Consider the following 45688-nt stretch of genomic DNA (forward strand, 5'->3'; position numbering starts at 1 on the left):
GCGTTTCAGCGCCAGGGCATCGGAAGCCGGCTGATGCATGCTTTTCAGAAGGCTGCACGGCAGGAAGGCAAGTCAAAGCTCCGGCTGCGTGTGCTCTCCAGCAACCCCCGAGCGATCGCCTTCTACCGCTCCTGCGGCTTCAAGGAAGAGGGCCGGCTTGTGCGCGAATACTGCGTGCAGGGCCGTTATCTTGATGATATTCTCATGAGCTGTTTTTTGAGCGATTGAATATAGAAGAGAAGAAGAACAGTCCTGTGCTTGCGGGGCTGTTCTTTTTCGCTTCACAAACGTTACCAGCTGCGGTCTCTTTCGGCCGCCGGAAGCCTGGACAGGCCAGAGCCCTCTGAATTATAGTTAAAAACAAAACAGGGTGGAGGGATAAAGGTGGCGATGGCAGCCATTCAGTCATTAAATGTAGGCAGGCCGGTGACCGTACAGTATAGGGGGAAGCCGCTGTTAACGGGGATCTATAAGCAGCCGGTGAAGGGTCCGCTGTATTTAAGTAAAGAGCAGTTCGAGGGCGACGGCCAAGCCGATCTTGTTCATCATGGAGGCCCGGACAAGGCCGTGTGTGTGTATCCCTTTGAACACTATTCGTATTGGGAAAGCGAGCTTGGAAAAGTCATGGATCCGGCATCGTTTGGCGAGAATTTTACAGTGACAGGCATGCTGGAGGATGAGGTCTGTATTGGAGATACCTTCCGCGTTGGGGAAGCTGTCGTACAAGTGAGCCAGCCGCGCTATCCGTGCTTCAAGCTGTCCCAAAAGCATGGGGTGGCCGATTTGCCCGCCAGGGTGCTGTCGACAGGCTGCAGTGGATTTTATTTCCGGGTGCTGGAGGAAGGATATGTGTCCTCCGGAGACGATGTAGTACAGCTGGAGACTCACCCGGACCGGGTGACGGTGCGGGAAGTGCTGGCAGAGCTGGCGGACAGAACGGGCAGAGAAGCCGTTATACGGCGACTGGCCGGGGTAGATGCCTTGGCGGAAGGAATCCGTGAACAGCTGCTCCGCCGCCTGGATTCACAAGAATAAAGACTTATTGACGCAGGCAGGGCGTGTTCTCCTATGAGAGCACGCCCTGTCTTTATATGTCGCTGCTGATTTAACGCATCCGTTTCCAATCACTGCGGATCATTCCGTACACCGCATGATTCACATAGCCCTGAGGCAGCTTCTCGGCTTCCCGCACAATGCCTTCCAGCACATATCCCAGACGCTCCGGAATGGCCCGGCTGCGGCGGTTCGCTGTCGCGCACCGGATTTCAACCCGGTTCAATCCCATTCGCATCAGCGCATGATCGGTGAACGCGCGGCAGGCGCTGCTCATCAGGCCCTGCCCTTGATAGGGTTTGCCAAGCCAATAGCCGATACCGACGGTACGGTTGTTCCAGTCGATCTCATGATAGGAGATCGTGCCGGCCAGCTCCTCGCGCACCCAAATGCCGGCTGAGAAACCGCCATTCTCGGCGTTCTGCTTCAGCGTTCCCTTAATATAATTGGCACTGTCGCCAACTTCCGTCACGGAGTCAACCCAAGGCAGCCACGGCCGAAGCCATTCCCGGGACCGGTCGGTCAGCTCGAACAGCGCCCGTGCATGCTCCGGAGCAAACGGCCGCAGCTCTACATGATCGTCCAAAACATAGGTAAACATGATGACGTCTCCTTTTTAGTTGAAATACATTTCAGCGTGAGCTTGATTTCTGCTCCAGAGCATAGATGTCCTCTTCCAGTGACACCATATGCCGGACAGCCAGACCTCTGCAGTCCTCCAGAGCCTGGTTGTATATGTAGGGGCTGGCGGTTTTCATGAAAAAATCCAGCATGCCGTCTGCGGCCAGATGCCCGATCTCCTCGCCCCGTTCTTTTTCGAAATAATCCTGAATCTCGCGGATCAGAGCCTCGCGCTGTTCCTTGGGAAGTTTAAGCGGCTTCACGGGTGCTTCACGCCTCCTGTTTCTCTATTTTCTTCCATGCTAACCTAATAAAAAGCCTCCGTCAAAGGCCTTTTTTCCAAAACCAGGTTATGTTGATCAGATCATGCGGATCCACTCAAGGGAGGCGGCCCAGCCTGGCTTTCCGGTGTCCAATGTGCCTCATTCCTTGAACAATGCGGCTTAAGCAGGTATATTTAAGAGAAACAAGCTCATACAGGAAATAGAGAGAATTCAAAGGATGAAAGGTTGATTAACGTGGAGAACCAACCGGCAACACCCTCCAATTTTATCAAGAATGTTATGGCTGAAGACCTGAAGTCCGGAAAAGTCAAAGAGATCGTGACCCGTTTTCCTCCTGAACCGAACGGTTACCTTCATATCGGACATGCAAAGGCAATCTGGATTAATTTTGCCCTCGCGGACGAGTTTGGCGGGAGAACACACCTCCGGCTTGATGATACAAACCCTGTAAAGGAAGACGTGGAATACGTCAATTCCATCAAAGAAGATGTGAAATGGTTAGGTTATGAGTGGGAAGAGCTTCGGTTTGCGTCCGATTATTTTGAAGAAATGTACCGCCGTGCGGTCCTCTTGATTCAAAAGGGCAAGGCGTACGTCGACGACCAGACGGCAGACGAAATCCGCCAGAACCGCGGAACCTTGACCGCTCCGGGACAGGACAGCCCGTACCGTGACCGCAGTGTGGAAGAGAATATGGATCTGTTTGAGCGGATGCGTGCAGGAGAATTCAGCAACGGGGAGAAAGTGCTTCGTGCGAAGATCGACATGGCATCCCCCAATATCAATCTGCGGGATCCTGTAATTTACCGTATTGCCCATGCGCACCATCATAATACCGGAGACACGTGGTGCATCTACCCGATGTACGCTTTCGCCCATCCGCTGGAGGATGCGATCGAAGCCGTGACCCATTCCCTCTGTTCACTGGAATTCGAAGATCAGCGGCCGTTTTATGACTGGGTAATATCACAATGCGAAATGTCTGCAGCACCGCATCAATATGAGTTTGGACGGCTGAACCTGCAGCATACGGTAACAAGCAAGCGCAAGCTGAAGCAGCTGGTGGACGAGAAATATGTGGACGGCTGGGACGATCCGCGGATGCCGACGATATCGGGTCTGCGCCGTCTTGGGTATACGCCGGAGGCGATTCGAAATTTCGTCTTTGAGACCGGCATCTCCAAAGCTTACGGAACAGTAGACCGGCAGATGCTGGAGCATTTTATCAGAGAAGATCTGAAGCTGAAAGCACCGCGCACCATGGCTGTCCTGGATCCGCTCAAGGTTGTGATCACCAACTACCCGGAAGGGCAGGTGGAGCAGCTGGAAGCCGAGAACAACACGGAGAATCCCGAGATGGGCTCCCGGCAGATCCCGTTCTCGCGTGAGATTTACATTGAGCAGGAAGACTTTATGGAGAACCCGCCGAACAAGTATTTCCGGCTGTTTCCCGGTAATGAAGTGCGCCTGAAGCATGCTTATTTCATTAAATGCAACGATGTGATCAAGGATGAGAACGGCAATGTGGTCGAGCTGCACTGCACCTATGACCCGGAAACGAAGAGCGGTACCGGCTTTACCGGCCGTAAAGTGAAGGGCACCATTCACTGGGTTGAGGCGACTCAGGCGGTACCGGCAGAATTCCGTCTGTATGAGCCGCTGATCAAGGATGAGGCTCCGGAAGAAGAGGCGGAGGTTCAGCCTGAAGTGGCTGGAGACGTAACGGAAGCTGAAGAGAGCGGTTCTGCGGAGAAATCCTTCCTGGACTTCGTGAACCCGGACTCGCTGCAGATTGTGCACGGGTATGTGGAGCCTAACATGAAGGACGCCGCGGCGCAGGATAAGTTCCAATTTTTCCGTCATGGCTACTTCAATGTGGATTCCCGATATTCATCTCCGGGACAGCCTGTGTTTAACCGGGTGGTTTCCCTGAAAAGCTCATTCCAGATGCCAAAAGCATAAAAAAGTATACGCGCAATGAGATGACAAAAAAGGCTCGGAAAGCTCCCTGCAGGGCAGCTTACCGGGCCTTTTATTTAGCTGTGTTTCCATGTTTTATAGATCATTACCGTTCCGACGCCGGATCCGGTTCTTCCTCATCTTCCCATTCGTCCATACTCTGAGGACGGTATCCCTGTTTGCGGATCACAAACCAAATCCAGGCGAAGCCGAAAGCACCAACCAAGGCGAGCATCATGCCTGTCCGGTACATCGTCTGTGCGCCGAAGTTTTGAAACAGCCATCCGCCGGCAATCCCGCCGATGACGCCGGAAATGCCGCTCCAGGATAAAGTATAGAGCGCTTGTCCGGTAGCTCGGAACGGCCTCGGTACGAACAGCATCGTCAGCTGGGTGCCGACATAGAAATAGCCGCCGAACGTTACACAGTGCAGAAGCTGAATCAAGGCGACCTCCATCGGAGAGGAGGCTTCAGCCATAAGCAGCCAGCGCAGGGCAAAGAGCAGGCTGACGACTGCCAAACAGGCGACCAGGACGCTGATTTTACGTTTCAGATACCGATCACATAACAAAAAGACGGCAACCTCAAATATAGAAGACATAAATATAGCGAAGCCGACGATCTTCGTACTGCCCCCGAGTTCCAGAATGTACAGGGACATAAAGGTGTTGTTGGCCGTGCTCGGTATGGATACGATAATGCCCAGCAGCAGAAATCCCGTGAAATACGGGTTCAGGAACAGCCGGGTTACACCGCGCAGATTGACCGTGGCGGTATAGGCGGTTTTCTGGATATTGGGGAGCGAGAGCATAAAGAACGCCGCAATGACCAGCATGATCGAAAAGACGATCGATATCTGGCCCGAACCCAGACGATCGATGACAGGACCGGCCGCGATGGCGGTAAGCGCCCATCCCAGAGATCCCCACAGCCGAAATGAGCCGAATTTATGGTTTGTTCCCTCAATATAGCTTAAAATCAGAGTATTACTTTGAGAAAACATCGGCGTCTGAAAGAAATAAAAGAACATCATAGCTGTATAAATCAAGACATATGTGTGAGCTTGAAACACAAACTGAACAAAAATCAGGGTGCCTGTCATCATCACCAGCAGTACACGCTTCAAGTTATTGCTCCTGTCACCCCAGTATCCCCAAAAAGGATTAGCCAGGATCGAGACAAATGGAGCAATCGCCATCAGGCTGCCAATCTCGACTTTGTCCATGCCGATGTCCTGCAGGTACAGTTGAAAGAAACCGGTGAAGATAACCATCGTTCCGTAGATGAAAAAGTTAAACAGCTTCAGCGATCGAAGTGAAGGCTGGTTATTATCTTGGTCCCGCAAGTGGGTCATTCCTTTCACTGAAGGTACACATCAACAGCCCGGAATGCCGGGTATCTTCTTCAATGTATCATGCATTGTAAAGGGATACAAACCATATTGTAATTAATTTAACAATAATTAGTAATCTAAAATGCAAGCTAGCATTCGCTGGTGGAAAGAGCTGGGACGGGATTTTCTCATAAGAAAGGAATGGCGTGCATGACTGAACAAAAAAACATCGTTCATCGTGGGAAATCCGCAGAGGAAATAACCGGCATACCGAAAATCACCAGTACACCGGAGATCACCGATGCATTGGAAATCACGGATACACCGGAGATCGCCCATACTCCGGAAATAACGGATATACCGAAGATCACGGGTATCCTCCTTGCCGGCGGACTTTCCCGAAGAATGGGTCAGAATAAAGCACTCATGCCCGTTGGAAAACGGATTTCGATCGAGCAGGTTCTGCATGCACTCTCGCCCGTGTGCCGAAATCTGCTGATTTCGGCCAATGATCCTGGCAGGTATGCATTCCTCGGTATGTCGGTCATTCCGGATGTATACCCGGGGAAGGGACCTTTGGCGGGTATACATGCGTGTCTTCGGGCTTCCGCTACAAGCTGGAGTCTGGTGGCAGCATGTGATATGCCCCTGGTGACGGCAGACATGGCACAAGATCTGGTGCGGCTGATCTTGGAGGAGTCTGTTGGTACGGTGCAGGCAGATGTGCCTGACCATGAGGTCATTGAGCAGGGAGAAGAGGAGCGGATAGGCAGGGTACAGGCGGTGATCCCGGTAGTAGAGGGCCGGCCGCAGCCTTTGTTTGCCCTCTACCACCGTAGTGTGATGACCTCTCTGGAGGCCCGACTGCAGCTGGATGAGCTGCGCCTGATGGACTGGCTTCAGGAGCTGGCGGTAACCTATGTGCCTGTTGAGCATCTTCAGGCTGGCGCATGGGGACAGGGACTGTTCAATATGAACCGGCCGCAGGATTATGAGGAAGTCATAGTGAAGTACAGGGACAACCAGCCGTAGCTGGTTTACAGCATAAAAAAGCCGCTATCAACGGTGATTTGTTACCGTGAATAGCGGCTTTATATTACAACATGAGAAATCTGGGCGCGGCCTATCAGGCTGCCGGCGGCGCTAGCCCCCGATCTGGGACATGCGCCGCTGGGTCGGGGTATGGCTTTGGTCTTTTTTCTCCAGCGCCAGCGCCATTTCATGATTCTTAGGTTTGGCGCCGAGCGCTTTGCGGAACAGGTCTTCGATCGCTGCCGGATCATGGGCGACCCGGCGGACATTGAGCTCGTCGGACCAATAGAGACAGGCCTTGATATTGCCATCCGCGGTAAGCCGCAGTCGGTTGCAGGAATCACAGAAGTGATCGCTGACCGGATGGATCAGTCCGAACGTACCCTGAGCACCCTCCACTTTCATATTGCGGGACGGGCCGTTGCCGGACGGTCCTTCATGCTCCAGCACGTTCCAGCCTGCCTCGCGGCAGACATCGGTGACATGGCTGAGGGGCAGGTACGAGCGGCGCCATTCATCCGAGGACTGTCCGATCGGCATGTACTCGATAAAGCGAACATGGATCGGGCGCTCCAGCGTCATGGCGACAAAATCCCGGATTTCGTCCTGGTTGAAGTCTTTCATCAGAACCACGTTAAGCTTGATTGGATCGAGTCCAGCTTGATACGCGGCTTGTATGCCTTCCAGTACGCGGTGGACATCACCGCCCCGGGTAATGGATGCATAGCGCTCCTGCTGGAGCGAGTCCAGGCTGATATTGATACGGGTTAAACCCGCTTCTTTTAGTAAAGCGGCCTTGGCCGGTAGAAACATCCCGTTGGTCGTCAGGGAAATATCGGTAATGCCATCAATCGCGGACAGCATGGCAACCAGCTTCTCTAGATCCTTACGGACGAGCGGCTCTCCGCCAGTCAGACGGACCTTGGATACACCCATAGGAGCCAATACCCGGAGAACGGCAGCGATTTCTTCATATGTCATGATCTCGTCATGCGGCTGAAATTCCATCCCTTCTGCAGGCATGCAGTATACGCAGCGCAGGTTGCAGCGGTCGGTTACGGATATACGAATATAATCGTGAACACGGCCAAAGGAGTCAGTTAACGGCTTCATGATATGCAATCCTCCTTTGCAGGCTTGGACATAACCAGCCCTGAATGTATGGATATCCTCTATATTAACAAACAGAGCACGGGTATGCCTCAAAAACTTCAACAATTCTTGGTTTTCTAAGCCAGACCAAGTTGAAACGGGAGCAAGTAATCCTCGAATGACTCTTTTTGAACGAGCACATTTAGAGTACAAGGAGGTATACACTATGGCTAAAGAACAAAAGGATGTGACGGCCATGGAATGGAGACGCGGACGCGTATCGGGTAAGCGTCAAATTACGATACCGCAAAAGTATTTTGAGTAGATTGGAATTAAAGATGAAGTGGAGTTTTCGGTGAAGGATCAATATATTTTGATCCGGCCAGTTCGTGAAGAAGCAGGTGGTGATCATTTTGCCGATCTGATTCTGGCGGACCTGATTAAAGATGGATATGAGGGTGACGAATTACTGGCTAAGTTCCGCGAGCAGCAAGCTGCACTGCGTGGAGCAGTTAAGAACGAAATGATCCTGCTGTAGGATCTCCTAAGACCGGAGATTTACAAGGTATGTATGGATATGATGTGTTTTATAAGGGCAGCAATTATGAAATCGCCTATCGGCTTGAAGAAAACGACGAGGGAGAAATCGTGGTAGTCATCTTGGCTGGTTCTCGGGAAAACTTTTATGAGCAACTAGTGTATCTCCATATGACATCTTGAAGAAACAGCACGATTTCAAGTGTTCAGCTCGGATTCATATTTTTCAAGCTTTTTAAAAACATGATCAACCCATTGTTGGTCGTCCCATAATTCGGGATTGTCAAGCTTTCTAACTGCGGGGTGACCTGTAGCAGCAGTATCTACACCATCTTTGTTCCCAAAGTACCAATCAACAATTTTTAATGCTTTGTCTTCAGATTGCACTAACAATTTGCAACTCATTCCAGACCCTTGATTTGAAAACGTTAAACTTAAATAGTAAAGATTCTCATCAAGTTTCTTGAACTCCGTTTTGTTGAACGTATTATCTGATCCGAAAGTTACACCAGTGCCACCTTTTAGATTCTGCTTTTGTTCTACATCCAGCACTTTATCTGTGAATTTTAGAAGGTTTTTATTTGAGATATAATTCTCGAATGTTACTCTTTCTTGTTCCGCAACAGCTCCGGTATAAAGGTTCACAAAAGCCTTTCCGAATGTAACGATTGAATCGTGATTACCAGCACTAATTTGATTCTCTTTGATTGAAAATTCCTGATTAGCCAAATCACTTAAAAGGGTGGGACTTGATGTTTCTGCTGCTGATTTCTCTGATGATTCAACATTAACTAAGTCATTTTCCTTTTGTGAACAACCTACAAGGGTAAGGAACACCAACATAATTAAGGCAATTTTTTTCAAATTCACACCTCTTCTCCTAACAAATTCACTTTCCATATAGAGAAACGCAACGAATTCCCAGAAGGTTTCTAAAAAATTGAAAATTATAGAAATCGGCTTCACCGTAAGCATAAAATGAACAGCCCCCACCCTTCGTGCATCCAAGGGCATTATTCGGATGAAATCATTATGGGGATGCTGAAAAAAGATTACGACCTTTTTAAACGCATAAGTAGCAAAAGTTAACGACTGCAAAGCAAAAAAAGTCCCGGATCACATGATCCGGGACTTTTTATATCATTCAAAGCATCAAACGTTAGTCCTCGATCCGCTTTTTGCGGAACTTCATCAGGAATTCGTACACGATTGGCACGACGACCAGTGTCAGCAGTGTGGAACTGATCAAGCCGCCGATGACCGTGATACCCAGGCCGCGCGAGATAATACCGGCACTGTTCTCCCAGCCGAATACGAGCGGGAGCAGGGCGCCGATGGTGGCCAGGGCTGTCATCAGAATCGGACGCAGACGCGTGGCCCCTGCTTCCAGCAGTGCTTCACGTGTGGACAGGCCTTCGTTCTCCTTGTGAATAACACGGTCGATCAGCACGATCGCATTCGTGACAACGATACCGATCAGCATCAGTACGCCCATAAGAGCGGATACGCTGAGCGTTTCTCCCGTCACGAGCAGTGCGACAATCGCACCGATGACGATGAACGGCAGGGAGAACAGGATCGCGAACGGAGCGAGTGCGCCGCCAAACGTGACGACAAGCACGAAGTACACGATGGCAATCGCCGCCAGCATCGCAAGTCCCAACTGGCCGAAGGTATCGTTAATCTGCTCTGTAGCTCCGCCGAAGGTTACGGTTACGCCGTCGGGCAGCTCCATTTTGTCAACTTCTGCCTGAAGGTTCGTGGACGCGTTGCCGATGTCACTGGTGACAAAGTCAGCATTGACGGATACGACCATTTTACCATCGGTTCTGGTAATCGTATCCGGAGAAGTTCCTTCTTCTACCGTCGCCACATCTTTAATCGGCACTTCCATGCCGAGCGGAGACGTCACGGTTTCATTCTCAATATCTTTAATGCTCTTGTACGTTTCGTTATCGGCCTCAATAAAGACCTCATACGATTTGCCTTCGATCTGAATCTCCGTCAGCACCGGACGTTCGCGGACCGGGCTCAGCTTCATCGCCAGCTGTCCGGCTGTCAGACCAAGCGAACTCAGCTTCTCTTGATCAGCAACGAGCGTGTATTGGTCATAGGCTTCGGAGAGTGAGGATTCTGCATTCTCGAAGTTTTCGGTATCCTTTTGGGTCAGCTCCAGAATATCGTCAGCTACCGGCTTGATCTGCTCCAGCGAGTCGCCGAATACATTCACCGTCAGCTGGGAAGCTCCAAAGCCGCCCATGTCCATATTGCTCCATTCGCCTTCCGGAACCTGCTTCGCCAAGTCTTCAATGAGCTTGGTTTTGACATCCTCGAAGTTCTTGGTATCCGGATCATACAGGATGTAGAACAGGCCGGAGTTTGAAGAACCCATGCCGAGCGGATTGCTGCCGCCGACAGAGTACTGCATGTTCTGCACGCCTTCTTGCGCCAGAATCAGCTTCTCGGCTTCCAGCGCTCTTTGTTCTACGTCTTCCAGGCGATCGCCCGGCTGCGGGCTGTACGTTACCATTGCGTACTTGTCTTCCTGCTCCGGCAGGAAGCTGACACCGACGAAGCGGGTCAGGAACAAGCTGCCGACCAGCAGCAGAATCGCGATACTGAAGGTAATCAGCTTATGATTCAGCGTCCATCTCAGGACCGACTGGTAGGCACGTGCCAGACCGCCCGGCTTCTCATCATGGTTGTGTTTGTTCTTTAGTCCTTTACGGAACAAGGTGTGCGCCAGTGCAGGCACCAGTGTAACCGCGACGACGAGAGACGCCAGAAGGGCGAATACCATCGTGAGTGCAAAAGGAATGAATAATTCGCCGACCATTCCGCTTACGAGTACCAGCGGCAGGAATACCGCGATGGTAACAATGGTTGAAGACATGATCGGTGCGAACATTTCGCGCGTTGCGGCACTGATCAGCTCGCGGCCCTTTAGCTTCTCGCTGGAAAGCGACAAGCGGCGGTAGATGTTCTCGATGACGACAATGGAATCATCGACGACCCGACCGATCGCGACCGTCATGGCGCCGAGTGACATCATGTTGAGCGTGATATCCATCTGCTGCAGACATAGAATCGCAATCAGCAGCGACAGCGGGATCGAAATAATGGATATAATGGTGGAACGGATATTTCTCAGGAAGATCATGATAATAATGATCGCAAACAGGGCGCCGTAGACCGCTTTAAACAGCATCGTATGGACAGAATCCTCGATCGGCTTACCCTGGTCGAGCATGATCGTCATTTCTGTTCCCGGATAGAGCTTCTGTAACTCTTTGATCTCATCTTTGACCGCGTTCACGACATCTACAGTGTTGGCGTCATTAGCCTTAACCACCTGGATGCCGATGGATTCCTTCCCGTTCGTCCGGGAAATGGATTCCGCCTTGCCGGTCACTTTGATATCGGCAATCTCACTCAGCTTGACCGTAGGAATACCAGCTGCGGCCGGGTTCGCTGCCGCCTCGCCGCCAGCACCCGTTGACCCTTCTGCCGGGGCTTGGGCCGCGGGATTGCCTCCTTCTGTAGAGGCGGATGGTGCCTGCTGACCTGCAGCACCTTGGCCTGCAGCGCCTTCAGCGCCAGGGGCAGGGCCTTCTGCAGCAGGATTGCCGCCAGCACCCGGGCTGCCGCCTGGAGCACCGGCACTGCCGCCGGGGATGACCGGAATGGCGAGGTTATTGAGATCATCGATGCCGATGATGCCGCCGTCCACAGCGACCGCTTTTTGCGACTGGTCCATTTCAAACAAGCCTAGCGGTGCATACAGGGCGGAACCCTGCACGATGCCTCTGACCGTATCTTCGGTCAGCCCGAGCTCTGCCATTTTGTCCTGGTCAAAGGTCAGCTGAACTTCATTGACGAACTGTCCGGACACCTGCAGGGAAGCAACGCCGTCCAGATCTTCCAGTGCGGGAATGATGTCATTCTCCACGGTGCGCGTCAGTTCATCCAGGTCTGTGCCTTCCTTGTTCGTAATACTGACCGAAGTGACCGGGAAGGAGTTCAAGCTAAAGCGCATAATCTGCGGCTTCTGAACTTCATCCGGAAGATTGACATCATTGAGGGCTTCCCGGACGGCCGCTGTCGCGTTGTCCAGATTGGCGCCATAATCAAACTCAATCGTAATGTTGGCCGCATTCTCCATCGAAGTGGAGGTAATGGTTTTAACACCGTCCACATTCCGAAGCCGGGTTTCGAGCGGCTTGCTTACATCCTGAACGACGCCTTCCGGCGCAGCCCCCGGATAAATGGCTGTTACATTAAGAAAAGGAACGTTGATGTTCGGGATGGTTTCCTGTTTCATCGTCAGCCCGCTGTACAATCCGCCGAAAATAATAATGACTGTAAGCAGCCAAATGGCAAATTTGTTGCGAAGCGAGAAATTAATAATACCTTTCATAGGGCGTTGTTTCTCTCCTCTCCTGATTCCATGCTATTTACTGTTTGTGTGATCTGCCCGATCCTGGGCCGGAAGATAAACCTCCACCACATTGTGAATGATCCCCTGCAGCTCGATCAGGACATCGCCGCCCTGACCAATCTCCATAAGATTCGCCAGCATTCCTTTCAAAATCGCCCTGCGCGGCTGCAAGCCCAGCAGTTCCCTCTCCATCACATCCAGGGAATCCAGCGCGTCGCTTCGCTGAGCGTGGTCCATCGGTATCCCCTTCAGATCTGCTCTCAATGCCTTGATCACAACCAGAGGATGGCGGGAATAATAAGCTTCCTCTGGAGCTACAAAACCGAGGCTTTCCCATGCGGATATGGGAACAAGCGGTTCCGGTGATCTCCGCAGCAGGCTTGCGGTCACATCGTCCAGCATCGTGATGAGATGGACAGCAAGGGTGCCGACATTCAGCGGCAGGCCGGGTACGAACAGGAAGCGTATGTAAGATCCCAGCATCCCCGCGACAAACATGGCGATTTCCATCGTATAAGGTTCAATATCCAGGCCGTACACCGCACGCAGCTTGTTTTTGAACCAGATCAGCGCCTGACTTAAGTCCCCGTGAAAGCATTCCAGATCTACCGGGTTTTTGCCAGGATGGGCCTCAAAGGACTGCTTCAGCAAAAACTCCCGGACCTCCAGAAAGTGCACCAGCAAAATCTCTGCCTGTTTCAGCAGCTGCTCCCTGGGAGCGAGACCGGACTCCTGATCCACCTGGACAATTTCATCCCGGATGCGGTAGGCAATGAACTCGTAGATGCTTCGCTCCAGTTCTTCCTTCGACTTGAAATGCAGATACAGGCTGCCTTTGGACATCCCGCATACTTCTGCAATCTCCTGCATGGAAGTCCCGGCAGAGCCTTTTGTGGAGAACAGCTGCAGGGCGGTAACCAGAATCTGTTTGCGTTTCTCCGCCGTCTTGTCAGCCAATCTTTCATCCCTCCAAGAACTATGCAGTTCTAAAATTGACCCGTGGGTCAAACTTATTATATAAAAAAGAAACGGCCAGCACAAATGATGCCGTGTGTCCGTTTCTTGAACGTTTATAAGGCAGGTGTCAGGTCAGGACTTTAAGCCCGACGGCTGAGCACAAAATCATGGAAATGAATAATATTCTGCGCCACTCTTTCGGTTCTCCGAACAGCAGCATGCCGGTGACGGTGGAGCCGACAGTTCCGATACCGGTCCAGACCGCATACGCGGTTCCCATCGGCAGGGTTGTCATGGCAAAAGACAGCAGAGAAAAGCTGCAGGCGAACGAGAACGCCATCAGGCCCATGAACTTCCATCCTTTACGCTGGGACACGCCTTTGATGCCGATGACACCCAGCACTTCAAATGCTCCGGCTAAGACGAGTGCGAACCATGCCATCAGCTTCTCACCTCCCGGCCGGAAGGTGCATCCGATGCATCATCGGAATCCGCGGTCACCAGCTTGAGGCCGACCACGCCGGCCAGCAGAACCCCGATCAGCAGCACTTTGGTCACTTGAAAAGGTTCGCCAAACAGGATCATTTCTGCAGCGACCGTGCCTCCTGTCCCGATCCCTGTAAATACGGCATACACCGTGCCGACGGGAAGCCGTTTTGAAGCTTCAACAATGAGATAAAAGCTGGCCGCGATCGCGATCACGGTTCCTGTCCACTGCAGGGCAGTGTCCGAATGCTTCAATCCGGAGACCCATACAATCTCAATCAGTCCTCCCAAAAACACATACATCCAATTGCGGTTCATAACCAAACATTACTCCTTTATTCATGCTGTGGCTGCTTCCAGCGGTTTACTTGCCCTTAGAAGTTACACCCGCCCAATAGACAGGAAAGGCCTGTTCAATACGCTTTGCAGATCTCGCTTCGCCTCCATATAGAATCTCTACATGAATGCCGTCCATCAGCGTTAGAAAAGCAGAGGCCGCCTGACGGGGCCTGCGGATGATTCGTCCATGCACCGGACACCCTGCAGCTAATAAAGACGAGAGCCGGAGCTCTTGAGCATCCAGAAAAGGGTACACCATATCCATCACTTCCTCATACAGTGTACGCGGCGGAAAAAAGGATACACGCAAGAAAAATCTCGCCTCATCATCCCGCTGATACTCCTGCTGCCTGCTGTTCAAAAAGCCCTTTAAGCGCTCTTCCAGCGGAGCATGCCGGTTTTCTTCAAAATACTGCAAAATCTGTTCTTCCTGACGCTGAAAAACACTTCGAAGTGCCTGTAAAAACAGATCATCTTTACTGCTGTAGTGAGCATAGATAGACGGCTTGCGGATCCCGCAGTCATCTGCGATGTTCTTTAACGAAGCTCCTTCATAACCGTCACGGGCAAAATGCGCAAGCGCCGCCTGCAGAATAAGCTGGGAACTGTTCAATACTACCACCACCTACCTAACGATCGTTAGGAAGTATCTTTTCAAAAAAGGACTGTGATGTCAAGTGTTGCGTTCGGTCGCCTAGCGCCTGGATTCAAAACGTTGTAAAGCCGAGAATTTTCTGTACACGGAAAGCAATGTCCTTCAGCCAGGTCGTTTCTTCCTGATAGGCACTGACATCCAGCGTAAATTCCGCTCCGCGGTTAAACCACTGGCGTTCAAAATATTCGTCCAACTGAGACGTCAGCGGGTGCTCCGGTCCAGCTTCCACCCACAAGTTATTCTCCAGGTTATAGTCCTTGAGATTGCGGGGCGTGAAGTTTGTAGACCCTCCGATAATGACAGAGGGCTTGGAAGGTTTGGCTACATACATCAGCTTGGTGTGATACTGTTCTTCACCGGTGTTATACCACCGAACGGTGATGCCTTTCTCTGAGCGGTCCATGAGGCTGGCTGCAGCGGGCCGGTTAGGAATGCCGATCTTGTCCCGGCCAAAGGCATTCTGGTTCGGATCCAGAATCAGCCTGACATCCACCCCGCGTTCAGCCGCTGCAACGAGGCCGTTCATGACCTTGTCTTCAGCAAGATAAAACATGCCCATCCACAGCACATCACCTGCTTCTGCTTCTGAAATCGCCTGTAGGACATACTTGTATACCTTGCCCTCGGTCAGATAACGGATGTTTACGGGTTCCGCTTCAGCTGAAGCGGCATGGTTATCCTCTGACCCTGATGACGGAGCCGGTTCCTCTGAAGGCACATACTTCGGCAGCTGCACAGACCCGCTTAAATTTACGGCAGCTTGCTCGGCAGCCAGTACATCTGCAATGACTTCACCGCCTGCCTCGATGGCAATATTGGAATGATAGGCACTGGCTGCATGCACATTGGCAGAGGCTACCAGGGCCGTCTTCTCGCTCACCACGACCTTGCGGTGGTTAGCTTTAACATTCAGCAGCTTTAAGTATGAACGAGCTGTCATGGAAGGTGCCTCTTCGGCCATCAAATTCGGCAGTTCACCCTTGCCTGATTGTCCAAACCACTGGATAAATGTCCGCCACACCGCGGAATAGACAGGGGTGGAGTCCCGCAGGCGATTCACGTCCGTAATAACGACCTGGATGCCAGCGTCTCTCATTTCTTCAAAAAGCGGATGAGTGGAAGAGCCATAATTGGTGTTCACCTCATCCGAAACAAACACCATTTCCATATCCGGATATTTAGCTTTATGTGCAATGATGCGTTCAGTCATCTCCTGACTGACAGGAGGATATGATTGGTCCTCATGGGTGTAATCATTAAACAAAAACATGTCAATCACTAAAAACTCCCGGGATTCATCAATGATTTCACCCATTCGTTTATAGATCTGCTGCTCATGCACTGCACTGCCGTCCGGTCCCGGATAGGTCAGATCGCTCCAGAAGGCGATTTGATCCGTCGTGTACATCGGGCTCTCATGAGAGATGCCGGGCGGCAGCGGTTTCTGGGTATGGTACACCATGACGGCGACCAGCCATGCAAGCAGGAATACAACCGCTGTGCGGACCCAGAACAGACGCGAAGGACGTCCCCGGCGTGCAGTTTTTTTGTCAGTTTCAGAAACGGGTGAGTGATCATCACCTTCGGGGGTTAACGTGAATAAAGGAAGGAAAAGCATAACAGGACCTTCTTTCTGTAGGGTCGGATACAAGCTATATACCAACAAGTCTGACGATTTGAAGCAAGGGAGCAAAGAATCTGCTGCGGATCGCAAAAGTTAGAATCAGTCGACACAAGCAAGGAAAGTATGTATAATCGGTGTACTGGATTTGTATAAAGTAGATACGGGATCAGAAAGTCTAATTCCATTCCGGGCGAAAGGCAGGGAAGCACGTGTACTCCATTAAACAGGTATCCAACATGCTGGATATGCCAACAGTGACGATTCGGGCGTGGGAAAATCGTTACGGAGCCGTGAAACCGCTGCGGACGGAATCCGGCTATCGTATGTACAGCCCGGATGATATAGAAGATTTAAGATGGTTAAAAGAGCAGGTCGAAGAAAAGGGGATGAACATCTCCCAGGCAGTTCTGGTGCTTAAAGCTGAGAAAAACTCGCTCGTGCGAAAGGGCTCTTTCCTGAATCACAGCGGCGAACCTGTCAATGCGCAGCCGTATGAGGACCTCAGCAGTGATATTTATGAAGCGTTGTTCGCATTTCAGGGAGAGCGGGCGAACAAACTGATTGACTACGGTTTTTCGATTTACGGTTATGATGCGATGTTTTACCAGGTGCTGGTCCCTGTTTTAGTTCGTGTGGGCGATGCCTGGGAAACCGGAGAGGCCTCCGTGGCTCAAGAGCATTTTATGACCGAGCTCATAACCCGCCGGTTCTTTCAGTTTTATCATTTATTTCCCGTTCATTCCTATTTGCCAAAAGTCTTGTCGCTATGTCCTTCAGGTGAGCATCATCAGGTAGGTCTCATGCTGTTCTCCCTGCTGCTGCGGCGCAATGGGCTGGATGTATCTTATCTGGGGCCGAATACTCCCAAAGACGGGCTGCTGGACATTATTAAAGCACAGGGAATCGGCATCATCTGCATGTCGATCACCAGTCCCGGACTGGTGTCAGCGGCAGAGGAGTACGTGGATTATATTTTACAGGCGTTTCCAGACGTCAAATTCTTTCTCGGCGGCAAAGGCTTTGAAGGTGAAACGAAGACAAAGTACAGCGAATGGGTGATGGACGAGCCGACGGAAAATTGGCAGGAATGGCTGAGTCAATTTATCGGACCGGAGCATTTTGGGCGAAACTAGGCAGTATCCGATCTGAACGGAGGGACAATATGAATGACAAGAACAAGCATGAGGCAGTGTCTCCAGAAGAGCAGTCGCCGGCAGCAGGGTCAAGAGGTATGCTGCTTCCTGAGGTTCCTACAGGTGAACGCAAAATAGAGCATGTCAGGCTGTGCCTGGAAGAAGAAGTAGGCAGCCGGGGAATCACATCCGGTCTGGAGCGGTACCGCTTTCGCCATATGGCACTGCCGGAAGTGGATTTTGACGATATCAGCCTGGCGTTTTCATTCCTGTCCCATACGGTGCGGACACCGCTGCTGATCAGCTCCATGACCGGCGGCAGCAAATCGACAGGGGAGATTAATCTTCGTCTTGCTGCTGCAGCGGAGCGCAGAGGCTGGATGCTCGGCGTAGGCTCGGTCCGTGCGGCAGTGGAGAAGGAGGAGCTGGCGCCTACCTTCCGGGTGAGGGAAGCCGCGCCAAGCATTCCGGTCATTGCCAATCTAGGGGCGGTGCAGTTGAACTACGGATTCGGTGTGGACAACTGCCGCAGAGCGGTGGACATTGCTGGTGCCGATATGCTGGTCCTTCACCTGAACAGCCTGCAGGAAGTATTCCAGCCGGAGGGAAATACCCGGTTTGGCGGATTATTATCGAAGATTGAGGAGCTGTGCGCACGCATTGGTGTGCCTGTCGGCATCAAGGAAGTGGGCTGGGGGATGGATGCTGATACATCTGTCAGGCTGGTTCAAGCGGGAGCTTCCTTTATTGATGCAGCAGGTGCGGGCGGTACGTCCTGGAGCCAGGTGGAGAAATTCCGGAGCCCGGATCCTGTACGCAAGGCCGCCGCAGAAGCTTTTGCGAACTGGGGCAACCCGACCGCCGAGTGCATCGCCGAGCTGCGGGAGGCACTCCCTTCCACGGCGCTGATCGGCAGCGGCGGATTAAATAGCGGCGTCGATGCGGCCAAGGCGATTGCGCTGGGGGCTGATATCGCCGGCTTTGGCCGGAGCCTGCTCGGTTCTGCGGTGACTTCGGAGGAAGAGTTGGACCGCAGGCTTGCCCAGGTAGAACTGGAACTGCGAACGGCCATGTTCGGAATCGGAGCTGCAAGCGTCCGCGAGCTTCAGGGCAGTGACCGGCTGATTTGGTTGGGATAAGACCGATTTTTCGCAGCGGTGTAAGACAGGCTGAAAGTCAGTCAGGAAGCAATGTCAGAAGCAGATCAGAAGTAGAATGAAAGCTTACCGGCAAAGCCGGGCTCCGTACATTCAGGGCCTGGCTTTTTTGTGCCTGCAAACTTGGGTTTGAACAACGGGCATCATCTGCTATAATTATTAGGATTGTTTAGCGTTAGATGATTTCATAACGAATATTGATATCCATAAGGAGTTGTCCTATACATGGCTTTGAAAGCAGGAATCGTCGGTTTGCCGAATGTCGGCAAATCCACATTATTTAATGCAATTACGCAAGCGGGTGCCGAGTCGGCAAACTATCCGTTCTGCACCATTGACCCGAACGTCGGTATTGTCGAGGTGCCGGACGAGCGTCTCGATAAGCTCACGGAGATGGTGGAGCCCAAGAAAACCGTTCCGACTGCTTTTGAATTTGTAGATATTGCGGGTCTGGTGCGCGGAGCAAGCAAAGGGGAGGGCCTTGGAAACAAATTTTTGGCCCATATCCGTGAAGTGGATGCGATCGTGCATGTGGTTCGCTGTTTTGAAGATGAGAATATTACGCATGTGGACGGCAAGATCGATCCGATCAGCGATATCCAGACCATTAATCTGGAACTGATCCTGGCGGATATTGAGAGTGTAGAGAAGAAGATCGAGCGCTCGAAGAAGAACATGAAGGGCGGCAACAAACAGTCGCTTCAGGAAGTCGAAGTGCTGGAGAAGGTCAAGGAAGTATTGTACGAAGACAAACCGGCGCGCAGTATGGACCTGAGTGACGAGGAGCGGCTGATCGTCCGCGATCTTCACCTGCTTACCTTGAAGCCGGTGTTATATGCGGCCAACGTAGCGGAGAATGAAATTGCTGATGTCGCGAACAACGTCTATGTTCAGAAGGTGCGCGAATTCGCGGCCGGAGAGAATGCCGAAGTTGTGCCAATCAGTGCCAAGGTGGAAGAAGAAATCTGTGAGCTGGAAGGCGAAGACAAGCAGATGTTCCTGGACGAGCTCGGCATTCAGGAATCCGGGCTGAACCTGCTGATCAAGGCAGCATACAAGCTGCTGGGGCTGTACACGTATTTCACAGCAGGCGTGCAGGAAGTACGGGCATGGACCATCCGCAAAGGAACCAAAGCGCCAGGGGCGGCAGGCGTCATCCACACAGATTTCGAGCGCGGCTTTATCCGGGCTGAAGTGGTCTCCTATGACCATCTGGTATCGGCAGGCTCCATGAACGGTGCGAAGGAGCGCGGTCAGCTGCGTCTGGAAGGCAAGGAGTATATCGTGCAGGACGGCGATGTCATGCACTTCCGCTTCAACGTATAACCTACGGCTGTGAGCAGCGCGGTATATCGCGTGTGACATAAAAGTGGTTCACCACAGGTTTTGTTTGGACACGGCGGGTTTCCTTAGCGGGAAACCTGCCGTGTTTTTTTGAATACCAGCGATTGTCTAGATAGTTGTCGCGATCTTCCAAAAAGTAGGATGGTTCAGCAGATTTATTTCCTCAGCCTGAAAAGCTGAGGAATTTTAAAAACAGGCAAATGGCAATCTCAGGCTGCGTGGCTGGTATCTAGCCAAGGGGCAGGCTGCGTGGTATAATAAAAAGTCGATAAAAAGACGTTGATTTCTTGTTTAACCATACACGATAGCACGATCACATAAATTTAAGATGAAGAGGTGAATTCTCTTGCTGGACCGACTGCAATCCCTTGCGGACCGTTATGAGAAATTAAGTGAGCTGCTGTGTGACCCGGATGTCGCAAGCGACTCCAAGAAACTGAGAGATTACTCCAAGGAGCAATCTGATCTTCAGCCGGCATATGAAGCTTTTGTAGAATACAAGAATGTCATGGAAGAGCTTGACGCTGCGAAGACGATGCAGGGTGAGAAGCTTGATGACGAGATGCGCGAAATGGTCAAGATGGAGATTGATGAACTCTCCTCACGCCAGCAGGAGCTGGAAGAGAAGATCCACATTCTGCTGCTGCCGAAGGACCCGAATGACGACAAGAACGTCATCGTGGAAATTCGCGGTGCAGCCGGCGGCGACGAAGCAGCTCTGTTTGCCTCTGACCTGTACCGGATGTATACCCGGTTTGCAGATAACCAGGGCTGGAAGGTCGAAGTGATGGACGCCAACACGAACGATCTCGGCGGCTTTAAAGAGGTGATCTTCCAGATCATCGGCAAGGGCGCTTACAGCAAAATGAAGTTCGAGAGCGGTGCACACCGTGTTCAGCGTATCCCGTCTACTGAATCTGGCGGCCGGATTCATACGTCAACCTCGACGGTAGCGGTTCTGCCGGAGGCAGAAGAAGTGGATATTGAAATCCATGACAAGGACATTCGTGTCGATACCTTCTGCTCCAGCGGTGCAGGCGGCCAGTCTGTTAACACGACCAAGTCTGCGGTGCGCGTAACCCATGTCCCTACCGGGATTGTAGCAACCTGTCAGGACGGCAAATCGCAAAACTCCAACAAGGAGAAAGCTCTCCAGGTGCTGCGTACCCGTATCTACGATATGATGCGCCAGGAGGAAGAGGCGAAATATGCCGGTGAGCGTAAGAGCAAGGTTGGCACGGGTGACCGCAGTGAGCGGATCCGTACGTACAATTTCCCGCAAAGCCGGGTGACTGATCACCGGATCGGGCTGACCGTGCACAAGCTGGACCAGATTATGAACGGCGAAATTGAGGAAATCGTTTCGGCCCTGACCCTTGCGGAGCAGGCGGATATGATGGATAAAGGAGAATAACGCTTTGGAGCGGAAGAAGTTTTGTCAGACGCCGGAGCGCAGCATACGGGAAGCCTTCGCGGAGGCTTCTTCTTTTTTAAATGACCATGGGGTGATGGAGCCGCAGCGGAATGCGCAGCTGCTGCTGGAGCATATCCTCGGCCTTTCCGGCACCTCCTATTACATGGCGCTGCCGGAGCCGTTTCCGCAGGAGCTGCGGGCAGCATGGGAGCATGCCGTAACCCGCAAGGCGACCGGAGAGCCAGCCCAGTACATTACAGGGGAGCAGGAGTTTTATGGCCGGATGTTTAAAGTGACACCGGAAGTGCTGATCCCGCGCCCGGAAACGGAGCTGCTGGTGGAAGCGGTGCTGAAGGCGGCGCAGAGCTTGAGCGGCAGTAATGCCGGCGGGCCAGGACGGGGACTGAAACAGGACGGCCGGGGCGATTTAACCGATTCCGGTGCAGGCAGCGTGCCGCCTGTACAGAGCTTAAGCCTGCGGGAAGGATCAGCGCATCAGATGGGATCTGCCAGCTTCACCGTCGCCGATATCGGCACGGGCAGCGGGGCGATCGCGGTCACCTTGGCGCTGGAATCCCCATCCTGGTGCGTCCTGGGCAGTGACATCTCGCCGGGGGCGCTAGAAGTGGCCAGGCAAAACGCCGGGCGGCTGGGCGCCGAAATTCAGTTTCGACAGGGGAATCTGCTGGAACCTTTTGCCGGGATGGTGCTGGATGTTCTCGTCTCCAATCCGCCTTATATTCCGGCATGTGATATACAGGGGCTTCAGCCGGAGGTGCGCGACCATGAGCCTCGTACCGCACTGGATGGCGGCGCTGACGGGCTGTATCCGTACCGCATCATGATGGAACAGATCTCCCTGCTGGCGGCTCCGCCCCGGCTGATCGCGTTTGAGCTTGGTATGGGACAGGCGGGTGATGTCGCAGAGCTGCTGCGCAAAGCGGGTTACTGGAGTCAAATCGAGACGGTGAAGGATCTGGCCGGAATTGAGCGCCATGTGCTGGGAATTTCGCAAAAATTGTGATTTGACCGGATTTTTTTTACAATAGAATGAGTTCCTGATCACAGGGCACCTTCTTTTTGCGGGTACGGAGGGATCATATGCTTCACAAGTTTAAAAAAATTGACTATGCCATCGTAACGGTGCTGGTTCTGCTGATGATCATCAGCATCACATCCATATACAGCGTGACCAAGGGTACGGTGGATCTGGATGGAAGCCATGTCACGATGATGGCGTATTATGTTGTCGGGTTTATCGCTTTTTTTGGAATGAGTCTGCTGGACTATCGTCTTCTGAATAAATATGCGGTGTACATTTACCTGGGCGGATTGGCTGTCCTGATCTTCACCCTGCTGTTCGGCAAGACGATCAATGGTGCACAGGGGTGGCTTGATCTGGGGATCGTCAATCTTCAGCCGGCCGAAATGTTCAAGCTGATTCTCATTGTGTTCGTGACCCATGTGCTGATTCGAAAAAACAAAAGCCAGCTGTCGTTTATCCGGGATGTCTTTCCGGTGGGCCTGTTGACCTTTATTCCGTTTCTGCTCGTTATGGTTCAGAATGATCTAGGGAACGCGCTGGCGTATGTCATTATTTTGCTGGGACTGTTCTGGATCGGGAATGTGAAATTCACGCATGCCCTGATTGGTCTGCTGCTGGTGGGCGGAACGGCCTTTGCAGGTGCCCAGGCCTATATTCATTATCATGATGAAATTACAGAGTTTATGTCCAAGAGTGAACGTGCTCACTGGATGGAGCGCATCGATCCTTGGCTTGTTCCGGATAAAGCAACAGCCAAGGCGAACTGGCATACACATAATGCCAAGCTTGCGATTGCATCGGGAGGTATGGATGGAGAGGGGTATATGCAGGGCACCTCTGTTCAGTCAGGGCGGGTGCCTTATACTTATTCGGATTCGATTTTCGTACAGATTGCGGAAGAGTTCGGATTTATCGGCTCTTCTGTTTTGCTGCTGCTGTATTTCATTCTTATTCACCGCCTCATTCTGATTGCGCTGGAAAGCCGGGAGCGGGCAGGCCCGTTTATGATTGTTGGGATTGTATCCATGCTGCTGTATCAGATTTTTGAAAATATCGGCATGTTTATCGGCCTGATGCCTCTTACCGGGATCACACTTCCGCTGATCAGTTATGGCGGAACCTCGCTCGTGATTACCATGGCTTCGCTGGGTGTAGCGATGAGTGTGAGGATTCACGGGCAGGAGATCGACGAGGATCTTCCGGAGCCCAAGACCTATCGTACGCAGGCGGCCAAGGCGCGTTAATGAGAGCATGCCGGACCGCCGTAACAATCTGCCTTTAATGGCATTCAAGGAGCTGCATGGCTCCGGCATGGGGGGATAACATGCTTCAAAAACTTAAAAAAGTCGATTATATCATCGTAACCGTGCTGCTCATGCTGATGGTGATCAGTATTACGTCGATCTTCAGTGTGACCAGCGGGACATCGCTGGATGGCATTCACATCCGGATGATGGCTTATTATGCTGTAGGATTTATTGCGTTTATCGGCATGAGTCTGCTGGATTTTCGTCTGCTGAACAAGTATGCCTTTTACATCTATCTCGGCGGACTTGGTGTGCTGGTCTTCACGTTTTTCTTCGGCAAAACAGTCAACGGAGCCCAGGGGTGGCTCAGTCTCGGCATTGTGGATCTGCAGCCGGCTGAGCTGTTCAAGCTGATTCTTATTATTTTTCTAACCCATGTCCTGATGCGGATCAATAAACCTCAGCTGTCTTTCCTGAAGCACATCACCCTGGTGGGCGTGCTCACCTTTATCCCTTTTGCCATTATCATCATTCAGAATGATTTGGGGAATGCTCTGGCCTATGTGGTTATTATGCTCGGCCTGCTGTGGATCGGGAACGTCAAAATCACGCACGCACTCATCGGCCTGGTGCTGGTGGGAGGTACCGCATTCGGGGCTATACAAGGGTATATTCACTATCATGACAACATTGTCGATTTCCTGAAAGAAAATAACCGAGCTCACTTCACCGATCGCCTGGACGCCTGGCTGCTGCCGGATGTCGATCCCTCCGGGGCAGGGTATCATACGCATAATGCCAAGCTGGCGATTGCATCAGGCGGGATGAGCGGAAAGGGATATATGGAGGGGACCTCCGTTCAGTCGGGGCGTGTGCCGTACACGTATTCGGAGTCGATTTTTGCGCAGATTGCTGAAGAGTACGGTTTCATCGGATCGTCTGTGCTGCTGCTTCTGTATTTTATACTCATCCACCGCATGATTCTCATCTCACTGGAAAGCCGGGAACGGGCAGGGCCGTTTATGATTGTTGGCATCGTGTCGATGCTGCTCTATCAAATTTTCGAGAACATCGGGATGTTTATCGGGCTGATGCCGCTGACGGGGATTAACCTTCCTTTTGTCAGCTACGGCGGTACCTCGCTGTTAATCAGCATGGCCTCGATGGGAGTCGCGATGAGTGTGAAAATTCACGGACAGGAAACCGATGATGATCTCCCGCAGCCAGTACCATCACGTCCTTTGGCCCGTACATCTGGGGCACAGAAACGGTAGATTTGCTGGCCTGCAATCCCCTTTCACGCGGTTGGCGGCGTTCAGTCAGCTGCAGGGGGATGCGGCGGATGTGCAACAGCAAAAGGTCGTCTCACCAAGATCTAGGATCTAATGAGACCGGCCTTTTTTGATTCTCTTAAAAAATCATAGACCGTCACGTTTATCTCTCAATCTTCCGGACATACTGGTAGATATCATAAAGGATTTGAGAGAGGCGGTTATCTTATGAAGGTTTCGCATGCCGTATATAACGAATCACCGAATGAAGCACTTCGCACTGTTTTCAAACAAATTGTAACGCTATTATCCATATTGTTTATGGTTGTTATGTCTTGGGAAGGCCAGCGGATTGATGCAGCGGTGACAGGTGGTGTGATTCCGCAGGAATCCATTCGGCTGCGCATCCTGGCTAACTCCGACCGTCCCCAGGACCAGCTCGTCAAACGTGAAATCCGGGATGCCGTGGTGGCGCAGATGACCGAGTGGGTGAGCGGGCTTCAGGATCCGCAAAGCCTGGAACAGGCGCGGGCGCTGACCGCAAGTCACCTGCCGGAAATTGAAGCATTAGTAGGACGTGAACTGGCTGCACGCGGCATGACCTACAGCTATCATGTGGAGCTGGGAACGGTGCCTTTTCCAACGAAGCTGTACGGCAGTGTCGTGTATCCGGCCGGAGATTATGAGGCAGTTCGCATTACCCTTGGGGATGGAGCCGGGCAAAACTGGTGGTGTGTGCTGTTTCCTCCGCTGTGCTTCATAGACGGGGGCACTGGAGATGCTGCAGCACAGACGGCAGACCAGTCCGAGGTGAAGACCGTATCTGCGGCCGCTGCCAGTTCAGATGAAACTCAAGAGAGAGCAGCGGGGGGGACGCCTGAAGTCCGGTTCTTCCTGTGGGACATGCTTCTCTCGCTGTGGAGCTGGGTGACCGGACTGTTTTAGAATGACGGAATATGATACAATTTCTAGCAAAAGAGTGCTTGTTCTCTTCCGCGCAACCCGGCCGTTCAGGCGGGACGCTTGAGATGTGGGCGCTCTTTGTTTTGGAATCACATGACGGGCATAGAAAGCTTGGGATATAGATGAAACGATATGAGATGGATAGATTAGGTGAGTCGCAAGGGGAGCAGGGGCAGGTCGGGGAGAAAAGTAAGGCAGATGACCAAGAGCAGTATGGCGAGCGAGCTGAGCGAGAACAGCACATGACGAGTGGACAGTCTGGGGAACAAGGGATTAATGCTCGGAAGGTAACACGGGTATGGAAGTTGGACCCTCTGCATTATAGTAACCTGTCAAGTGCTGGAGCTGTGGTGGATGCTGCCGGTTTGGCAGACGATGCTGCTGCACTGCAGGAAGCGGGGGGCCTGCTTGCCGGAGGAGGCACCGTTGCATTTCCGACAGAAACGGTCTATGGGCTGGGGGCGGATGCGCGAAACCATGCGGCGGTGGAACAGATTTTTGCTGCCAAGGGCCGGCCATCGGACAACCCGCTGATCGTGCATATTTCAAACGAAGATCAGCTGGATGAGCTGGTGCTGGAGGTGAACGAAACGGAGCGGAAGCTGATGCAGGCTTTCTGGCCCGGACCGCTGACGCTGGTGCTGCCGGTCCGGCCAGGGAAGGTATCGCCGCGAGTGACCGCGGGCCTGGATACCGTTGCGGTCCGGATGCCGGATCATCCGGTTGCCCTGGCGCTGATCTCGGCCTCGGGCTGTCCGCTGGCGGCTCCGAGTGCGAACCGCTCCGGCCGGCCCAGCCCGACGGTGGCTGCGCACGTGCTGGAGGATCTGTCCGGCGTCATTGACGGCGTGCTCGACGGCGGTCCCGCAGGGGTCGGTGTCGAGTCGACGGTCGTGCAGGCCGGACGTGACGGCGCCGTGACGGTGCTTCGCCCGGGCGGCGTCACCGAGGAGCAGCTTGCCCGCGTGGCGGCAAGCGTGACGCGCGACCCGGCGCTGCTGCGCGCCGGGCACGCAGACAGCCCGGCGCCGCGCTCGCCGGGCATGAAGTACACGCACTATGCGCCCAAAGGGGCGCTGTGCGTGGTGAAGGGGCGGACGGCTGCGACCGTGTCCGCCAAGATCCAGGCCGAGCTGGACGCGGCCCAGGACCGCGGGGAGATCACCGGTGTGCTGTCGTACGACGAGCACATCGGGATCTACCGCGCGGACGTGGCCGTCTCGCTCGGCAGCCTGGCCGCGCCGGAGGAAGCGGCGCGGCGGCTGTACGCCGGCCTGCGGCAATTCGACGAGGCCGGCGCGACCTTTCTCCTGGCGGAAGCCTGCCCGGAGAAAGGTCTTGGCGAGGCGGTGATGAACCGGCTCCTCAAGGCGGCGGGGCATCACATCATCGATGCCGACGCCTGACCAGGTCTAGTCGGGTTCCCGTAAACGGATGAACCTGAACCGGACTCCCAGACCACACCGGCATCACAAGCCAGATTGCAAGCCGTACCACACCCTAGATCTCAAACCAGAGCGCAAGCCAGCTCACAAGTCAATCGCAAGCCACTCGCAACCCAGCTTTCGATCCAGGCTACAAGCCAGCCCGCATGCTAGCCGACATCCTGGCACACAAGCCTACCTCCCGCGCCGGTGACGTCTGGCGGAATGATTTCCTTCTTGTCCGCATATCGTGTACAAGACTATAGGACTTGGAGGAAACCGCATGTTGGAAATGTCTGTCCAATCGGGGCAGCTTGCGGCCATTTTAATGATGGCTTTTGCGCTGGGCCTGGACGCCTTTTCACTGGGCATTGGAGTGGGGATGAGGGGGATCCGCCTGCGGCATGTGCTCAATATCGGCCTGCTGACCGCTTTATTTCACATGCTGATGCCGCTGCTCGGTCTGCTGGCCGGTCACTATGTCGGGGCTTTGCTGGGAAAAGTCACGGGACTTGCAGCCGGGGGACTTTTGGTGCTGCTGGGCGGGCATATGATCGTGAACTCTTTTCAAAAAGAGGAAGGGCGACCGGTCAATCACACCACGCTGCTCGGTATGCTGATGTTTTCTATAGGTGTCAGTATCGATTCCTTCTCCGTAGGTGTTTCGCTTGGGATGTTTGCCCATGATGCGGTACTGATTATCACTTCGTTTGGCGCGGTAGGCGGTCTGTTGTCCATCTGCGGGCTGATGATTGGCCGAAAAGCGGGCAGCCGCCTGGGGAATTATGGTGAAATGGCGGGCGGCGCTATTTTGCTGCTGTTTGGATTGATGTTTATCTTTTGATACAATAATGGCAGTGATGTTTACAATGACAGGAGGCGAAAGCCGTGAAACATATATTGTTTGTATGCACCGGAAACACCTGCCGCAGCCCAATGGCTGAAGGCATGCTGCGTAAGCTTGCTGCGGGCAGAAACATCGATGTTGAAGTCCGTTCGGCGGGTGTGGCAGCGGTGGATGGCATGTCCATTTCGCGCCATGCAGAATCGGTGCTGCGTGACCAGATGGTTGATGGATCTTTTGCATCCAAACCGCTGAGCCGGGAGCTCGTGCAGTGGGCTGATCTCGTGCTGGCGCTGACCCAGTCCCATAAACAGTATGCGATCCGCCAATTTCCAGAGGCTGCTGATAAAGTCCATACCCTGAAAGAATATGTGGAAAATGATGAACAGGTCATCCGTGATGTGCAGGAGCTGGATCGTTTGTATGTGGCAATGGAGCTGGCTCGCTCACTAGGCAGTGATGTGGAACATGGGGACCGTGAACGCTTGATTGAGCTCAGACAGCGTATGCCAAGCTACGATATCTCGGATCCGTTCGGCGGCTCGCTGGAGGATTACGAAGCGACGGCCGCTGAAATCCGGACAGCCCTGTTCCGCCTGCTGGACAAGCTGGAGGGAGACGGAAACGCAGAAAAACGCAATTAGGAAACGTATGAGTGTAGTGAAGTAACTATCGGCTCTTATATGTAACGATGTGCGGGTTAGCATAAAGACCGGACATGATGGTTACTTTGAAAAAAATGATTGGTGCAGAGATATCATTAGACGATGGAAGCCAAGTGAGCAGCTTAAAGCTACCATCCGAAAGACGCGCTAACGGACCCTGAGTCCGTTAGCGCGTAAAAAAACCAATATTAATAACTCTAACGGACCCTGAGTCCGTTAGAGTACCAAACATGAAGAAATATGTAGGCAAAACCCTGTTTAACGGACTGAGTGTCCGTTAGATAGGGTTTTTGTTCGGAAATCAGTCTTTAACGGACTGTATGTCCGTTAGAGCTGTACCGCACGCGCCCACGACCACACGCCAGCGATCCGCGCCATACGCCATGCCCGCCAAACATTCTGCGCCCACGCTCGCACTCATCGCGCCCACGCTCGCATTTAACGCACTCCGCCCACCTCGCACCCAACCTCTCCCTTGCTTTTCCCCTCATTTTGTTTTAAGATGGAGGGGAAAAACACGGATTCCGGTGTAACTGGCGACGAAGTGGATGAAACCACGGTGGAGCATCGGAAACATACGGCCGGTCGCCTGGGCAAAGAGCATTTGTACACGTTATGCGTGTGCGGACTGCTCTTTTTTTCGTCTTTTGGCCACAGGATGCGTTATAATGGAACAAGTTGTGAACCAAAAGATGAAAACTAATTAGGGGGTTTTTCATATGAAAATTGCACTGGGCACGGATCATGCGGGCATTCGCCTGAAAGAGGACATCATCAAGCTGATCACAGACCTCGGACATGAAGTGGAGGATCTGAGCTGTAACTGTGAGACATCGGTGGATTATCCTGACTATGCACTTCCGGTGTGCGAGAAGGTGATTTCCGGTGAAGTGGACCGCGGCATTCTGATCTGTGGTACGGGCATCGGCATGAGCATTGCTGCAAACAAGGTACCCGGCATTCGCTGCGCGCTGACACATGATGTTTTCTCCGCAAAAGCCACCCGTGAACATAATGACAGCAACGTGCTGGCGATGGGTGAGCGAGTTGTAGGACCGGGACTGGCTGCAGAGATCGTGACAGCTTGGCTGACCACGGATTTCAGTCAGGGTGAGCGTCATATCGGACGTGTGAGCAAGATTAAGGCGATCGAAGACCGGTATCTGAAGGTTTAAGCTTAAAGCAAGAGAAGAGATGCTAAAAGCAAACCCGAAAAGGCGGTGCATGAGATGGATAACGGAACAGTTGAACCTGAAAAAGTAAACTTGAAGGAGCAGACGGAATCCATTGTCAGAGAATTGGCGCAGACAGCGGGCCTCAACCGAGGCAAGGTGCTTGTGGTCGGCACGAGTACCAGTGAAGTGGCAGGACGCCGCATCGGGACCGGTGGTGCACTGGAGACGGCGGGTCAAGTGCTGGAAGGCATTGCCCAGGTACAGCGAGAGTTCGGTTTTGATACCGCTTTTCAATGCTGTGAGCATCTCAACCGTGCGCTGGTCGTGGAGCGTGAGGTCCTGGAACGTCTGGGACTGACCGAGGTTGCGGCCGTTCCGGTACCGAAGGCTGGCGGATCCATGGCGGCGGCAGCCTACCGCAGCTTGGACAACCCGTGTCTGGCTGAGTTTATTACCGCGGATGCGGGCGTGGATATTGGTGAAACCTTGATCGGTATGCATCTGAAACATGTTGCGGTTCCGTTCAGGCCATCCATCCGCTATATCGGCGAAGCCAGAGTGAATGCAGCCTACACCCGTCCGAAGCTGATTGGCGGCGAACGCGCCGTCTACCGGCCGGAGCAGGAGAATGATTCGACCTTGTGTGATTAACATGTGAATGTAGACAACCGAAAAACCCGCTTGCTGCACAAGCTTGTTGACAAAGACTTTACCACATATACCAATAGGAATTTAGGGAGGATATCAAAATGATGGAACATTTGCGCAAGGCAGACCCTGCTGTAATGGAAGCGATGGATCTGGAGCTGAAGCGTCAGCGCAGCAACATCGAGCTGATCGCATCGGAGAACATTGTAAGTGAAGCGGTTATGGAGGCTATGGGCTCCGTATTGACGAACAAATATGCGGAAGGCCTGCCTGGCAAAAGATATTATGGCGGCTGTGAGCGCGTAGATATCGTGGAAGACCTGGCACGCGACCGTGCGAAGGAACTGTTTGGTGCAGAACATGCGAACGTGCAGCCTCACTCCGGTGCTCAGGCCAACATGGCCGTTTATCTGGCTGTGCTGAAGCCTGGTGATACCGTCCTTGGTATGAACCTGGCGCATGGCGGTCATTTGACTCACGGCAGCCCGGTGAATGCGTCTGGTCTTTTGTACAATTTTGTAGCGTACGGTGTACAGGAAGACACGTTCCTGATCGACTATGATGAAGTCCGTAAAGCGGCATTCAAGCATCGTCCTCGTCTGATCGTTGCCGGTGCGAGTGCGTATCCGCGTACGATTGATTTCGAAAAGCTGGCTTCTATTGCTAATGACGTAGGTGCTCTGCTGATGGTGGATATGGCTCATATCGCCGGTCTGGTAGCAGCAGGTCTGCATCCGAACCCGGTTCCACATGCTCATTTTGTAACAACAACGACGCACAAGACACTGCGCGGACCGCGCGGAGGATTGATCCTCTGCAAAAAACCTTGGGCAGCAGCCGTCGACAAAGCTGTATTCCCGGGTTCCCAGGGTGGACCGCTGATGCACGTTATCGCATCCAAAGCGGTAGCTTTCGGTGAGGCACTGCAGCCTTCTTTTAAAGAATACAGCCAAAAAGTGGTTAACAACGCTCGTGTGCTGGCTGAAACGCTCGTAGCTGAAGGCCTGAATATCGTGTCCGGCGGTACTGACAATCACCTGATGCTTGTGGATACACGCAGCATGGACATTACCGGTAAAGATGCTGAAAAAGTACTGGATTCCATCGGCATTACTGTAAACAAAAACGCGATTCCGTTTGATCCGACGAGCCCGTTTGTTACTAGCGGTATCCGGATCGGTACACCAGCGGTTACTTCCCGCGGTATGGATGAGGAAGCGATGAAAGAGATCGGTAGAATCATCGCCATGACGCTTCGCCAGCCGAAGGATGAAGAGACACTGGCCAAAGCAGCACGCCAGGTGGCCGAGCTGACAGATCAATATCCGCTGTACCCTGAACTTAAGTACTAGTACTAGTACTAGTACTAGTATTCGGCAGGAAACTCTTGCTGGATCTTGAAATACAGGCGGGGCTGTCTCTCGTAAGTGGCGGCTGCCCTTGCTTCTGGGTGATACGTATCAGATGCAGCAAAGTTGGGCGAACTATCCCAGCTTCCTTCAATAAGACTGTTTTTCAAGCTTATATTTACAAAAATAGAGGCAATAGTCTAAATAAGCCCGATTTTCGGGCTTATTTTTTCATATCACACGCATTTCTGATCTATACTGAGACTTTCAGGCAGAATAAGATTGTTTTTCAATCTTATTTTGCTCGCAGCGAGAAAAAGGAGAAAAATAAGCTTGAAAATCAAGCTTATCTTCAGCGATGAGATCTTTTGGGACGGTCCTGGAACGGCCCAGCTTTAAGACAGCAAGAAACATGACCTGTGCAGGTGTAAAATCCACCCCGGGAGTGATATAATAGACAGGATTTATGGAGCCCGCTTAAATATACAGCCCATATTGAATAACATATTGTAATCAACCGGAGGGACCTAACATGGGAAAATTGGTGATTTGTGATCACCCCTTGATTCAACACAAACTGACATTCATACGCGATAAGCAGACCAACACGAAAGACTTCCGCGAGCTGGTGGATGAGGTGGCTACCTTGATGGCGTATGAAATCACCCGCAACATCTCCTTGGAGTCACTCACGGTGCAAACCCCTGTAGCGCAGACCGAAGGCAAAGTCATTTCGGGACGCATGCTGGGACTAATTCCGATTCTTCGTGCAGGGCTTGGCATGCTGGATGGTGTCGTGAAGCTGCTTCCGGCAGCGAAGGTAGGTCATGTCGGCCTGTTCCGGGATCCGGAAACCTTGATGCCGGTAGAGTATTACACCAAGCTGCCTACGGATGTGACCGAGCGTGAGCTCATCGTCATTGATCCGATGCTGGCAACCGGCGGTTCAGCCATTGCAGCCATTGATGTCCTGAAGAAACGCGGCTGTACCCAGATCAAGATGATGAACCTCGTTGCTGCACCGGAAGGTGTACAAGCCGTACACGAAGCGCATCCGGATGTAGATATCTATGTAGCCGCACTCGATGAGGGACTGGATGACCACGGGTACATCGTACCTGGACTTGGCGATGCGGGAGACCGGCTGTACGGCACCAAATAAATGCGTTTTATATTCGTGGATATGAAACACAGTGGAAAAAGAGGGGTTAGACCAAATGTCCAAAGTTAAAGTGATGACCATCTTCGGTGTTCGTCCGGAAGCGATCAAAATGGCACCGCTCATTCTGGAACTTCAGCGTCACCCGGAGCAGATTGAGTCCATCGTCTGCGTAACGGCGCAGCATCGCCAGATGCTGGACCAGGTGCTGGATGTATTCAATATAGAGCCGGATTATGACCTGAACGTGATGAAAGACCGCCAGACATTGAACGAAATTACAGTACGAGTCCTGGAAGGACTGGAGCCCGTACTGCGTGAGGCCAAGCCGGATATCGTGCTGGTTCACGGGGATACGCTGACGACCTTCCTTGCCAGCTATGCCGCCTTCCTGCAGCAAATTCAGGTAGGGCATGTGGAAGCCGGACTGCGTACATGGAACAAGCTGTCTCCATATCCGGAAGAGATGAACCGTCAGCTCACAGGCGTGCTGTCTGACATTCACTTTGCGCCGACAGCACTGTCCGCAGGCAATCTGCGCAGTGAGAACAAGAAAGAGTCTTCCATCTATGTAACCGGCAATACCGTAACGGATGTGTTCCAATATACGGTGAAGCCGGATTACACCCATCCGGTATTGGACTGGGCCCAAGGCAAGCGGCTGGTTCTGATGACAGCTCATCGCCGTGAATCCCAGGGAGAGCCGCACCGCAACATATTCCGTGCCGTGAAACGGCTGGCCGATGAGTTTGAGGATATCGCGATTGTGTATCCGGTTCATCCTAGCCCGGCCGTATTGGAACCGGCATATGAGATTTTAGGCGGCCATCCCCGCATTCAGCTGATCGACCCGCTGGATGTTGTGGATCTGCACAACTTCTATGGACATACCCACCTCATTCTGACAGACTCCGGAGGCCTGCAGGAAGAGGCGCCGTCGTTCGGAGTGCCGGTGCTGGTGCTGAGGGATACGACAGAGCGTCCTGAAGGTGTGGATGCCGGAACGCTTGAGTTAGTAGGGACCCATGAAGAAAATGTTTACAATCGGGCCAAGAGCCTGCTCAGCGACCATGAGCTGTATGAGTCGATGAGCAAGGCGGCGAATCCGTACGGAGACGGTCATGCTTCTGAACGGATTGTAAGCGCGATTTTGCATCATTTTGGCCTGCAAACTGAGCGCCCTTCCGAATTTCACACAATGTTCACAAAGGAATAAAAAAAATCAGGCTGGGACCAATCAATACAGCATACAGTTGAACTGTACGGTTGACGCGGTGTTCCGGGCATTCCAAGTGCCCGAAACGCCGATTTAATAAGGAAATTCACTGATATGCATTCATTGACAAACTCTTCTATTATTCAGTAAAATGAGTTGGGATTAGAGAGGTATGTATGAAAAATCCGAATAGTCAAGATAACCCTTGGATGATTGCGCTTTATATTGGCGGGGCCGGAGGAATGCTGGCTGCTTACATCGTTATTGGTTTTTTTGCAGGGAGATGGCTTATGGGGGTTCTGGACGGGCCCAAATACTGGCTGGCGATTGGAACCTTGACAGGGCTTTTCCTAGGAATTTTGAATATATCACTTCTCATTAAAAAGTTTCTGGGGGCGCAACGTGAATGATTTAACGACATCCATAGTGAACGTTGTTACGAGAGTGACGCTGCTCCTGTTATCCCTTCTCTTTATGGGTTGGGCAGTGTACGACGATAACCGTGACATCTTTGCCGGACTCATTATGGGAGTTATGGGCGGTTTGATCAATGTCCGTTTTCTTTCCATCAAGGTGAGGCAGCTGGCAGAGCTTGCGGTGAGCCAGGAGAACAAACGATTCAGCTTTGGATTTGTTACAAGACTTTGCATCGCGTTTCTGATTGTAATGATTGCGGCGAGGTTCGAGCAGATTTCGCTTGGTGCTACCATTGCCGGATTATTCATCCCCCAGCTGTTGACCATTCCAGTCAGCATTATGGTTAGCTTGAGGAAGCAGTAGAATTAATGACAGCTAATTGGAAAGGGGTGAAAACTAATTCATGCATGAATCACCGATTATTAATGTAGGCGGATTCAATATCGATCTTTCCGCAGTGCTGATGCTCGTGGTGACCTCGGCGATCGTATTTATCCTGTGTCGCCTGGCCGTCCGTAATCTGTCGGTCGAAAACCCTTCCAAACTGCAAAACTTTATGGAATGGGTGGTCGAGTTCGTCCAGGGCATTGTTGCAAGCGCGATGGATTTGAAGAAAGGCAAAGCGTACATATCGCTTGGACTGACACTGATTCTGTTCATTTTCGTAGCGAATGTTCTAGGCCTGCCGTTTGCAGTTATTACGGATCTTTCCGAGAACTTTACCGTCTTCGGACAGACCATTGAGGCTACCCGAGGCATTGGACCTGATCATTATGCTCATGTACTCTGGTGGAAATCGCCAACAGCGGATGTGAACATTACTGCAGGTCTTGCACTTATCGTCTTCTTCCTCATGAATTATCTCGGGTTGAAGCTGAACCGCAAGCATTACCTGAAGCACTATCTGGAACCGTTCCCGGTATTTCTGCCGCTGAACATTATCGAGAACCTGGCGAAGCCAATCGCGCTTGCAATCCGTTTGTTCGCGAACATTTTTGCAGGTGAGGTGCTGATCGTCGTTATTCTCAAAATGGGGATCTTGGGTATTCCGTTCCTCGCCATTTGGCAGGGCTTCAGTATTTTTGTCGGTGCACTCCAGGCGTTTATCTTTACTATTTTGACCATGGTGTACATCAGTCAAACCACGATTCACGAAGAACATTAATAACCTCTGAGGATGCTGTCCGCTAGAGGATGGGTGTCTGAGGAGATCTATTATACGAACATCAAATTTGAACCAATTTTAAGGAGGATATTTATCAATGGAATTCTTGGCAGCAGCTATTGCAGTAGGTCTTGGCGCTTTGGGCGCAGGTTTGGGTAACGGTATGATCGTAAGCAGAACGGTGGAATCCATCGCTCGTCAACCGGAAGCTCGTGGTCCGCTTCAAACAACGATGTTTATCGGTGTAGGTATCGTTGAGGTTGTTCCTTTGGCTGCAACAGTTATCGCGTTCCTGATCATGTTTTCTTAATATCAATACAACGGTTTGGCGGGGAGGGCCGATGCCATCCGCGCCTTCGTTTTGTTAAGCGTGGCAACTCGCAATAGTGGAAAGGAGTGACCTCAATGAAGATAATCTGGGAAAATATATTTCTGGCCATGGCTGCATTCGCTATTCTGTATTTTCTTCTTCATAAATTTGCATTCAGCAAGCTGTTTGCGATCATGGAGCAGCGCCGCGAGCTGGTGATGAGCCAGATGAATGAAGCGGCTCAGACCCGTCAGCAGGCAGCAGCCTATGTTGAAGATCAGAAGAAAGCGCTGGAGCAGGCCCGTCAGGACGCACAGGAAATTATCGAACGTTCCAGACAGACCAGCACCAAACAAGCGGAACAGCTTATGGAGCAGGCCAAAGAAGAGGCAATTCGCCTGAAAACCGAAGCTGTGCGTGATATCGAGAACGAGAAGAACAAGGCTGTCGAAGAGCTCCGCGGCGAGCTGGGCACCGTATCCGTTCAGATTGCGTCCAAGCTGATTGGCCGTGAGGTAAAGAAAGATCAGGCACAGGAAGAACTGGTAGATCAATACCTTAAAGAGGTAGGGGGCAGAGCATGAGCCAGGAGACAGTAGCAGCGAAGCGGTATGCGCGGGCGCTGTTCGAAGTGGCGGCTCAGCAGCAGAAGGGTCTGGAAGTGGAGGAAGAATTGAGAGCGGTTGTGACGGCACTGGATAGTGACCCTGATATCCGCAAATTCATCGCCACTCCGAACATTCCCCAATCCGTGAAGATGGATGTGCTTAGTAAGACATTAAAAGGCAGAGTGTCAGAGCCTGTAATAAATACCATGGAACTTCTTCTGAACAGAGGTCGCGCTGAACTGCTCGGTGAAGTGCTGAACAGCTATGTGAAAATTCAAGGTGAAAGCCAGGGAATGGCTGACGCTACTGTATATTCGACCTACCTGCTGAATGAACAGGAGAAGCAGCAGGTTGCTTCCGAGTTCGGGCAGCTGTCCCATAAGAAAATCCGCGTGAACAATGTGGTAGACGAGAGTCTGCTGGGAGGACTGAAAGTTGTGATCGGCGACAAGCTGTACGACGGCAGTCTGGCCGGCAAGCTGGAGCGTCTTGAGAAATCTTTCAGAGTTTAGAAGATAGGGGTGAAAACGTTGAGTATCAGACCTGAAGAAATCAGTACTTTAATTAAAAGTCAAATCGAAGAATACAAATCCGATATCGCTGTCTCGGAAGTAGGAACGGTTATTCAAGTAAGTGACGGTATTGCTCGCGTGTACGGCCTTGAGAATGCCATGTCCGGTGAATTGCTTGAATTCCAGAGCGGCGTATTCGGATTGGCGCTCAACCTTGAGGAGAGCAACGTGGGTGTCGTTATCCTCGGTCCTTTCTCCGACATCAAGGAAGGCGATCAGGTAAAACGTACAGGACGGATCATGGAGGTTCCTGTAGGCGAAGCGCTTCTGGGCCGTGTCGTAAATCCGCTGGGACAGCCGCTTGACGGCAAAGGTCCTATCGCAGCAGCAGCTTTCCGTCCGGTAGAGAGCAGTGCACCTGGTGTTATCGACCGTAAATCGGTTCATGAGCCAATGCAGACAGGTATTAAAGCGATTGACGCGATGGTTCCAATCGGCCGCGGTCAGCGTGAGCTCATCATCGGTGACCGTCAGACTGGTAAAACATCCATTGCAATTGATACCATCCTGAACCAAAAAGGCAATGGCGTGAAATGTATCTACGTAGCGATCGGTCAGAAGCAATCGACTGTAGCACAAGTAGTAGAAACCCTGCGCCGTCATGGTGCGCTGGAATATACCATTATCGTAACTGCATCGGCTTCCGAGCCGGCTCCACTGCAGTACATCGCTCCTTATGCGGGCTGTGCAATGGGCGAGTACTTCATGTACAAAGGTGAGCATGCACTCATCATCTATGATGACCTGTCCAAACAGGCAGCAGCTTACCGTGAATTGTCCCTCCTGCTTCGTCGTCCTCCGGGCCGGGAAGCTTATCCGGGTGACGTGTTCTATCTGCATTCCCGTTTGCTGGAACGTGCAGCGAAACTGAGCGACGAATTGGGCGGCGGTTCTTTGACTGCTCTGCCATTCATCGAGACTCAAGCTTCCGACGTATCGGCTTACATCCCGACGAACGTGATCTCGATCACGGACGGTCAGATCTTCCTGGAGTCCGAATTGTTCTACTCGGGTCAGCGTCCGGCGATTAACGTTGGTATCTCTGTATCCCGTGTCGGCGGCTCGGCACAGATTAAAGCCATGAAAAAGGTTGCCGGCGGTCTGAAACTTGACCTGGCCCAATATCGTGAGCTTCAAGCGTTCTCCCAGTTCGGTTCCGATCTGGACAAATCCACACTGGCCCGTCTGAACCGCGGTGCGAGACTGATGGAAATCCTGAAGCAGGGCGTCAACCAGCCGCTGTCCGTTGAACAGCAGGTAGTCAGCCTGTATACGGCCGTTAAAGGTCATCTGGATGACATCCAGGTTGCCGACGTTCGCCGCTTCGAGAAGGAATTCCTGGCGTTTGTGGGAAGCAACAAGGCAGAAATCATTCAATCCATAACGGATACGAAGGATCTGACCGCAGACAACGAAAATGCGCTGAAGAGTGCAATCGAGCAGTTTAAGAAAGGCTTTGCCGCTTCGGTATAACTCTCGGCTTTTGGTATGAAAGGGGAGCCGGGTGAAGTAAGCGCCGGGGTTCCTCTTTCATCATAATAGGATATGACTTTGGTTTATGCTTACAAAGTCAAGGCTTGTGCTTACGAAGTAACTTTGGCTTCGCCAAAGTTAAGCTTATGCTTTCGATGTTAGCTTTAGCTTCGCTAAAGCTAGGTTCATGCTTACGAAGTAACTTTGGCTTCGCCAAAGTTTTGAGGTGGTGAAAACATGGCAAGAGGATTACGCGACATTAAACGGCAGATCAAAAGTATCCAGAACACCAAGCAGATCACCAAGGCGATGGAGATGGTTGCCGCAGCCAAGCTCAGAAGAGCCCAGGAAAAGGCGACCTCCGCACTTCCGTACTCGGAGAAACTGAAAGAAGTGGTTGGCAGCATTGCAGCCGGCACACAGGGCATCAGCCATCCCATGCTGGAGAAACGCGAGGTCAAGAAGACCGGTTACCTGGTCATCACTTCTGACCGCGGACTCGCGGGTGCATCCAACTCCAACATTTTGCGGAGAGTCTCCACGTTTTTGGCCGAACGCCATCAGTCCAAAGATGAATATTCACTTTTCGTCATCGGACGTAAAGGCCGTGATTACTTCCGCCGCCGTGAGCTTCCGATTGTGGAAGAGCTGACGGATTTGTCTGACAGCCCTACATACGGGGATATCAAGTCCATCGCGAATGCAGCGGTACGGCAGTATGAGCTCGGACAAATTGATGAGCTTTATATTTGCTATAACCTGTTCCTTAATGCTTTGACTCAGACGCCTGAGGTTGATCAGCTTCTTCCGATGGAAAATATCGGTGAAGGTGCTAGTGTATCTGGTCATGAGTACGAGCCTTCGCCGGAAGCGGTTTTGGAAGCTCTGCTGCCAAAATATGCAGAAACACTGATCTTCAGTGCAATGCTGAACGCTAAAGCGAGTGAACTCGGTGCGAAGATGACGGCAATGGGAGCGGCGACGAAGAATGCCAGCAAGCTGATCGGCGAGCTGAAGCTTACGTACAACCGTGCCCGTCAGGCAGCAATCACGCAGGAAATTTCGGAGATCGTTGCTGGTGCCGACGCTCAGTAAGCAGAACTTATAGATATGAACTCGATAGATTGAACGCATATGCGGCACTAGGGTGCCGCTTTACGATGATCGTTCGCCGGATAACGGCGGGCGGGTAGGAGGGAAAACAAAAAGATGAACAAAGGACGCGTTGTCAGCATTACAGGCGCTGTGGTTGACATTGAATTTGAACGCGGTCAGCTTCCTGAAATCTTCAATGCCATCAAGATTGAAGGTGTTCTCGAGGGAAACCGCTCGATCGATCTGACTTTGGAAGTATCCAACCATCTGGGTGACAACCTGGTTCGTTGTATCGCGATGTCGTCGACAGACGGCCTGATCCGCGGTATCGAAGCAATTGACCTGGGCGTACCAATTACGGTACCTGTAGGTTCTGCTACACTGGGCCGCGTATTTAACGTATTGGGTCAGCCAATCGATAATGCCGGAGTTGTTGCAGCTGAAGTGAGTAATCCGATTCACCGTGAAGCTCCGGCTTATGATGAGCTTTCCACACAAGCAGAGATGCTGGAAACAGGAATCAAGGTTATCGACCTGCTCGCTCCATACCAAAAAGGTGGTAAAATCGGTCTTTTCGGAGGCGCGGGTGTAGGTAAAACCGTAGCAATCCAGGAGCTGATCAACAACATCGCACAGGAGCACGGCGGTATCTCCGTATTCGCAGGTGTTGGTGAGCGTACACGTGAAGGTAATGACCTTTATCATGAGATGAGCGATTCTGGCGTTATTAACAAAACAGCAATGGTGTTCGGACAGATGAACGAGCCTCCGGGTGCGCGTCTGCGTGTAGCCTTGACCGGCTTGACCATGGCTGAGTACTTCCGTGATCAGGAAGGCAAAGACGTTCTGCTCTTCGTCGATAACATTTTCCGCTTTACTCAAGCAGGTTCTGAAGTATCCGCCCTCCTCGGCCGTATGCCGTCCGCGGTAGGTTACCAGCCTACGCTGGCTTCCGAGATGGGACGTCTGCAGGAGCGGATTACGTCTACGAAAAAAGGTTCGGTTACATCCATCCAGGCGATCTATGTACCTGCGGATGACTACACGGATCCGGCTCCAGCAACAACGTTTGCTCACCTTGATGCAACGACGAACCTGGAGCGTAAAATTTCCGAGATGGGTATCTACCCAGCGGTGGATCCACTCGCATCAAGCTCCCGTATTCTTGCACCAGAAGTTGTGGGCGAAGAGCACTACAATGTAGCTCAAGGCGTAAAGCAGATTCTGGCTCGCTACAATGAGCTTCAAGATATCATCGCCATCCTTGGTATGGATGAGCTGAGTGAGGAAGACAAAGCGATCGTTGCCCGTGCACGCCGCGTACAGCGTTTCCTTTCCCAGCCGTTCCACGTTGCCGAGCAGTTCAACGGCATGCCGGGTAAATATGTACCTGTTAAAGAAACGGTACGCAGCTTCAAGGAAATTCTGGAAGGTAAGTACGACAGCCTGCCGGAAGCGGCTTTCCTGTTCGTCGGCACAATCGAAGAAGCCGTGGAAAAAGCCAAATCTATGTAAGCTGACGCTCCGTGATTGGCAGGCTGTCCGCCTTGATGCGGGCAGCCTTTGCCGCACGAGTTTTCTGCGGAAAACGGTGAGGAGGGATGGAAGTGAGCACCTTTTTGTTAGAAATCGTAACCCCGGACCGCCTGGTTTACTCAGAGCAGGTGAACAGTATTACGGTACGCGGGATCGAAGGCGAACTGGGCATTTTGCCAGGCCATATCCCATTTGTGACACCGCTCCAGGTTGCACCGGTTAACGTAAAAATCGGCAGCCAGGTCACACCGTTTGCGGTGCAGGGCGGGTTTGTGGAAGTACGTAAGGACAAAGTGGTCATCTTGGCCGAAAGCGCCGAGAGACCCGAAGAGATCGACTTCGAGCGTGCTGAAGCAGCAAAAGAACGGGCAGAAACCCGTTTGAACGCCGGCCGTCAGGACGAAGTTGACCATCGCCGTGCCGAGCTGTCACTGCAGCGCGCGATGAACCGGATTAAAGTATCCGGCGGCATCAAACATTAATTTTAATTAAAGGCGGTTCAGCTGCAGTTGCGGCGGAGCCGCTTTTTTTTGCTGTTTCAGGACACCACTTTCAAGGTATATACGTAAAATTGGATAAACCAGCATATGTTTTGCTAACTCAGAGGAAATGTAAATGTGTGAAAACCATCATTTTCAAACAGGGCAAGGGGCTTAAAACACAGTATGAACTGGTTTTCAGTCTTTTTTAGTCAAAAAGTTCATGAAAATGACCGCTATTGATCAAATATTTTTATTTCCATGAAAATGGGACCAGAAAGTACTGGATTGTTGTGCCACTGACAAGTATTATAGAAGGGTCGGTCCTTTTTGGTCGATATCATCTGTTGCTTGGAGGAGGGAGTATGAATCATCAAGACATTTCGAACACTGTCACCAGTGCGGTCGGCGTAAATGGATTTATATCGATCGTAGTTACTCTGATCTGTATTGCACTGGCATGGTGGGCTTTGCAAACATTAAAGCTGGATTTGGTCATCCGTAATCCGAAAAGTCCCCAGGGCAGACTGCTGCATGTGCTGCTTGCCGTGGTGTTAGGACGTTTTGTCGCCGATTTTCTAATCGACTATTTGATATGGAGCCAAATGATCCGATATATATTCTAGAATTGTTGCTAACTATGTTTTAAACAGACCTCGTTTGGTTATATGTCTGTTAGGCTGTTTGAGACAAATGTCGAATAAACGCTTTTTTTTATGTTAACACTGACAATAAGTATTTTAACCGGGCGAACCGTTATGACTTCCGGACTACAACGTTCACCCGCTGATGATCTGTATTGTCTGTATATGTATCATGCGTGGTTAACCTTTCGGAGCCGAACTTGTTAAAAAGATGAAGTGGCCGCTTGTTTCAAGAAACGTGCAAGCGTGGTAACAGGGTACCAGTGATGCGAGCTGCCGCGAGGCGCGAGTGCTGCTTTAAATAGTGCCTGGTAACCTTGTACAGCCGAAAACTTCAATGCTATGATGTAAGTTGGTCATTCAGTAATGATGAACCATAGAAGCAATCAATTATTTATAATACGGAAATTATGGACGCGGAGGGAAACCATGATGAGCAAATTTATCGTCCGCGGTGGCAAAAGACTGACCGGAAGCGTCAAAGTCAGCGGAGCAAAAAATTCAGTACTTCCGATCATCGCTGCCTCTCTTCTTGGGGAAGAAGGAGAAAGCGTCATTATTGACGCGCCTCCACTTGACGATGTGATGACAATCAGTAAGGTATTAGAGTCTTTAGGTGCAGAGGTTACATACAAAGACGATGTGATTACCGTTAACGCGGCGAACATCGCCACATGTGAAGCGCCTTATGAATGGGTGCGGAAAATGCGCGCCTCGTTCCTGGTGATGGGTCCCTTGCTGGCCCGCTGCGGAAGTACTCGTATCTCGCTTCCCGGCGGCTGTGCCATCGGAACTAGACCCATTGATCAGCATTTAAAGGGATTTGAAGCCCTGGGTGCTGAAATCAGTTTGGGCCAGGGCTTTATTGAGGCTAAAAGTAACGGCAGACTGCGCGGAGCAAAGATCTATCTGGATGTTGCCAGCGTTGGGGCTACCGAAAACATAATGATGGCCGCCACTTTGGCGGAAGGCGTGACCACGCTTGAGAATGCGGCAAAAGAGCCGGAAATTGTCGATTTGGCGAACTATCTGAACGGGATGGGTGCCAAAATTCGCGGTGCGGGTACAGGCGAGATCCGGATCGAAGGTGTGGAGAAGCTTCACGGCGTGAAGCACCATGTCATTCCAGACCGCATTGAAGCCGGCACATTTATGGCTGCTGCCGCGATTACAGGCGGAGACGTATATGTGGAAGGCGCAATCGCAGACCATCTGGGTCCGGTTATTGCCAAGATGGAAGAGATGGGTGTAACGATCCAGCCTGACGAGAACGGTATTCGCGTAATTTCGGATAAGCCGCTGAAAGCGGTAGATATCAAGACCCTGCCTTATCCGGGATTTCCAACCGATATGCAGTCCCAGATGATGGCGCTGCAGCTTGTGTCGCAAGGAACCAGCGTGATCACCGAGACGGTTTTTGAGAACCGCTTCATGCATGTAGAACAATTTCAGCTGATGAATGCGGATATCAAAGTGGAAGGCCGGGCTTCGATTATATCAGGCGAAGCGAAGCTGACTGGTGCAAAGGTATGTGCAACAGACCTTCGTGCAGGCGCTGCGTTGATTCTGACAGGTCTGGTTGCAGACGGTACGACCGAGGTTACTGGTACACACCATATTGACCGCGGTTATGTCCATCTGGCCGAGAAGCTGACAGGCCTGGGTGCCGACATCTGGCGCATCTCCACAGAAGATACCGAAACGGAGAAAGTTTCCAAACCAGCAGTGGAAGAAACCGAGGACACCAAATTGTTCAAGGTTCAGCCAAGCTGGGCATAAATATCAGAAGGGCTCTGCCGATAGGCAGGGCTCTTTTTTTGTTTGGCGTGCTGTTTACGTCGCCCTATCCTATGTGCTTCTGTTTTGAGAAAAATTCAAATCTATATAGGTCCATTCTCCGCGTACTTTCCCTAACGTAATGACCGTGGCATCAACGGCAGCCTGTCTGCCCAGACGCTTCAAGGGGCACGGCAGCTGGCATACTTCTGCTTACTCCGCCACGAGATCCATATATACCGCCTGCAGCATCTCGGTCGGCAAGTCGGCCCGCTCAAGCGGCGATTAAGCGCCGAGGGGTCGATGGACTTTGCGTTCACTAACTTTTGCACCCAAGGTGTGCTTTGCACATGCTCGCGACGGAGCGGCACTCTTGCAAGATTTTTGCTAACCCCCGCCGGCATGACGCAATGTATGTGGTTTTCCACACACATTGGTCCTAAACCGGCTGGTATGGCGCAATGTATGTGGTTTTCCACACACAATGGCCCAAACCCCGCTCGCACGCCGCGTCATACAACAATAAAATGGGTCGCCCCACTAAAATCTAAGATCTTAGGAGACAGCCCTTTTTTTCTTTGCAAGATTTCTGTGATTTCGTAGTGGTTCTGATTTAAAATGATGCGCTTAAGGGATCTGGTGTCCGTTAGAATTGAAAAGGTTCAGGTTCTCTCTCAAATGAGTTCTATCATTTGGCGGACTCTCATAAATATAAATCAGTATCCGCTGGCAACTAGCAGAACTGAAAAGATGAAGAGAGTCACAGGAGGGAGAATACATGAAAGACTCCAAGTTTCAAATTCATATACCTATGACGAGCAAGGCCCCGAAAAAGTTGAATCCTGCCTTAGAGAAGCAAACTCAGGCTGAACCTGAAAAAGCCAATGTTATCGCATGGACATTTCCTGCAGTGCAGGATGCAGTCAGGCCAAGCGCTCGCCGGGTGCGAGCTGAAGCTAGCAGTGTGCAGCCTGAGGCAGGCGGGCCAGCGGCGGGCGTGATGCAGCCTTTGGCGGACAGCCGCCAGCGGCGGGGCGATGCAAGCTCGGCGGCAAGCGCGACACCGGCGGGAGACGGGGAGGCGCCGGCGGACGCCGGTCCGCGGCCTCGCGGCACGCAGCCAGCGGCGGGAGCTGCACAGGCACCGGC

Annotated in this window: 45 protein-coding genes, 1 pseudogene and 1 riboswitch (1 of these 47 only partly in view); of the genes and pseudogenes, 35 read left to right on the forward strand and 11 right to left on the reverse strand. The window is 52.0% G+C overall.

Annotation, left to right across the window (positions count from 1 at the left end; all coding sequences use genetic code 11):
* Both HII30_RS01800 and HII30_RS01805 read left to right on the forward strand, forming a co-directional pair.
* A protein-coding gene (locus tag HII30_RS01800) for a GNAT family N-acetyltransferase (RefSeq protein ID WP_169503203.1) crosses the window boundary here: on the forward strand, positions 1-228 show its 3' portion. It extends 276 nt beyond the left edge of the window; 228 of the gene's 504 nt are visible here — the last part of the coding sequence; its start codon lies beyond the left edge, outside the window; its stop codon occupies positions 226-228.
* 162 nt (positions 229-390) lie between these two features.
* A complete protein-coding gene (locus HII30_RS01805; RefSeq protein ID WP_169503270.1) occupies positions 391-1035 on the forward strand; it encodes an MOSC domain-containing protein in 645 nt (214 codons plus the stop codon).
* Positions 1036-1105: 70 nt separating this feature from the next.
* Here HII30_RS01805 and HII30_RS01810 read toward each other — a convergent pair whose 3' ends face one another.
* Positions 1106-1654, reverse strand: a complete 549-nt coding sequence (locus HII30_RS01810; RefSeq protein WP_169503204.1) for a GNAT family N-acetyltransferase — start codon at positions 1652-1654, stop codon at positions 1106-1108.
* A 31-nt stretch (positions 1655-1685) separates the two neighbouring features.
* Complete coding sequence (locus HII30_RS01815) at positions 1686-1937, reverse strand: DUF2164 family protein (protein ID WP_169503205.1); 252 nt, start codon at positions 1935-1937, stop codon at positions 1686-1688.
* A 300-nt stretch (positions 1938-2237) separates the two neighbouring features.
* On the opposite strand from HII30_RS01815, the gene HII30_RS01820 reads away from it, so the two are divergent.
* Positions 2238-3920 carry a glutamine--tRNA ligase/YqeY domain fusion protein gene (locus HII30_RS01820; RefSeq protein WP_246245942.1) on the forward strand — a complete coding sequence of 561 codons (1683 nt, stop codon included), beginning with the start codon at positions 2238-2240 and terminating at the stop codon, positions 3918-3920.
* Between the two features lie 103 nt (positions 3921-4023).
* Here HII30_RS01820 and HII30_RS01825 read toward each other — a convergent pair whose 3' ends face one another.
* Positions 4024-5262: an MFS transporter gene (locus HII30_RS01825; RefSeq protein WP_169503207.1), complete on the reverse strand. Its 1239-nt coding sequence runs from the start codon at positions 5260-5262 to the stop codon at positions 4024-4026.
* A 198-nt stretch (positions 5263-5460) separates the two neighbouring features.
* Here HII30_RS01825 and mobA point away from each other — a divergent pair, with 198 nt between their 5' ends.
* Positions 5461-6282: a molybdenum cofactor guanylyltransferase gene (gene mobA, locus HII30_RS01830; RefSeq protein ID WP_169503208.1), complete on the forward strand. Its 822-nt coding sequence runs from the start codon at positions 5461-5463 to the stop codon at positions 6280-6282.
* Positions 6283-6393: 111 nt separating this feature from the next.
* On the opposite strand, the gene moaA is transcribed toward mobA, so the two are convergent.
* Positions 6394-7398, reverse strand: a complete 1005-nt coding sequence (moaA, locus tag HII30_RS01835; RefSeq protein WP_169503271.1) for a GTP 3',8-cyclase MoaA — start codon at positions 7396-7398, stop codon at positions 6394-6396.
* Between the two features lie 331 nt (positions 7399-7729).
* Between moaA and HII30_RS01840 the strand changes: the two genes are divergently transcribed.
* Together HII30_RS01840 and HII30_RS01845 are read left to right on the forward strand one after the other, a co-directional pair.
* On the forward strand, positions 7730-7912 hold the full coding sequence (locus HII30_RS01840) for a hypothetical protein (protein ID WP_169503209.1): 183 nt from the start codon (positions 7730-7732) through the stop codon (positions 7910-7912).
* A gap of 29 nt (positions 7913-7941) precedes the next feature.
* Entirely contained in the window at positions 7942-8094 is a 153-nt protein-coding gene (locus HII30_RS01845; RefSeq protein ID WP_169503210.1) for a type II toxin-antitoxin system RelE/ParE family toxin, read from the forward strand.
* A 15-nt stretch (positions 8095-8109) separates the two neighbouring features.
* Here the strand turns inward: HII30_RS01845 and HII30_RS01850 are convergent, their stop codons facing one another.
* The 7 genes from HII30_RS01850 to HII30_RS01880 all read right to left on the reverse strand — a co-directional run bounded on the left by HII30_RS01850 (position 8110) and on the right by HII30_RS01880 (position 16404).
* Positions 8110-8886, reverse strand: coding sequence for a hypothetical protein (locus tag HII30_RS01850; protein ID WP_211184364.1), 777 nt, complete (start codon positions 8884-8886; stop codon positions 8110-8112).
* A 184-nt stretch (positions 8887-9070) separates the two neighbouring features.
* A complete protein-coding gene (locus HII30_RS01855; RefSeq protein WP_169503212.1) occupies positions 9071-12328 on the reverse strand; it encodes an efflux RND transporter permease subunit in 3258 nt (1085 codons plus the stop codon).
* Between the two features lie 33 nt (positions 12329-12361).
* A complete protein-coding gene (locus tag HII30_RS01860; RefSeq protein ID WP_169503213.1) occupies positions 12362-13306 on the reverse strand; it encodes a TetR/AcrR family transcriptional regulator in 945 nt (314 codons plus the stop codon).
* 127 nt (positions 13307-13433) lie between these two features.
* Positions 13434-13748: a DMT family transporter gene (locus HII30_RS01865; protein ID WP_169503214.1), complete on the reverse strand. Its 315-nt coding sequence runs from the start codon at positions 13746-13748 to the stop codon at positions 13434-13436.
* On the reverse strand, positions 13748-14110 hold the full coding sequence (locus HII30_RS01870) for a DMT family transporter (RefSeq protein WP_169503215.1): 363 nt from the start codon (positions 14108-14110) through the stop codon (positions 13748-13750). The genes HII30_RS01865 and HII30_RS01870 overlap by 1 nt, the downstream gene beginning before the upstream one ends.
* A 46-nt stretch (positions 14111-14156) precedes the next feature.
* Positions 14157-14744, reverse strand: coding sequence for a TetR/AcrR family transcriptional regulator (locus HII30_RS01875; RefSeq protein ID WP_211184365.1), 588 nt, complete (start codon positions 14742-14744; stop codon positions 14157-14159).
* Between the two features lie 94 nt (positions 14745-14838).
* The gene (locus HII30_RS01880; RefSeq protein ID WP_169503216.1) at positions 14839-16404 is read right to left on the reverse strand and encodes a phospholipase D family protein; all 1566 of its coding nucleotides are present in this window, start codon (positions 16402-16404) and stop codon (positions 14839-14841) included.
* 215 nt (positions 16405-16619) lie between these two features.
* Here HII30_RS01880 and HII30_RS21905 point away from each other — a divergent pair, with 215 nt between their 5' ends.
* The 29 genes and pseudogenes from HII30_RS21905 to HII30_RS02025 form a co-directional block, all read left to right on the forward strand.
* Positions 16620-17543: a MerR family transcriptional regulator gene (locus HII30_RS21905; RefSeq protein WP_169503217.1), complete on the forward strand. Its 924-nt coding sequence runs from the start codon at positions 16620-16622 to the stop codon at positions 17541-17543.
* A 29-nt stretch (positions 17544-17572) separates the two neighbouring features.
* A complete protein-coding gene (gene fni, locus HII30_RS01890) occupies positions 17573-18682 on the forward strand; it encodes a type 2 isopentenyl-diphosphate Delta-isomerase (RefSeq protein WP_169503218.1) in 1110 nt (369 codons plus the stop codon).
* Between the two features lie 243 nt (positions 18683-18925).
* Positions 18926-20026, forward strand: coding sequence for a redox-regulated ATPase YchF (ychF, locus tag HII30_RS01895; RefSeq protein ID WP_169503219.1), 1101 nt, complete (start codon positions 18926-18928; stop codon positions 20024-20026).
* A 364-nt stretch (positions 20027-20390) separates the two neighbouring features.
* Positions 20391-21458: a peptide chain release factor 1 gene (gene prfA, locus HII30_RS01900; protein WP_169503220.1), complete on the forward strand. Its 1068-nt coding sequence runs from the start codon at positions 20391-20393 to the stop codon at positions 21456-21458.
* 4 nt (positions 21459-21462) lie between these two features.
* Positions 21463-22482: a N5-glutamine methyltransferase family protein gene (locus HII30_RS01905; RefSeq protein ID WP_246245919.1), complete on the forward strand. Its 1020-nt coding sequence runs from the start codon at positions 21463-21465 to the stop codon at positions 22480-22482.
* 77 nt (positions 22483-22559) lie between these two features.
* On the forward strand, positions 22560-23747 hold the full coding sequence (locus tag HII30_RS01910) for an FtsW/RodA/SpoVE family cell cycle protein (protein WP_169503221.1): 1188 nt from the start codon (positions 22560-22562) through the stop codon (positions 23745-23747).
* Positions 23748-23827: 80 nt separating this feature from the next.
* Positions 23828-25024, forward strand: a complete 1197-nt coding sequence (locus HII30_RS01915; protein ID WP_169503222.1) for an FtsW/RodA/SpoVE family cell cycle protein — start codon at positions 23828-23830, stop codon at positions 25022-25024.
* Positions 25025-25249: 225 nt separating this feature from the next.
* Complete coding sequence (gene spoIIR, locus HII30_RS01920) at positions 25250-25966, forward strand: stage II sporulation protein R (protein WP_169503223.1); 717 nt, start codon at positions 25250-25252, stop codon at positions 25964-25966.
* 260 nt (positions 25967-26226) lie between these two features.
* Positions 26227-27390, forward strand: a complete 1164-nt coding sequence (locus HII30_RS01925; protein WP_169503274.1) for an L-threonylcarbamoyladenylate synthase — start codon at positions 26227-26229, stop codon at positions 27388-27390.
* A gap of 301 nt (positions 27391-27691) precedes the next feature.
* Entirely contained in the window at positions 27692-28252 is a 561-nt protein-coding gene (locus HII30_RS01930) for a manganese efflux pump MntP (RefSeq protein WP_169503224.1), read from the forward strand.
* Between the two features lie 44 nt (positions 28253-28296).
* Complete coding sequence (locus tag HII30_RS01935) at positions 28297-28896, forward strand: arsenate reductase/protein-tyrosine-phosphatase family protein (RefSeq protein WP_169503225.1); 600 nt, start codon at positions 28297-28299, stop codon at positions 28894-28896.
* Positions 28897-29436: 540 nt separating this feature from the next.
* Positions 29437-29519: riboswitch (ZMP/ZTP riboswitch) on the forward strand.
* A 117-nt stretch (positions 29520-29636) separates the two neighbouring features.
* Complete coding sequence (gene rpiB / locus HII30_RS01940; protein ID WP_169503226.1) at positions 29637-30092, forward strand: ribose 5-phosphate isomerase B; 456 nt, start codon at positions 29637-29639, stop codon at positions 30090-30092.
* 54 nt (positions 30093-30146) lie between these two features.
* Positions 30147-30743: a TIGR01440 family protein gene (locus tag HII30_RS01945; protein WP_169503227.1), complete on the forward strand. Its 597-nt coding sequence runs from the start codon at positions 30147-30149 to the stop codon at positions 30741-30743.
* Between the two features lie 98 nt (positions 30744-30841).
* Positions 30842-32092: a serine hydroxymethyltransferase gene (gene glyA / locus HII30_RS01950; RefSeq protein ID WP_169503228.1), complete on the forward strand. Its 1251-nt coding sequence runs from the start codon at positions 30842-30844 to the stop codon at positions 32090-32092.
* A 529-nt stretch (positions 32093-32621) separates the two neighbouring features.
* Positions 32622-33251 (forward strand): uracil phosphoribosyltransferase, encoded by a 630-nt coding sequence (gene upp / locus HII30_RS01955; protein ID WP_169503229.1) that lies wholly within the window; start codon positions 32622-32624, stop codon positions 33249-33251.
* A 55-nt stretch (positions 33252-33306) separates the two neighbouring features.
* A complete protein-coding gene (gene wecB, locus HII30_RS01960; protein WP_169503230.1) occupies positions 33307-34464 on the forward strand; it encodes a non-hydrolyzing UDP-N-acetylglucosamine 2-epimerase in 1158 nt (385 codons plus the stop codon).
* Between the two features lie 176 nt (positions 34465-34640).
* Positions 34641-34874: an AtpZ/AtpI family protein gene (locus HII30_RS01965; RefSeq protein WP_169503231.1), complete on the forward strand. Its 234-nt coding sequence runs from the start codon at positions 34641-34643 to the stop codon at positions 34872-34874.
* Positions 34867-35244, forward strand: a complete 378-nt coding sequence (locus HII30_RS01970; RefSeq protein ID WP_169503232.1) for an ATP synthase subunit I — start codon at positions 34867-34869, stop codon at positions 35242-35244. The genes HII30_RS01965 and HII30_RS01970 overlap by 8 nt, the downstream gene beginning before the upstream one ends.
* Positions 35245-35284: 40 nt before the next feature.
* Complete coding sequence (atpB, locus tag HII30_RS01975; RefSeq protein ID WP_169503233.1) at positions 35285-36046, forward strand: F0F1 ATP synthase subunit A; 762 nt, start codon at positions 35285-35287, stop codon at positions 36044-36046.
* Positions 36047-36143: 97 nt separating this feature from the next.
* The gene (atpE, locus tag HII30_RS01980; protein ID WP_006213098.1) at positions 36144-36356 is read left to right on the forward strand and encodes a F0F1 ATP synthase subunit C; all 213 of its coding nucleotides are present in this window, start codon (positions 36144-36146) and stop codon (positions 36354-36356) included.
* A gap of 95 nt (positions 36357-36451) precedes the next feature.
* Complete coding sequence (gene atpF / locus HII30_RS01985) at positions 36452-36940, forward strand: F0F1 ATP synthase subunit B (protein ID WP_169503234.1); 489 nt, start codon at positions 36452-36454, stop codon at positions 36938-36940.
* On the forward strand, positions 36937-37476 hold the full coding sequence (locus HII30_RS01990; protein WP_169503235.1) for a F0F1 ATP synthase subunit delta: 540 nt from the start codon (positions 36937-36939) through the stop codon (positions 37474-37476). Before atpF ends, HII30_RS01990 begins: the two co-directional genes overlap by 4 nt.
* Before the next feature lie 18 nt (positions 37477-37494).
* Positions 37495-39009, forward strand: a complete 1515-nt coding sequence (atpA, locus tag HII30_RS01995; protein ID WP_169503236.1) for a F0F1 ATP synthase subunit alpha — start codon at positions 37495-37497, stop codon at positions 39007-39009.
* Positions 39010-39246: 237 nt separating this feature from the next.
* Entirely contained in the window at positions 39247-40104 is an 858-nt protein-coding gene (gene atpG / locus HII30_RS02000; protein ID WP_169503237.1) for an ATP synthase F1 subunit gamma, read from the forward strand.
* A 114-nt stretch (positions 40105-40218) separates the two neighbouring features.
* Positions 40219-41619 (forward strand): F0F1 ATP synthase subunit beta, encoded by a 1401-nt coding sequence (gene atpD, locus HII30_RS02005; protein ID WP_169503238.1) that lies wholly within the window; start codon positions 40219-40221, stop codon positions 41617-41619.
* Between the two features lie 92 nt (positions 41620-41711).
* On the forward strand, positions 41712-42122 hold the full coding sequence (locus HII30_RS02010; protein WP_169503239.1) for a F0F1 ATP synthase subunit epsilon: 411 nt from the start codon (positions 41712-41714) through the stop codon (positions 42120-42122).
* Positions 42123-42484: 362 nt separating this feature from the next.
* Positions 42485-42745: a DUF1146 family protein gene (locus HII30_RS02015; RefSeq protein WP_169503240.1), complete on the forward strand. Its 261-nt coding sequence runs from the start codon at positions 42485-42487 to the stop codon at positions 42743-42745.
* A gap of 450 nt (positions 42746-43195) precedes the next feature.
* A complete protein-coding gene (gene murA, locus HII30_RS02020; RefSeq protein ID WP_169503241.1) occupies positions 43196-44542 on the forward strand; it encodes a UDP-N-acetylglucosamine 1-carboxyvinyltransferase in 1347 nt (448 codons plus the stop codon).
* A gap of 775 nt (positions 44543-45317) precedes the next feature.
* Positions 45318-45688, forward strand: a pseudogene (locus tag HII30_RS02025) (hypothetical protein); the annotation flags it as partial.

The organism is Paenibacillus lemnae, from assembly GCF_012933385.1.
GTDB lineage: Bacteria > Bacillota > Bacilli > Paenibacillales > Paenibacillaceae > Paenibacillus_AQ > Paenibacillus_AQ lemnae.

What these genes read in the sequence shown, in the direction of transcription:
- HII30_RS01805 (WP_169503270.1), top strand. Translation starts at nt 391, where the DNA reads ATGGCAGCCATTCAGTCATTAAATGTAGGCAGGCCGGTGACCGTACAG.
- HII30_RS01810 (WP_169503204.1), bottom strand. Translation starts at nt 1,654, where the DNA reads ATGTTTACCTATGTTTTGGACGATCATGTAGAGCTGCGGCCGTTTGCT.
- HII30_RS01820 (WP_246245942.1), top strand. Translation starts at nt 2,238, where the DNA reads ATGGCTGAAGACCTGAAGTCCGGAAAAGTCAAAGAGATCGTGACCCGT.
- mobA (WP_169503208.1), top strand. Translation starts at nt 5,461, where the DNA reads ATGACTGAACAAAAAAACATCGTTCATCGTGGGAAATCCGCAGAGGAA.
- HII30_RS01845 (WP_169503210.1), top strand. Translation starts at nt 7,942, where the DNA reads ATGTATGGATATGATGTGTTTTATAAGGGCAGCAATTATGAAATCGCC.
- HII30_RS01850 (WP_211184364.1), bottom strand. Translation starts at nt 8,886, where the DNA reads ATGCTTACGGTGAAGCCGATTTCTATAATTTTCAATTTTTTAGAAACC.
- HII30_RS01855 (WP_169503212.1), bottom strand. Translation starts at nt 12,328, where the DNA reads ATGAAAGGTATTATTAATTTCTCGCTTCGCAACAAATTTGCCATTTGG.
- HII30_RS01865 (WP_169503214.1), bottom strand. Translation starts at nt 13,748, where the DNA reads ATGGCATGGTTCGCACTCGTCTTAGCCGGAGCATTTGAAGTGCTGGGT.
- HII30_RS01870 (WP_169503215.1), bottom strand. Translation starts at nt 14,110, where the DNA reads ATGAACCGCAATTGGATGTATGTGTTTTTGGGAGGACTGATTGAGATT.
- HII30_RS01880 (WP_169503216.1), bottom strand. Translation starts at nt 16,404, where the DNA reads ATGCTTTTCCTTCCTTTATTCACGTTAACCCCCGAAGGTGATGATCAC.
- fni (WP_169503218.1), top strand. Translation starts at nt 17,573, where the DNA reads ATGAATGACAAGAACAAGCATGAGGCAGTGTCTCCAGAAGAGCAGTCG.
- ychF (WP_169503219.1), top strand. Translation starts at nt 18,926, where the DNA reads ATGGCTTTGAAAGCAGGAATCGTCGGTTTGCCGAATGTCGGCAAATCC.
- HII30_RS01910 (WP_169503221.1), top strand. Translation starts at nt 22,560, where the DNA reads ATGCTTCACAAGTTTAAAAAAATTGACTATGCCATCGTAACGGTGCTG.
- HII30_RS01915 (WP_169503222.1), top strand. Translation starts at nt 23,828, where the DNA reads ATGCTTCAAAAACTTAAAAAAGTCGATTATATCATCGTAACCGTGCTG.
- spoIIR (WP_169503223.1), top strand. Translation starts at nt 25,250, where the DNA reads ATGAAGGTTTCGCATGCCGTATATAACGAATCACCGAATGAAGCACTT.
- HII30_RS01925 (WP_169503274.1), top strand. Translation starts at nt 26,227, where the DNA reads ATGACGAGTGGACAGTCTGGGGAACAAGGGATTAATGCTCGGAAGGTA.
- HII30_RS01930 (WP_169503224.1), top strand. Translation starts at nt 27,692, where the DNA reads ATGTTGGAAATGTCTGTCCAATCGGGGCAGCTTGCGGCCATTTTAATG.
- rpiB (WP_169503226.1), top strand. Translation starts at nt 29,637, where the DNA reads ATGAAAATTGCACTGGGCACGGATCATGCGGGCATTCGCCTGAAAGAG.
- HII30_RS01945 (WP_169503227.1), top strand. Translation starts at nt 30,147, where the DNA reads ATGGATAACGGAACAGTTGAACCTGAAAAAGTAAACTTGAAGGAGCAG.
- glyA (WP_169503228.1), top strand. Translation starts at nt 30,842, where the DNA reads ATGATGGAACATTTGCGCAAGGCAGACCCTGCTGTAATGGAAGCGATG.
- upp (WP_169503229.1), top strand. Translation starts at nt 32,622, where the DNA reads ATGGGAAAATTGGTGATTTGTGATCACCCCTTGATTCAACACAAACTG.
- wecB (WP_169503230.1), top strand. Translation starts at nt 33,307, where the DNA reads ATGTCCAAAGTTAAAGTGATGACCATCTTCGGTGTTCGTCCGGAAGCG.
- HII30_RS01965 (WP_169503231.1), top strand. Translation starts at nt 34,641, where the DNA reads ATGAAAAATCCGAATAGTCAAGATAACCCTTGGATGATTGCGCTTTAT.
- atpB (WP_169503233.1), top strand. Translation starts at nt 35,285, where the DNA reads ATGCATGAATCACCGATTATTAATGTAGGCGGATTCAATATCGATCTT.
- atpE (WP_006213098.1), top strand. Translation starts at nt 36,144, where the DNA reads ATGGAATTCTTGGCAGCAGCTATTGCAGTAGGTCTTGGCGCTTTGGGC.
- atpF (WP_169503234.1), top strand. Translation starts at nt 36,452, where the DNA reads ATGAAGATAATCTGGGAAAATATATTTCTGGCCATGGCTGCATTCGCT.
- HII30_RS01990 (WP_169503235.1), top strand. Translation starts at nt 36,937, where the DNA reads ATGAGCCAGGAGACAGTAGCAGCGAAGCGGTATGCGCGGGCGCTGTTC.
- atpG (WP_169503237.1), top strand. Translation starts at nt 39,247, where the DNA reads ATGGCAAGAGGATTACGCGACATTAAACGGCAGATCAAAAGTATCCAG.
- atpD (WP_169503238.1), top strand. Translation starts at nt 40,219, where the DNA reads ATGAACAAAGGACGCGTTGTCAGCATTACAGGCGCTGTGGTTGACATT.
- HII30_RS02015 (WP_169503240.1), top strand. Translation starts at nt 42,485, where the DNA reads ATGAATCATCAAGACATTTCGAACACTGTCACCAGTGCGGTCGGCGTA.
- murA (WP_169503241.1), top strand. Translation starts at nt 43,196, where the DNA reads ATGAGCAAATTTATCGTCCGCGGTGGCAAAAGACTGACCGGAAGCGTC.